Below are 55864 nucleotides of genomic sequence, written 5' to 3'. Positions count from 1 at the left end.
GGGTTTGCCTCCGCACTGTGCTGCAATATCGTTGGCCTGTAACTTGTCTGCCGTGTTTAAACCTACATTGGTCACAAACACTGGAACCAAAGCAACAGGGCCTGCCAGCCAAATAAACGAAGGACCGACCCACAGTTTGTTTTTCTGGGTGGTGTCATGTACCCAAGCATTTGCTCTGGCACTTTCACATGCGCTGGAATTGAAAGTGGGGTCATTGTTGTCCAAGCCAGCGATGGTCTTGGCGGAATGGCTTGCACAACCGGTTAAAAATCCAGTTATGACCAACACCACCAAAGCAAAAGAGAATTTCATCTGATACTCACCTGAAATATTCAAGATCCATTATGCCTAGCTTAAAAAATTAAGTCATTAAAGTCGTATATTTACATCATTAATTGAAAGTGTATATTGCCATGACAAGAGTCATCAATTTCAGCTCAGGGCCAGCCACACTACCGGAATCTGTGTTGCAACGTGCTGCGGTTGACATGTTGGATTGGCAAGGTAGCGGTATGTCGGTGATGGAGATGAGCCACCGCGGGCCTGAGTTCACTGAAATTCTCGCGCATACGCAATCGCTGATACGCAGCCTGTTGAGTGTTCCAGATCAATACGCAGTACTTTTGTTGCAAGGCGGTGCTATTGCAGAAAACGCGATTGTGCCTATGAATCTGATAGGCAAAACCGGTCAAGCCGACTATGTGGTCAGTGGCGTGTGGTCGGAAAAATCCATGAAAGAGGCGGCGAAATATGGACAGGTCCATGTGGCCGCTAGCAGTCAAGAGGGCGGTTTTATATCTATGCCCAAACAGTCAATGTGGAATTTATCGACCCAAGCCTCTTATGTGCACATGTGTAGCAATGAAACCATAGGCGGTGTGGAGTGTCACTGGACGCCGCAAACAGGCAGTTTGCCGCTCGTCGCAGACATGTCCTCCAACATCATGTCAGCGCCATTAGACGTGAGTCGGTATGGGCTTATTTATGCCGGCGCCCAGAAAAACATGGGTCCTTCTGGGGTCACACTTGTCCTCGTGCGGCGTGACTTGTTAGGGCACGCTTTGCCTGTCACACCCTCAGCTTTCAATTACCAGATACAAGCTGAGAACGACTCGATGTACAACACGCCACCCACTTATGCCATTTACATCATGGGGCTGGTGTTAAAGCATATTCAAGATCTAGGGGGCGTGTCCGCCATGCAAGTGCACAACCAGGCCAAAGCCGATCTGATGTATGAGTTCTTGGATCACAGCACCATGTTCTATAACCGTGTGGTCCGCGAAGACCGTTCACGAATGAACGTGACTTTCTTTTTAAAAGATGAATCACTGAACGCCACATTTTTGCAAGGAGCAGAAAAAGAAGGCATGGTTCAGTTGCGCGGGCATCGCTCGGCAGGAGGCATGCGCGCCTCGATGTACAACGCCATGCCGCTACAAGGCGTGCACCGTTTGCGAGACTACATGTACAGGTTTGAAAAAGAACACGCTTGAAGCCGTCTCAGTATGTATTCATGATGACGTTATGCCTATAGCGTGCAGTGCCACTTTGACAATATGGACTGCGTCAACCCTAAAGAAGCTGCGCAATTCCTGTCGTGTATCGCTTCGCCCGAATCCATCCGTGCCTAAAGTCAGGTATTTGCGTCCTGCGGGTATGTAAGCACGAATGCTCTCAGGCAGCGCGCGCACATAGTCAGTCGCGGCAATGATGGGACCTTTGCTGCTTTCAAGTTGTCGTTGTACAAATGGCGCCGTCGTGCCCAGACCATCAATAGCTTTGAGTTCACACGCAAGACCATCGCGTGATAATTCGCTCCAGCTGGTCACGCTGAATACTTCTGCGGCGACACCTTGTTCGGCCAACAAGGCTGCGGCTTTGATAACTTCACCCAATATCGCGCCTGAACCCATCAGCGTCACACGTTGTGCTCCTGCCGCTAGATGATTAGGCGCTGCTGACAGGCGGTAACAACCTTTGAGTAAATCTTCATTCACGCCTTCAGGCAAATCGGGTTGCGCGTAGTTTTCATTCATCAGGGTAACGTAATAAAACACGTCTTGTTGCTCGACCAACATTTCACGCATACCGCGGTCAATAATGACGGCCATTTCTCCTGCAAACGCAGGGTCGTAGGCTTTGCAATTGGGTATGGTGGCCGCGACCAAGTGGCTGCTGCCATCTTGGTGCTGCAGTCCTTCACCGCCCAGCGTGGTTCTGCCAGAAGTGGCGCCTAATAAAAACCCACGCGCCCGCTGATCAGCTGCGGCCCAAATGGCGTCGCCCACACGTTGAAAACCGAACATTGAGTAATAAATATAAAAAGGCAACATGGCCAAGCCGTGCACGCTGTAGCTGGTGGCAGCGGCTGTCCAGCTGGCTATCGCACCAGCTTCGCTGATGCCTTCTTCCAAGATCTGGCCGTCCATGGCCTCGCGGTAACTGAGCACGGATCCTATGTCTTCCGGTTCATATTGCTGGCCAACGCTGGAATATATGCCGACTTGTTTGAACAGATTGGCCATGCCAAAGGTGCGTGCTTCATCGGCGACGATAGGGACAACGCGCGGCCCGAGTTGCGGGTCTTTCATCAACTGCCCAAGAATACGCACAAACGCCATGGTGGTGGACATTTCTTTGTTGTCAGCATGCACGGCAAAACTTGCGTAGCTGGACAATGGTGGTACCCGCACCACTTCACAAACGGTTTCACGCTTGGGCAGGAAGCCACCCAGTGCAGATCGTCTGGCGTGCAGGTATTGCATCTCGGGCGCATCCGCTGCTGGTTTAAAAAACTCCAGGTTCGTGGCCTGCTCATCCGACAAAGGCAGATTGAAACGATTGCGAAAGGCCAGCAGGGCAGACTCGTCAAGTTTTTTCTGGCTGTGGGTGGTCATCTTTCCTTGACCAGCCTGTCCCATGCCATAGCCTTTTTTGGTGTGTGCCAATATCACAGTGGGTTGACCAGTATGTGTAGCAGCTGCTGCATAAGCAGCGTGGATTTTCACCAGATCGTGGCCGCCACGTTTGAGCCGGTCAATTTGCTCGTCGGTCAGGCCTTGCGCGAGTTGCGCGAGCTCAGGGTTTTGTCCGAAGAATGTCTCTCGGTTAAAGCGCCCGTCTTTGGCCGCAAAGGTTTGCATTTGCCCATCCACGGTGCTGGCAAAAGCTTTGACCAGCGCCCCGTGTGTGTCGCGTGCAAACAATCCATCCCAGTCGCTGCCCCAAATGAGTTTGATGACGTTCCAACCCGCACCACGAAACAATTTTTCCAGCTCGTCAATGATGCGACCATTACCGCGTACCGGGCCATCCAGTCTTTGCAAATTGCAGTTGACCACCCAGACCAAATTGTCCAAGCGTTCGCGCGACGCGAGTGTGAGGGCGCTCATGCTTTCTGGCTCATCCATTTCCCCGTCGCCGAAGACACCCCAGACTTTACGGTTTTGGCAATTGAGCAAACCCCTGTGTGTCAAATAACGCATGAAACGCGAATGGTAAATGGAGCTGATCGGACCAATGCCCATGGATCCGGTCGGAAACTGCCAAAAGTCTGGCATCAACCAAGGATGCGGGTAACTGGATAATCCACGTGCGCCTTCGCGCGGGGCTCTGAGTTCTTGGCGGTAATGCGATAAATCAGCTTCGCTTAAACGGCCTTCAAGAAATGCGCGTGCGTAAACGCCAGGTGCACTGTGCGGCTGGAAAAAAACCAAATCGCCGAGATGTTGTTGGTCGCGCGCGTGAAAAAAATGGTTGTAGCCGACCTCGAATAAATCAGCCGCACTGGCATAACTCGCGATGTGACCACCTAGCTCGCCGTAAGCGCCGTTTGCTTTAGCCACCATGGCCAGCGCGTTCCAGCGCATCAGCGAGGCCAATTTTTCTTCTATAGCCAAATCGCCAGGGTAAGGTTGCTGCGCTTGCACTGCAATCGTGTTGACATATGGGGTGACAAGTTCAGGCGACCATCCGATCTGACTTTGGTGAGCCAACGCAACCATCTGGTCCAACAGATATCGCGCGCGTTCAGCGCCATAAGCAGTGACAACGCCCTGGAAGGCTTCGCGCCATTCTGCGGTTTCTATCGGGTCGATGTCAGTGGTTTTTTGAAGCATATATCCATCTATTCACGTGTTTTCATTGCAATTTAATATAAAGAATACAGAGTGAAATAGGCTATCGAAAAAGCATGAAGTTAGGAGGTTAAATAGCATAAAATACTTAAAATTAATATTATTAAGGTGATTTATGCTTTTGGATGCGGTAGATTACAAAATATTAGCCCAATTGCAGGAGGATTCTTCCTTGACCAATGTTGAACTTGCCAAGCGCGTCCATTTGTCGCCGTCCCCTTGTTTGCAAAGGGTCAAGGCGCTGGAGGCAGCTGGCGTGATTCAACGTTACGTGGCGCTGACTCAACCGCAAGCCTTGGGGTTAGGGTTGAACGTATTCATATCTATCAGTTTGAAAGAACAATCTAAGTCAGGATTGGCGGAATTCGAGCAGCGCATCGCCGAGCACGACGAGGTGATGGAGTGTTATTTGATGACCGGTGACTCAGACTACCTCATACGCGTTGCGATTGCTGATATGGCGGCGCTGGAGAAATTTATTTTGGAGCAACTCACCCCCATACCAGGGGTTGAAAAAATACGCAGCAGTTTTGCTTTGAAGCAGGTCCGTTATAAAACAGCATTGCCCCTCAGAAAAAATAACTGAAATGGGCAGTGCATGCGTCGCGTGATTTATTTCTTTTCTGCTTTGCCAATAGCTTTTTTCAAGTCCTGATACTCCTCACACTGCACCCCACAAATTTTTTCTAATGAAACCAGTAGGTCTTTGGCTTTGGCGACCTCTTTGTTTTGAATATAGGCCACACCCAAGTATTCATGTGCGCCACGGTGCAAGGGATCAATACGCAAAGCTTCTTTGTAATTAAAAATCGCTTCAGGGTAGCGTTTGGCATTACGCAGGCTGTACCCAAGTAAATTAAACCCGTCTGCATCGTTAGGGTTTGCTTTGACAAATTTTTCCAGTGTAGAAATAGCCGAGGACCATTCCTTTTTTTGAATCTGTGATTTGGCAGCGGCCAGATCTGAACCGGGCTCTGAGGGGCCAGAAATGTCGGCCGCTTGAAGCGGGCCACACTGAAAGCAGATCAATATGCAAAAGAGAAAATATTTGTTCATGGTTGATGAAATTCAAAATGGTTGAAATTCATATTATGCGGATAATCTTGGGAACGGCCACATGCCCTGGCGCCATGAAGGATAATTAGAAGACCGATAAAGAATGTTGAAAAGGAGAACCGCCTCATGAAACTCACACCCGAACAGCACGCAAAATTTGACCGAGAAGGCTATTTATTTTTTCCTGGTTTGTTCACACCGGAGGAAACCACTACCTTGGTGGATGAAGTGCCGAATTTATACAGCCGTCGTGAAGCTTTCAACGTACGCGAAAAAGGCAAAGACGCTGTACGCACCAATTTCGCGGCCCATATGTATTCAGAACCCTTTGCCAAATTGGCTCGCCATCCGCGCATGATCGAACCGGTCGAGGATTTGCTTGGCGAAAAGCTTTACATGCACCAATTCAAGATCAATGGCAAGATGGCCTTTGAGGGTGATGTCTGGCAATGGCACCAAGATTACGGCACGTGGTTGAACGACGACATGATGCCTACTGAACGTGCCATGAACGTGGCTATTTTTCTGGACGACGTCAATGAATTCAACGGTCCGCTGATGTTCATTCCAGGTAGTCACAAAAAGGGCGTGATTGATGCCAAGCATGACTTGACCACCACCAGCTATCCGCTATGGACCGTAGATAACGACTTGATTACTCAACTGGTAGACCGTGCCGGCGGTAAGCAGGGCGGCATCGTCAGTCCAACCGGGCCGGCAGGCTCCATGATTTTGTTCCACAGTTGCTTAGTGCATGCATCGGCCAGCAACCTCTCCCCTTGGAACCGCGTCAGTGTTTACCTCAGCCTTTGTGCGGTATCCAACCATATTCGTCGTCACAAGCGTCCCGAGTTCATTGCGCACCGTGATTTCACCCCGATCGAATGTTTGCCGGACGATTGCCTGACCAAGTCTTACCCAGTTGATTTACCTTGGACCAAGGGCCTGCCCGCCAGTGCGCTTGTAACAACTGATGTACCCTTAGATCAGACAAAAAACGCGGCATGAGTCTTTACCAACAATTGCAGCAGCGTGCTGCTCAAAACAATCCCATACGTGTGGTGTTGATCGGTGCCGGCAAGTTCGGCGCCATGTATTTGGCACAAGTACCCCGTACCCCAGGTGTCCACCTGATGGGTATTGCAGATTTATCTATCGATAACGCGCGGACCAATCTGGCGCGTGTTGGCTGGCCTGTGCATCAATCGTCGGCCAAAAGCCTTGACGACGCACTCAAGCATGGCCTGACTTGGTTGACCCAGGATTGGCAGGCGTTGGTTTCGCACCCGTTGGTAGATGTGGTGGTTGAATGCACCGGAAACCCTATCGCTGCTGTGGAGCATTGTCTGGCTGCGTTTGCGCACGGCAAACATGTGGTGAATGTCACCGTCGAGGCAGATGCATTTTGCGGCCCTCTGCTGGCGCGCAGGGCTGCTGAAGCAGGCTTGGTTTATTCACTCGCTTTTGGGGATCAGCCCGCTCTCATTTGCGATCTCGTGGATTGGGCGCGCACTTGTGGCTTCCCGGTCACTGCGGCGGGCCGTGGCCACAAATGGCTGCCGCATTTCAGTGAATCCACACCCGACACAGTCTGGGGCAATTACGGTTTGACACCTGAACAAGCCGCACGAGGCGGTTTAAATCCCAAGATGTTCAATAGTTTTTTGGATGGTTCCAAACCTTCCATTGAATGCACGGCAGTGGCCAATGCCACTGGCCTGCATGTACCGTCTAACGGATTGTTGTATCCACCAGCCAGTGTGGAGGACATTCCTTTTGTGACCCGGCCGCAAAGCGAAGGTGGCGTGCTGGAACGCAAAGGCATGGTAGAGGTGATTTCTTCGCTGGAGGCAGATGGGCGTGTGATTCCTTATGACATTCGAATGGGTGTCTGGGTCACGGTAGAGGCCGAAACTGATTACATCAAACACTGTTTCGAGGAGTACAACGCGCATACCGATCCCTCGGGCCGCTATTTCACTTTGTACAAACGCTGGCACTTGATTGGCTTGGAAGTGGGCATGTCGGTGGCCAGTGTGGCATTGCGCGGCGAAGCAACAGGTGTGGCACAAGGCTGGCATGCTGATGTTGTGGCTACAGCAAAACGTGACTTAAACGCAGGTGAAATCTTAGATGGCGAGGGCGGTTACACGGTGTGGGGAAAATTATTGCCTGCACAAACCTCTGCTCGCATAGGCGGTTTGCCGCTTGGACTGGCTCACCAAGTCAAATTGGTACGTGATGTCAAAAAAGGGCAGTCCCTGTGCTGGGATGATGTTGACATGGACATATCTTTGCCAGCTTTTAAATTGCGTAGGGAGATGGAAACTTTGTTCAAGCATTAACCTCTGGAGTTTCAACGTTTACTCAATTCGCTTCGCAGCACTGTCATCAACAACATCCATTCACCACCGTTTTGCACTGTGAAGGTAAAGCGCTCCCTCATGCCATTGTTCATTTCAATCTCATGCCAATGTGGAAAGATGGATACCCCTCCCTTGCGAACAGCTGTGTCGGTGAATGAAATTTCTATATGAATGAAAGAAATTTCTTCATTACTGTCAAATGATTTGAAATACAGGCCGTCCGACAGCAAATACAACACACCCGTCGGTAAAGAAAAGCGACTGCTGGTGTTTGCCGGCCCATAGGCAATGATTGTTTTGTTGATTAATTCAACTGGTATGGTCTGCTGAATAATTTGGCGTGTGTCATGGGACTTGTACAGAGCAAAAGCAAGTCCAATTCCCAAAATGCTAAGTGCGTAGATATTGTTCAGCGTCACAACAAATACGGCTATTGCCACCCATAAAAAGGGAGTTAACAAATCCATCCGCATCTGCCATGGTCCACGAGAAATCAGCAGTGAACTGTTGTCTAAAGTGTTGGCCAACACCAAGGGCGAAATACTGGGTTTTTGGCTTTGTACATGGGGCAAATGTGACCCGCAGTTTTGGCAAAAAACGTTTTCGCTAGGGTTGATGAAATAACAGCTGGTGCAGATCATGTATGACTTTCAATATGCATCAGGTTCAATGGGTTTTTTCTTTGGCTTGACTGCCTGCTGCTGGACTCTCATGGGCTGCAGCAGGATGATTTGAATCGGCGCTATCGTGTCCCTCTTTGGCTGGCGTTTTGTCATGTTCGGTATCTGACTGTTCTTGAGCTGTTTTGCTGGGAGAGGCTGATTCATGGCTGAGAAAGTTATATATGGCCAATGAACTCAACACCACGGTCAATCCGCACATCAAACCTATGATGAAAATGATGAAACCACCACTGCCTTCAGTACTGTCGCCGGCATTGGAGGATGCAGATTTTTTTGTTTGAGCAGCTGACTCATCTATCTTTTTTGATATGGCTTGTAATCTGGTTTTTAAATCATTAACCATTTGAGCCATTGGGGCCAAACTTTTTTCTAAGTTCTCTGTCACAGTGGCATTCGATGCCAGCATGGACTCAATTTTGCTGATAGTTTGAATCGTGACTGCTTCTATATTGGAGGAGTTTTGCGCAATGTTTTGACTGAAAAACTTTTGCAATTCAATTTTTTGTTTTTCCAGCAAAAGTTTGAATTCATCTGGCATTTTGACTTCAACATGCGCAGCTGGTTCCTTGGCATATTGATTTAACAAATCCAATTTGGAATCGATTTTCGATTGTTGTTCAATGACCTCTTTTAGCAATGGCTCAACGGGATTGGGTTGTGATTGCAGGTAAGCTTGTTGTTGCGCTGATAAGGAAATGAAGTCAAGCAGGTGCGAGTGCTTTTCAAGCAAACTTTTGATAGTGTCTTGATCCGCTTCCCATTGAGCCACCCATTTGGTTGTTGCATCATGTTGGCTTGTTGATTGCGAATCTTCAGTCTTGATAACCGGTGTAACCAATTGATCAATGCGCTTGTCTGAAACAGGTAACTGTTGTGGAGGTAAATTTAAATCAATATTTAATATGGTGTTGTGTTCAGCTGATGGCTTAGGAAGTTCAATGGTAAATACCAATTCATCCACAGCGTTGCTTGACTTGATTTCGCTTACAACTTCGCTTTCATTCAACGCACTCTGTTGAACTGAAGTTGGCGTTGCTTCAACCGTTGGAATGGCCGGCTCCGCTGCAATTGGTGGTTCGTCGCGCTTAAACGGCGCGCCACACTTGCCACAAAACTTGGCAGTGATAGAGATGGGTTTTCCGCAAGCTAAGCAATCCATTTTGATACCTGTGTTTTTCATTCAGATGAATAAATTCGGCACGGAGAGTATTTACCTGAGCCAGCCTGGTGTTCTTCGCAATCCCTGATCACAATTTGTTCAGCCTCTTGCTGTCCTTTGTCTGTGTAAGCATCTGCACAATAGGCCGATTCGCCGTCGAAACTGTAGACAAAGGCTTTGTATGGCTTATCCGGAAAGGTTTTTCGATTGAATCTTTCAAACAATTTTTTGCATTTTCCGTACAACGGCGGTCTGTACAAATTAGCTAAGGGTTGGAAACGGCCCGGCTTTTCTTCCATTGCCATGTCTTGATTGACTTGATTTTTCTCATCTGTATCAGTTTTTAATTGATCTTCTTTAGACGAGTGATCACTGGACTGATCTCCATGTGCTGTTTTTTCATGGTCACTGCCCTGGTCTGAAGTGATCAACTCTCCATGAGTCACTGATGATTTAACCAGTGTCTTGGAATAAAAATACATTGGCACATTGATGATGGTCATCAATAAAGTCAATGCGAATAATTTATTCAAATTTGTCATGGATATCAAAAAATTCAATATTGGCGATGGGTTGCACGCAACTCTTGTACCAAGTGGATCGGATGATGATGCCCCGACTTGAGGGAGATTGCTTTTATGAATTGATAATATCGACTGAAATCTTGTAATAAAAAAAGATTTACTATTCAAATAATTGAATACCTTAAAATTTATTCTTGATTAATTTGGGTTAAAATTTATTCTTTTTTACAAATGCTATACCCAACTCAAGGATATGTATGACAGATCAGCTTTCTGAAAATAATATATTGTTTGTGGGAGAAGGTGTTACTTTTAACGGTTCTATTTACGCGCCTGGACTGGCCAGTATCCACGGTTCCATCACAGGGGAAATCAAAGTTCATGATCTGCAAATAGGCCTCAATGGCAATGTAGCAGGCTTTATAGAAGCAAAGACCATAGATGTACATGGCGTTTTATCAGAGAAAATCATATGCCATGAACATATTCTTATTCACACGCATGGCAACGTTAATGGGCAACTCAATTATGCGGATATTGAAATAGAGAAGGGCGGACAATTTCAAGGCAACATGACTCAACATCCGCCTGTCATCCCCGTTAGCAGCGATGAAGCTATCAATCACAATAGCTGATAATATTACTTAAAAAAACAAATTAAAGTATTCTTTTTTGAATCAATTTACAATAAATCAAAATTTTTTGGTTTTTTTCAAAGACTTTTGTCATCCTCCATGCAGTTTCATTCGTTAACAACTATACGATTGTTAACGGAAACTCGTATGAATAAGTCAACTCAAGTACAAACAGATCGGCTCACTGCCGAAATTGACTACCGATATCAGTATGTTCCCTCTGAACACACACCTATCAGAAATACATTCGAAAGAATCCGAACACAACTGGCGCAAGAAGCAGAACAAAAAAGCCGGCCTGTTTCCCGTCTTTATTCCGGTTTCAGGGCCGTTAAAGCCTGATTTTTTTAGCGACATGGCGACTATGATGCGTCATGGCTCTTAAATCGACAGTTTTCAAAGCTCAGTTACAAATTGCTGATATTGATAATGCATATTACGCGGATCACTCCCTCACATTAGCCAGGCATCCCAGCGAAACTGACGAACGTATGATGGTACGGTTGGTTGCACTCTCACTGAATGCTTTCCAACTGCAAAATATTTGTAACGGCGATGGCGTTTTGGCCTTTGGCGCAGGGTTGTCTGATCCGGATGACCCTGATGTTTCACTTACCGATTTCACTGGTCGAAAAAAACTTTGGATTGAAGTCGGACAACCTGACGATAAAACCTTGCAACGTGCTGGCAGCAAGTCTGATCAAGTATTGGTTTATGCCTTTTCATCATCTGCTGACATTTGGTGGAAGAGCATAGAAAATAAATTACAACGTCAGAAAAAATTGGCCGTCTTTCGAATTCCGCATGAAGCATCTCAAGGCATGGCCGCCATGGCTGAGCGCAGCATGCAATTGCAGGCAACTATTCAAGAGGGCGGATTGACTCTCAGCAGTAATTTGGGAAGCGTTAATTTTGAAACCATCCAGTGGCTTTGATTATTTAGACGCAATCACTAAAGGGTAAATAGATGACGACAATGATGAAATTCATAAGCCATGGTTCTGGTGGTTCACCTGATGTGATGCACCTGGGTGAAACACCTGTACCTCATCCTTCTGCCAGAGAGGTACTCATCAAGGTGGCTTACGCTGGCGTTAATCGACCTGATTGTTTGCAACGAAGCGGACGCTATCCACCACCTGCTGACGCATCGCCTATTTTGGGCTTAGAGGCTTCTGGACATATCGTTGGCATGGGCGAGGGTGTGACCCAATGGCAAATAGGTGATGCAGTTTGCGGTTTGGCGAATGGCGGCGCTTACGCTGAGTACGTGTCAATTCCTCAAGGACAGGTTTTGCCAGTTCCCAAGGGACTCAGCCTGTTACAGGCAGCTGCATTGCCGGAAAACTATTTCACTGTATGGACCAATGTATTTCAACGGGGTCGTTTGCAAAGCGGTGAAACTTTTCTGGTACACGGCGGTTCTTCAGGCATCGGCTTGACCGCCATACAACTGGCAAAAGCATTTGGGGCAAAAGTATTTTGCACTGTTGGAAATGATCACAAGGTAAGTGCTTGTTTAAATGCGGGTGCGGATGTGGCGATCAATTACCACACACAAGACTTTGTTGAAGAGTCTTTGAAAGCAAGCGATCAGAATGGCGTCAACATGATTCTTGATATGGTCGGTGGTGACTATATGCAGCGTAATTTAAAAACCTTGGCTTTAGACGGTAGGCTGGTTCAAATCGCTTTCTTGCAACCTTCCAAAACAGAGGTTGATTGGATAGGGTTGATGGTCAAGCGGTTGACTTTCACTGGTTCCACCTTACGTCCTCGCACAGCAACAGATAAGGCTCAGATGGCAAATGAGTTGAAAATCACGGTGTGGCCATTGCTAGAGCAGGGGAAATGCCTTCCCGTGATTCACCAAGTATTTGAACTAGCGGACGTGGTTAATGCGCATGTATTGATGGAATCTTCAGCTCATATTGGAAAAATCATGTTGCAAGTCGCCGGTGATTGATTCTTTGCTCTTTGATTAATTCACATGATGAACTCTTACGCATTAAGGCTAAGCCTCTTGACACATGCATGGGCAAATCAACCCCCTTTGTTTTTCATTGACAAATTGGAGTTGCCCCAGGGCAAGCATTTATTTATTCAAGGTCCCAGTGGATGCGGAAAAAGTACATTGCTCTCCTTGCTATCAGGTGTTTTGCAGGTGCAATCTGGGGTGTGTGAAGTGCTCGGCCAGGACATGAGCAAACTCGGTTCAGTTCAACGCGATGCGTTGCGTGGGGAGAAAATCGGAGTTATTTTTCAACAATTCAATTTACTGACTTACTTGAATGTGGCATCGAATGCTTTACTCCCCACCCGTTTATTTCCTAGTCGCGTTGCGGCTGCCACGCTTGAATGGGGCAGCCCCATGAATCAGGCCAATTCACTGGCTTCGGCACTGGGTTTGAATAAAAACTTGTGGCAACAATCCGTGCATACATTGTCAGTAGGCCAGCAACAACGCGTTGCAGCTGTTCGTGCGCTCATGGGTGCCCCCCAATTATTGATAGCCGACGAACCCACTTCAGCGCTAGATGAAAGCAATCAATTGGAATTTATCGACCTTCTTCTTAAAACAGCAGAGCGACAGCAGGCCAGCGTCGTGATGGTCAGCCATAACCCAAGGCTTGCCAATAGATTTGACCAGGTATTTCATATGACATCTGGTGTAACTGTATGAATCTCTGGTTGTCATTGGCATGGCATAGTGCCTGGTCACGTCGTTTTGCATTGGTATTGGTGACTGTGTCTGTCAGTGTTTCCGTCTTGATTTTGCTTGGTGTTCAACAATTGCGAGAGGATGCCAAGCGCAGTTTTTCAAATGCGGTGAGTGGGGTTGATTTGATTGTTGGCCCCAGAGGCAGCGCGACTGAATTGATGCTCTACAGCGTTTTTCAAATCGGTCATCCAAGTAAAAACATGGGTATCCATGGCTTGGCTGAAATTCAACGTATGCCCCAAGTTCGTTGGGCAGTGCCCATACAGCTGGGCGACACTTACAAGGGTTACCCTGTGATGGGTACCACTTCCACCCTATTTACTGAATTTAAAAGCCAAGGGAAAAGTGTTGAATGGGGACAAGGCCGAGCATTTGGAAACCCATTTGAAGATCCTGAGGCTGTAACTGAAGTCGTGTTGGGTGCAGAAGTCGCTGGCCATTTTGCTCACAAGATGGGGGATAAACTTATTCTGACGCATGGTGCTGGTGGTGGCCCTGAAGATACCGATCATGATGATCATCCCCTGGTGGTGGTGGGGATTCTCAAAGCGACTGGTGCTCCTATTGACAGAAGTGTATTGATGAATTTGGAAGGGTTTGAATCGATGCACCAGGGATGGGGCATGGGTATTTCACCCAAGGCTCTGAAATCTGCTGCAGCTTCATTGCCCGAACCCGCCTCTGCTAAAGAATTGCAGCCTGTCAATTTGTCAGCTGTTTGGGTTGGTCTACATAACCGTGCTGACGTGTTTTCTGTCAAACGAAAAATTGAAAGTCTTAGCCGCGATCCGTTGATGGCTATTCTTCCAGGTGTGGCCTTGGATGAATTGTGGCAAGTAGTGAAAATCGTTGAAAACAGCATGGTCGTGATTGGTGCCATGGTGTCAGTCAGTGCTATGTTGAGTGTGGCAGCGGTATTGCTGGTTGCAATGAGTGGGCGTCGAAAAGAGTTGGCCATACTTCGTGCCATGGGAGCTGCTCCTCGCGCCTTGATGGGTTTTGTGTTGATTGAATCTGTGATGGTGTGTTTCATCGGTATAGTCATGGGCTACGTCATCAGTCAGTTTTTGATTGTGTTCTCACAAGACATGTTGCGAACCGGTTATGGGGTAGTGGTTCAACCTGGTTTGCCAAGTTCACAATCTTTGTTCAGCATGGGTGCATTGTTTGTCGTATCCGTGTTGGCAAGTTTGTTACCCGCTTGGCGAGCCTACAGCTTGTCGTTGATAGATGGATTGCATCCACCTTCTGTGTAGTTTGGAAATTGATATGTTTACAAATAACTTTCTGCTTCAGCGCCGCCACATATGTTTTGCTTTGGCTGGCTTGACCATTACCCACCATGCATTAGCAGAGACTGAGGGGTATAAAACCATTGAATGGAATGATTTGATGCCTGATCCCTGGGTGAAGGAAATGTCCAAAGAAATGGCCGCGTTGAGCAAACTTTCATACATGCAGGACACCAGCGACGAAGCCAACAAGGCCATGAATGCCGTACGTAAAAAATTGGATGAGGCGCCCATAGTCAAAGCACAGCTGAATAAAAAAATTCGTATCCCAGGTTATGCGGTTCCACTGGATGCAGAAAGATCCGATAAACGCGAATTTTTACTTGTGCCTTATTTCGGCGCATGTATTCACACCCCGCCACCTCCCGCCAATCAAATCGTGTTGGTACGGCCTACTGCGCAAAGCAAGATAAAGAAAATGCCGGAGTCTATGGACGTATTGTGGGTAGAAGGCGAATTAAAGGAGGGGCGTATCAGCACATCTCAAGGTGTCAGCGGTTACATGCTGGAGGCTGTCACCATTGCACCATATGAAACCAAGCCTGCCAAGCGCTGACCTACAATAGGTAATTCTTGTAACTTTGAGCACAATGGAAAATACCGATCCCACTGAATTGGCCGAGGCCGCAAACAACCCTTTTAAAACTTATTGTGCGTTGTTGGTTTCTGTATTGGCCATGGTTTTAGCCATCAATAATCTGGGCGGAAGCAATACCGGAAAAGATGCAACCATGAACAATATATTGGCTTCAAACATGTATTCTTTTTACCAAGCCAAAAGCATCAAACAAACACAATACAAAGTCGCTGCTGAAGAATTAGAAATACAACTTACATCTGATAAATTGAATGCCGCTACAAAAGAATTGCTACAAGCCAAATTGTCAGCTTATAAGAAAAACCTAGAGCGGTACGAATCCGAGCCTGACACTGGTGAAGGTAAAAAAGAACTGATGATCAAGGCTAAGGAGTTCGAGCAGTTACGTGACTTGGCCTTGAAAAAGGATCCTTGGTTTGATTATGCTGAAGGACTTTTACAGCTAGCCATTGTGCTCACCTCTGTTGCTATCATTACAGGTAGACGAATTATGGCCTCTTTGGCTTTGTTTTTGGGTATCGTTGGAACGGTTTGCACATTCAATGGTTATTTTCTCTTTTTCTGAACATTCTTGATTGAAAGACGCTTATGGCAACCAACATGGATCAATCTAACAACCTCGTGATCGGTAATGGCGTCACATTCAAGGGAACTTTAAATGTCCCCAAGAAAGCCACTATTTACGGAACTGTCGATGGTGAATTGACCGCGGAAGAAATATTTATCGGTCAATCTGGAAAGATCACCGGTAAAGTTACTGCGCGCAGTATTGAGGTTGAGGGCGAATTACATCAAGTGATTCATTGCCGAGACCACTTGCACATTCGTGCGACCGGTAAAGTCTCAGGCAAACTTGAATACTCCCAAATTCAGATCGAGCGTGGCGGAGAATTCCGAGGTGAAATGCAACAAGTGGGTGCTGCACCTGTTTACCCAGCAAACAGCCCATCAGCTATGAATCAATCTAAACCCGTGGTTACCAATGTGGCAGTAAACGTTGCGAACCCAGCTAACAAAGACGCAGCTACTTAAAAGCGTTTTCACAGGGTCCATCTGCTGATGCTTTCATGCAAAGGCAGCTGAACCCGAAGCTTTTCACATCCTTTTTTTCTATGCCACGAATCGCAGTTCTTCTGACGCTTTTAGAAGGTATGTAGAGTTTCGGGTCGAAGGTTTGTGAGCGCTTTTTACCGTCTTTGAATTCAAAATTGGCACCAGTGCAAAAAATAGGGCCACTTAGTTGATTCTTGACTTCAAACATCATCAGTCCCGGATCATCGTTAGACCATCCCGATTGAATCGATAATTGTTTAAGCTCCGCAGGCGTTAACTCTGTCTGACGCAGTGCAGGTTCATCGGAAAACCACCCCATCGCTTCAACATGGGGTGATAAAAACAGTCCTAATGTCAGCCCAATCAGTGCGGGCAAGGCGTTCAACATACGTCTTGGCATAGCTCTGAATTTTAATAGAGTTGCTTTATATCAACTCAAGAATATCCTTGAGGTTGTTACCGCTGTAACTGGGGCGAGGCCCCAGCGTTTCAAAAGGCAGTCCTTGTCGATTGACCCAAAAAGTTTTAAAGCCGAACCAAGTAGCTCCGAGTGCATCCCAACTGTTGCTTGAAACAAACAAGACTTCCCTGATGTCGTTGGGATAGTGGTCGGCCACCAAGCCATAACTTTGAGGTGAAGTTTTAAAGTGCCTGACTTCATCCACGGACAAAACTTTGTCAATCAAACCCGTCATGCCTGCACTGGTAATTGCTGATTTCAGCATGTCTGGACTGCCGTTCGAAAGAATGGCGCAACGCATTCCCGATTGTTTAAGGCTTTGCAAAACTTCTAAGTTTTCAGGAAATGCCTTGAGTTGAGAGTATTGATCCATCAATAGCTTTTGTATGGACGGCGTTAACTCCAACTTCAATCTTTGGCAACTGTATTGCAATGCCAGTCGGGTCAAATCCCAAAATGACTGGTAATGCCGGCTTCCTGTGGGATTGAGTGGGTCACTCATTGAGATCAAACGACTGTATTCAATTTGCTTATCACGCCACAAGACAGACAGGGCCGCGCCTTGACCAGGAAACACCGATTCAGCCATTTCACTGACGCAATACACATCAAAAAGCGTTCCGTACGCGTCAAAAACCACCAGTCGAATCATATGTACTCCTTTGCTCCGGTCTTAACTGGCCAAACAGTGTGTTGGGCTGTGGCTGTGCGTCCTCATCGTATACTCATTTGATGAAAATCCTTGTCCTGAATGGCCCGAATTTAAATTTGCTTGGTTCCCGTGAGCCTGAGCAATATGGTCACGCGACTTTGACTGATGTTCAGCAATTGTGTGAGCTGACCGCCAAATCGCTCGGTCACGAAATCGAATGCTTTCAAAGCAATCATGAAGGCGAATTGATAGATAAGTTGCACGAATATGGTCAACTACACCGCGATGGTTTGGCCATGGGCGCGGTATTCAATCCTGGCGCTTTTACGCACACTTCAGTGGCTTTGCATGACGCCATCAAAGGCACTGGTTTGCCAGTGGTTGAAATACATATTTCTAATGTTCACGCGCGTGAGGCGTTCCGCCATCATTCCTATGTATCACCCGTCGCAAAAGGCATAGTGGTGGGCTTAGGTATCCAAGGATATGCACTGGCCATTCAAGGGTTAGTGGGTAGTGCATCTTGAATATCCCTGTGGCTTCATTACTGATTGCAGGTGTGTTGCCAATTTGTAGCACTGCCATTGCCAAATGGGGTTTTAAGGAATTCAATAACCAGCAACCCCGTGAATGGTTGGCACGCCAAACAGGTTTTCGATCAAGAGCTAACGCTGCCCAGCACAATGCGTTTGAGGCCTTTCCATTTTTTGCGGTTGCAGTAGTACTGGGTCTGGTGTTGCAATTAGAGCCAACTGTGCTTGACCGTTATTGTGTGATTTTCGTGGGCGCCAGAATGCTTTATCTTTTGGCTTATTTATTCAACGTGGCTTCATTCAGAACATTGTGTTGGATCACAGGCTATGCCAGTTGCATTGCTATATATGTTCAATTATTGATTCGCTGAAGCATTATTCTTTGATAACGCGACATGGCCCTTTGATGCGGCGCTTATCTTTCATTTGTTCGCAACGTTCCATGGCTTTACGTTCCGCAACAGCGGACATTTTGACGTAAATGGAGCAGGTAAAAATCATTTTTTCTTGGTCCGTGCTGCTGTCATAGCTGACCACGCAGCGGCCAATGTCACCAAGATTGGGTTTTTCGTTTCTGTAGGCCTCTTGAAGTGGCCCGGGTAGGTCATGCAAGTGCACATTAGGGTAATCATAGGCCTGTGCAAATGCGACGGACAGCGCGGACGCTAGGCAAAAACTCAATACTGGTAAAACTTTGTTCATTCGAGATATCTTATGCGATGTGGCTGTCATCCATTCATTGATTGCAGGCGTTAATTGAAAGGCAAACTGCATCAGGACTACACACTAAGGAGAAACAGATGAAGAACCGCTTTCTGCCTGCAATTGTGATGATCTTAATATTTTCCGCTCACAGTGTCATGGCCGACACAGGCCGTTGGTCTTCCCGTCCTGGCTATGGGGATAGATATTCTGCTCATGAAGGAAGAGGGGGTTACCACGGTGGTGGGTATCACCATCACCATAGAGAATGGGGTTGGACACCGCTGGCTGCTGCTGCGGTCTTAGGCTCCAGTTTTTATATTGCCAATTCGCTAGCTAATCCACCTGCCACGGCGGTGTATGTGTATCCGCCTGTAGTCACTTACAACCCGCCCAGATTAGCTTATTTTTGTCCAGTTAGTCAGCAGTACTATCCCGTGGTACCAAGCTGCCTTATGCCTTGGCAGGTGGTGAGTTACTGAGATCAAATCTCTCTGATCGCCAGTTCACCTTGGCGTGTTGAATATCTCACTGTGCCACCCAAGGACTCAATATGCACCATATTATTTTTCTTTATGGTGTAGACCTTGCGTTTGAGCCAATCAATTTCTTCTTCCAAGGTCTTTTCGCTGGATACATTTCGGTGCCAACAACGTTTGTCTGGGTCCCATCGATACCCCCTTGCTTTCAACACGTCCTTGCTATCAAAAGGAGAACCTATGGCGTACAGGCGAAATTGCGGTTGGTTCAAGGTCTCAAGTATTCGCAATAAAGCGGGTTGCTGGCTTTGAGGAAGCACTGCGTTGAGCAATTCAAGCAGAGCCCAGCAATCTGTTTCTGCACGGTGTGCATCATAAAAAATACCCAATGTTTGTAACAGGTACTCCAACTTAGCGGAGCCCATCCCCTCAGCTTTCCAATCTATGTCCCTGATACTGCAAGCCCATTGCTTGGTTTCAAACACTGGCCAACGGTTTTCAACGAACGGACGGTCAAAGGAAGCGTTATGAGCGATAACGACTGATACATCTTTTAACAAGGTTTCTACCGCCTTGTCGTCAATGCGTTTACCACGAACCATGTCATCAGTAATATGGTGAATTGCCGTGGTCTCAGGAGGAATGGGAATGCCTGGGTCTTCGAGTTCATCAAAAACTGACAATACATTGTGTAGGGTGCCTGATTGAGGATCAAAATCGAAGAACACCATGCCCAGTTCTATTAACTTGTCATTGTCAGCATTCAGCCCTGTGGTTTCGGTATCCAGAACTACACCTTTAAGCAAAGATCGACCGGTTTCTGAGGCTTGAAATGTTTTGCGCGGAACCAGTCTGCGCAACACTCGGTATCCGGGGTGCTGTTCAAGTTGAATTGCCATTTCAGCGGCTTCAAGGTCGGATGGAATAGGTAAATTCATAAAATGGCTCAAATGGGAAATTCAAATCCTCAAGACCTCAGTGTAAGCCTTGATTTTGTTCAGCAGGATGAGCCGCTTACTCTATGGTCATCAGTCGGTCAATGGATGCTGGCCACTATAGGGTTTCTGATTGTTCCATTAGCTGTGGCACAAACGCCAACCTCCTTAGACATCATTGACATCAATAAATCCTTAGCGCAGGCAGAAGTGGTGGGTATTTATTTCACTCCACCCTCTGATGTGGCGGCCGCAGTGATAGATGTCATTGATCAAAGTAAAGCCGAGGTGCTGGTACAGGCCTATGGTTTTACGCACAATGGAATTGCTCAGGCCTTGGTCAGAGCTCATGGTCGAGGGGTGCAGGTCAAGGTTTTGTTAGACGCCAAAACAGACACCACCAACCGGTATGTCACCGACTTATTGATAGCCCAGCAGATTCTTTTGCGGTTGGATGCCAGCCACGCGATTGCGCATAACAAAGTCATAGTGGTGGATGAGGAGTTGGTTATCACAGGCAGTTTCAATTTCACCAATTCCGCCCAAACCCGAAATGCAGAAAATCTTTTGGTGTTGAAATCTACCGAACTGGCTAAAAGTTATAAATCCAATTGGCAGACGCACTGGAACCACAGTCGTTGATGGTTAAATTTAAGCATGTTGTTTCATTGCCAGTGCGGCATCACTCACCAGTGAGGGGCCTGCATAAATCAACCCGGTATAAATTTGAACCAGATCAGCGCCAGCGTGAAGTTTTTCCACTGCGTCGGATGCGCTCATGACACCCCCCACGCCAATGACGGGAAAGTTCGGTCCCAGTTCGCGCCGCAAAAAGCGTATGACGCGGTTGCTTGCTTCGCGGACTGGTGCGCCAGATAAGCCACCGACTTCAGCGCTGTGCTCCAACCCTTGAACAGCATCTCTAGATAAGGTGGTGTTGGTGGCGATGACGCCCCAAGCTTGGTCGATCACTTTGTTGCCTTGCATGCAGTGTGTGCGTATATGAGTACAGAGTTGTGACAATGAGGCATCATCCAAGTCTGGGGCTATCTTGATAAATACAGGTACTTTTTTATGATGGAAATTGGCTAATTCAAAGCGCCGCTGCTGCAACACTTGCAGCAAACTGGTGAATGCCTCGTCGGTTTGCAATTGCCGCAGATTTTTTGTGTTGGGACTGGAGATATTGACCGTGACATAGTCTGCATGCGGGTAAACAGCTTCCAAGCAAGTCAGGTAATCGCTATTCGCATCTTCGATAGGTGTGGCTGCATTTTTTCCTATGTTCAAGCCCAGTAGCATGGGTTGTTTTTCGTTTTGCCTGAAATTTGCAATTCGCACATTCGATAAAAAGCTGTCTAGTCCATGGTTATTAAACCCCAGTCGGTTGATCAATGCTTTCGCTGGAGTCAGTCGAAACATACGAGGTTTCTGATTGCCTGGTTGCGCCATTGGTGTGACTGTTCCCACCTCCACAAAGCCGAAACCCATGGCCTCCCATGCATCAATACAACGGGCGTTTTTGTCCAGTCCCGCAGCCAATCCCAGACGATTGGGAAAGGTCAATCCGCATAACTGAACGGGATCTTCAACGCGAGCTTGTCGGTACAGATACTTTAAAGGCGAATGCTGAGTGGATGACAAAAAAGAAATGGTGTAGTCATGTACGGTTTCAGCATCCAATGCAAACAATAAGGGGCGAATCAAGGAGTAGGACAGCGCTGACATGGATAATCCGTGGGTAATGAATCAGGAATTGTCACCGATGAACCAAACCGCCGCCGCCCAGGAAGAATTAAAAACACTTGTAGCCCATGCTGCATTGCAATTTGTTGTGGCTGGTGAATATCTCGGGGTAGGCACCGGCTCAACCGTGAATAAATTTATCGATGCGCTGGCGGCCAGTGGAATTGGCATCAAAGGGGCGGTGTCTAGTTCGAAAGTTTCAACCGAACGAATGAGATCTTTAGGTATTCCGGTTGTCGACTTGGCTAAGGTTGAACGCATGTCTGTTTACATTGATGGTGCAGATGAAATCGATCCCAAAGGCTTCATGATCAAAGGCGGTGGTGCTGCACTTACCCGGGAAAAAATTGTTGCTGCGCAGGCGCAGCGTTTTATTTGCATCGCTGATTTCTCCAAAAAAGTAGACATCCTCGGGGCTTTTCCATTGCCAGTGGAAGTCATTCCCATGGCGGCTCCCGAAATCATCCGTCGTTTTGCCTTGATGGGCGCTCAAGCGGAGTTGCGTGCGGTTCAGGGAGAAACCTTGGTCACTGACAACGGCCAATATTTACTCGACGTCAAGGGGTTGCAGATAAGGGATGCGCTGGATTTTGAAAATACCGTCAGTCAATGGCCTGGGGTAGTGACTGTGGGTGTATTTGCACATCAACGCGCTCATCTCTGTTTGCTTGGAACGCCACAAGGCGTGCAAACGATTGTCTATTGAGCAACTGCCATACCTTGGTGCCTGAGCAAGGCGTCAAGCGATGGTTCACGGCCTCTGAATGCTTTGAATGAATCCATTGCTGGTCGGCTTCCGCCAGCTTCAAGAATGGCTTGCCGATAACGTCTGCCCGTATCCACGCTATGTTCTCCTTCTGCAGACGCGGTTTCTTCAAACGCTGCGTAAGCATCAGCACTTAGCACTTCTGCCCATTTATAGCTGTAATAACCGGCCGCATAGCCACCCGCAAATATATGGCTGAATGAGTGAGGCATGCGGTTGAATGCAGGTGGGTGCATTACCGAGACTTCTTGGCGAACTTGTTCTAGCAGTTCCATGACATTCAAGTTTTGAGAAGCATGTGTATGCATATACATATCAAGCAAAGAAAACTCGATTTGTCGCAATGTTTGTAGGCCGCTTTGGAAATTTTTAGCTGCTAACATTTTTTCAAACAAATCACGCGGAAGAGTTTCGCCTGTAGCCACATGCGCAGTCATGTGTTTAAGAACTGACCATTCCCAGCAGAAATTCTCCATGAATTGACTGGGTAATTCCACCGCATCCCATTCCACGCCGCTGATACCTGATACGTCACGCTCATTCACCATGGTTAGCATGTGGTGCAGACCGTGACCGCATTCATGGAATAAGGTGATCACGTCATCGTGCGTAAGCAGAGGAGGTTGACCGTTGATGCCTTCAGCGAAATTGCATACCAAGTGAGCCACCGGGGTTTGCAGTTTGCTGTTGTCAGGACGCAGCCAACGCGCTCTGACATCGTCCATCCAAGCTCCGCCTCGTTTACCTTGCCGCGCGCCAGGATCAAGATAAAACTGCCCAATCAATTCGTTATTACGCTCGATTCGATAAAACGAAACGCCTGTGTGCCAAACAGGCGCGGTGTCTTTGCTGATATTGACCTCAAACAAACTCTCCACAATTTTGAATAATCCGTCGAGTACTTTGGGGGCTGTGAAATAAGCTTTGACTTCTTGGTCACTGAAAGCGTAACGAGCTTCCTTCAGTTTTTCTCCGATATAGGTCCAGTCCCAAGCCTGAGGATCAGGCATTTGCAAATGATCGCGAGCAAATAGGCGCATTTCGGCAAGATCTTTTTCTGCATAAGGGCGTGCTTGGGCCGCAAGATCACGGAGAAACCCAATGACGTGCTCGGGGGACTCGGCCATTTTGCTGGCGAGAGAAACTTGGGCATGGTTTTGAAAACCAAGTAGATGGGCTTCTTCTTCACGCAGTTGCAATATTTCTTTTAACAATCCACTGTTGTCAAACTGAATGTGTTCAGATTGATCCGAAGCACGTGTAGCGTAAGCACGGTAAAGCTTCTCACGTACCTTGCTGCTGTGTGCGTATTGCATGACCGGAAGATAACAAGGCATTTTCAAAGTCAGTTTGTAACCGGTATGACCATCCTGATGTGCAGCCGCTTGCGCTGTTTGTAAAACATCTTCAGGAATCCCTGCCGTTTCGTCTTTTTGAATAATCAACGACCAAGCATCTGTAGCGTCCAACACGTGTTCACTGAATAATTGACTGAGCTCAGCTTGACGCTCTTGGATGCTGGCGAAACGTGCTTTGGCAGAACCTGTCAATTCTGCACCCGACAAAACAAAGTTGCGCAACGACAGTTCGCGAGCATGTCGCTGCTCTGCATTTAAAGTGGCAGGATCGATGGCTTTGTATTTGGCATACAAGGCTTCATTCGCGCCAAGTCGGGTCCAGAACTCAGTGATTCGCGGAAGTTCAGCGTTATATGCAGCACGTAATTCCGGTGTGTCCGCCACAGCCTGTAAATGACTGACCGAGCCCCATGCCCGTCCGAGTTTTTCTGTTGCGACGTCAAGTACCTGAGAAATTCGCAACCAATTGGCCGGAAATTCACCCCTGGTAACCTCTGAAAGTGCCTCATCTGCTTGCGCCAGTAGAACTGTGATGGCAGGATTGACATCAGTCGGGGCGATTCGGTCAAACAAAGGCAGACTGGAAAAATCAAGTAATGGATTACTCATACAGAAGATGTGACTTGTCTTTCAGCAGATTCAAGAGTGTTGACAAGCAACATAGTGATGGTCATTGGTCCTACGCCACCGGGCACTGGGGTGATGTGTGATGCGACCTTGCTGACACCCTCAAAATCGACATCTCCGCAAAGCTTACCCTCGTCGTCCCTGTTCATCCCTACATCAATGACCACCGCACCGGGTTTAACCATATCTTCAGTCAGTACGTTGCGTTTGCCAACGGCAGCAATGACGACATCGGCTTGAAGAGTGTGCGCTTTCAAGTTAACGGTTGCGCTGTGACAAATGGTGACAGTGGCGTTTTGTTGAAGCAGCATCAAAGCCATGGGTTTTCCAACTATATTGCTTCGACCTATGACCACTGCATGCTTGCCTCGTAAGTTGTACCCAATGTGTTCCAACATCTTCATGCAGCCGTGAGGGGTACAAGGCCAGAATCCAGGCAATCCAGTCATTAAGGCACCCGCACTGGCGACATGAAAACCATCCACATCTTTCTCTGGTGCAATGGCTTCAATGATTTTTTGTGAATCAATATGGGCAGGCAAGGGCAGTTGAACCAAAATACCGTGAATGCTTTTGTCATGGTTAAGGGCGTGAACCCGGGCCAGCAAGGCTTGTTCGCTCAAACTGGCATCGTGTTTTTCCAATACAGAATGAATACCAGTTTGCTCACAAGCTTTGACTTTATTTCTCACATAGACTTGGCTGGCAGGGTTGTCGCCAACCAAAATAACAGCAAGTCCAGCCTTGATGCCGTGTTTTTGTAAGGTGATGACTCGTTCGCTCACTTGCTGACGAAGTGTTGATGACAAGGCATTGCCATCGATAACAGAAGCAATCATGGTACTTAAGATTTGGTTGAATTAGGGCCAAGGGCAATTTTTAGCAGATCTGCCACAGTGTTGGCGTTGAGTTTTTCCATGATGTTGGCACGGTGAGCTTCAACAGTTTTGATACTTATTCCTAAGTCATCAGCGATTTGTTTATTCAAACGACCTGCGACGATGCGCTCCAATACCTGAGATTCGCGCGCAGTGAGCTTGCCCATGAGCGCATCACGATTGGCCGCATGTTGATAGTCAGCAAAAGCTTCACGTGCTTGATCCAGCATTCGTTCGACCACACTGAGTAATTCTTCTTCTTTAAAGGGTTTGGGTATAAAGTCCATCGCCCCTTTTTTCATGGTGGTCACTGCCATGGGGACATCGCCATGACCTGTGATGAAAACAACAGGCAAGGGAGATTTGCGTTCGATCAGTCGGTCTTGCAATTCAAGTCCGGAGATACCCGGCATTCTTATATCTACTAACAAGCAGGCGACTTCACGCGGGTCATACCGACTTAAAAAAGATTCGGCAGAGTCAAAGCAGCGAACACGGTAATCTTTGCCCTCAAGCAACCATTGCAATGAGTCACGAACCGCTTCGTCGTCATCCACGACATAAATGTTGCCTTTTTTGGGAATCAAACTCATCAGTTACTCCAAATGCTGTAAGCCATACAAAAAATCAAACATTCATTAAGGCCGGTTTGGCTGGCAGCCAAAAAGAAAAACGGCATCCGACAATGACTGTTCCATTGTAGATGTTCTCAGCGTGCATTCTGCCTTGGTGAGACTCGATGATGGTTCGGCATAAATTCAATCCTATGCCCATGCCTTCGTTTTTGGTGGTGTAGAAAGCCTCGAACACTCGTGCCATCACATCTGCCGGCATGCCTTCACCGCTGTCGGTCACGGAAAACAACACTACATTTTGATCTTCAATGACTTTAGGGACGATTTGAAGTTCAACATGCCGTTCATTCAAGGGGCGGTTGGCATGCTCAATTGCTTCAGCAGCATTTTTCAATAAATTGATCAGCACCTGTTCAATCAAAATTGGATCCGCCAGAATCTGGGTGATACGGTCCGACACATACAAGCTCAACTTCACCTGACGACGTCTGAGTTCAATGTCAGCCAGTTCAACCGCCTCGGTCACCATGGGGGTAATGCGGGTCATTACCCGATTGGTTTCACTTCGTCTCACAAAACTCCGGATACGCTGGATAATTTGCCCCGCCCGTTGCGCTTGATGGGATGTTTTTTCCAGTGCTTTGAGCAATTCTTCTTCGCTGATTTGTTTAGATTGAATTCGGGTGAGCATTCCGTTGCAGTAATTGGAAATGGCGGTCAGCGGCTGGTTGAGTTCATGCGCAACACTGGAGGCCATTTCCCCCATCGTGATCAGTCTGCTTGCTGATTGGGCGCGTTCGGCTTGCAATGCCGCCTGTTCTTCTGCGTTGCGTCTGACCGTGATATCAGTGGAAATCACCATTTGCGCCAAGCGTCCATCAACCCAATTGAGGTACCTGGACCGCACTTCCAGCCACTTGTTCAATCCGGGCAAATAGATTTCAGAGTTTTCCGACTTTGCTTGTGTCAAAGTGATGCTAGGCATGCCAGATAAATCATCCACAGTTTCATCTTGGCTTGACATGTCAGAGTAAAGCATGCCTGCTTGAGTGACCAGATTTAAATGTCCTTCGCTTTGGTTTCCAAACCATTGCCTGTAAAGTTTGTTGGCAAATAACAATTCCGTACTTCCTAGGGGTGTCACTGACACAGATGCGTCCAATGCTTCAAGCACGGTAGTAAAGCGTTCATAAGAAGCTGACAGTTGCTCTCGAATACGGTTTGGCTCCGTGATATCGGTCATGGAAGTCATCCAACCGGTTTGTTGGCCGTAGGCATCAATGAGTGGCGAAACATACAAACGCGCGTCAAATACAGTGCCGTTTTTACGCTTGACCTTGATTTGAAAACCGCTCAATGTCGTTCGACCGCTGAGTTGATCCTCCAATTTTGTTTGCATCAATTGATGGTCTTCTTCCGGCCAATAAGGAAAGGGAGAGCGAAGACCAATCAGTTCTTTGTCTGTCCATCCTGTCATCTGGCAAAAGGCCGTATTCACGTATGTGATGCGACCATTCATGTCCATGGCTCGCATGCCGGTCAAGATGGAATTTTCCATGGCACGCCGAAAGTTGGTCTCAGCCACCAGTGCTTCTTGGGCTCGCAATCGTCTGCGAGTATGACGCCAAGTACCTATCAACATCCAGGTAGTCATGCCACTGAGTAAAAGTACCAGCCAAAATAAGCTGCTGCCTATCAGTACTTGAGAGGTGCGGTAAGCCTGAGCACGGAGTTGCAAGCTGTTGCCAACCGTCGAGACGGGGACGCTGTATTCGTAGGCTTTGCCCTCCAAAGGTGCATAGTCGAATAAGCCGCCCCTGGGTTTGATGCTTTGGCCCGCCAACAGGTTGTTGTTGGCATCGACCAATGCCACTGCATGTCGCGCAGTAATTTCCGCAGGCACAGCAAAACGAAGTAAGTTGTCTAAGGTGTAATCGACCAGCACCACACCTTTGAAAGTGTCGTTATTGAAAATGGGAATATGCAACTGAATATGTGCTTCTTGCATGCCAGAGCCATCATCGGATTTCAATAGGAATGGCGCTGAATAAATGGAGCGGCGAATTTCCTTCGACAGTAAAAAAGATTCCTCCGTTTGTGGTTGATCCTGCCACTTTCCATGCGCGGAAAATGGCAACCATTGTGCTGAGCCGGAAACATAATTTGATCGGGTTTGTCGAAACTGATCTATCCAACTAATGCCTGCGAGCTCTGGATATTGTTTGACCAAATCCATGGCTGTTGAGGCAAATTCAATCGCCGTGTATTTATCGCTACCAACGCCCCTTGCCAATCTCAGTAATTGCTCTTGTTGTTCTAGCAAATGCAAACGCATTTTTTGATTGGCATATTCAAGATCTCGCTGCACGCTTTCTTGTTCGCGTTCTCGTTCTTCAATCCGCAAGTAGCCTACGCTGCTGATAATGGTTAGTAAAAATATACCCACTGCTGCAACCGGCGCGACCATCGCGACCCGGTCTTGTCGACTCGGGCTTAATCGCTTCCACCAGATCGCCCAGCGAAATGTCAAAGGTTTAAGAAATTCAATTTTCATCAGCCCTCGAGTTTAGGCGAAGAGTTGAGTACAGAAACCGTAAATTTTGCAATATGAAATTGAATAGCGCAATTCGAAATTATGTCAAAATGCGACCATACCATTAGAAATAAATAAGCTGCTATTTTTCAGGAGACCAACATGTCTGCATTGCCCGACAACTCGCATACGTTTGCATCAAATGACAGTGACTCCCAAGAAACCCGTGAGTGGATGGACGCTCTGTCAGCGGTGATCGCATCTGAAGGCCCTCAAAGAGCCCATTTTTTATTAGAGCAATTGCTGGAACATGCCAGAGAAAACAGCATTGACATGCCTTTCTCTGCCAATACCGGTTACGTCAATACCTTAGAGCCTGATCAAGAAGAACGTTGCCCCGGTAATATTGAAATTGAAGAACGTTTGCGCGCCTATATGCGCTGGAACGCTATGGCCATGGTGGTCAAAGCCAATAGACATAACCCGGCTGACGGCGGCGACCTCGGCGGACACATCGGTTCGTTTGCATCACTGGCTCATATGTTTGGTGCAGGCTTTAACCATTTCTGGCATGCGGAAAATGAACACCACGGCGGTGATCTGCTTTACATACAAGGTCATGTGTCTCCCGGCGTTTATGCGCGCGCATACCTCGAAGGGAGATTGACTGAAGAGCAATTATTGAATTTCCGGCAAGAGGTGGATGGCAAGGGATTGTCCAGTTACCCCCATCCTAAGTTGATGCCAGAGTTCTGGCAGTTTCCTACTGTGTCCATGGGCCTGGGCCCGCTCATGGCCATTTACCAAGCCCGTTTCTTGAAATACCTACACGCACGCGGTATTGCCAACACTGAAAATCGAAAAGTCTGGGTTTTCTGTGGCGACGGCGAAATGGATGAAGTTGAATCATTGGGGGCCATCGGTCTGGCAGCGCGTGAAAAGCTCGATAACTTGATTTTTGTCATCAACTGTAATTTGCAGCGTTTGGACGGACCAGTACGCGGCAACGGCAAAATTATTCAGGAACTGGAGAGTGAATTCAGAGGGGCTGGTTGGAATGTGCTGAAGTTGATATGGGGCAGCAACTGGGATCCTTTGATAGCGCGTGACAAGGACGGTGCGCTGCGTCGCATCATGATGGAAACTGTCGATGGCGATTACCAGGCTTTCAAGGCGAATGACGGTGCTTATGTGCGAAAACATTTTTTCGGACGTGACCCGCGTACCTTAGAGATGGTGGCCAAAATGAGCGACGACGATATATGGAATTTACGTCGCGGCGGTCATGATCCGCAAAAAGTGTATGCGGCCTATGCGGCTGCGGTAAAGCACAAAGGCCAACCGACCGTGTTGTTGATCAAGACCGTCAAAGGCTTCGGCATGGGCACGTCGGGCGAGGGTAAAAATACGGTCCACCAAACCAAGAAGCTGACAGATGACGACATCAAAGCTTTTCGTGACCGGTTCAATATCCCTATTCCTGACAGCGAGTTGTCCAAATTACCGTTTTATAAACCTGCGGACGACACGCCAGAAATGCGCTATTTGCATGAGCGCAGAAAGTCACTGGGCGGCTATCTGCCTCATCGCCGTACCAAAGCGGATGAGCACTTCACGGTGCCTAGCTTGGAAGTATTTCAGTCCATCACCGAGGCTACTGCTGAGGGGCGCGAAATATCTACCACCCAAGCGTATGTGCGATTTCTCACACAGTTGTTGCGTGACCAAGCCTTGGGCAAGCGCGTGGTTCCGATTCTTGTGGACGAAGCACGCACCTTCGGCATGGAAGGCTTGTTTCGCCAGATCGGCATTTACAACCCTGACGGTCAGCAGTACACACCCGTGGATAAAGACCAAGTCATGTTTTACAAAGAAGACAAGGCGGGTCAAATATTGCAGGAAGGTATCAATGAAGCGGGTGGCATGAGCAGTTGGATTGCTGCTGCGACTTCCTACTCGACCAACAACCGCATCATGATTCCGTTTTACGTTTACTACTCCATGTTCGGGTTCCAGCGTGTAGGCGATTTAGCTTGGGCTGCCGGTGACATGCAAGCGCGGGGCTTTTTGTTGGGAGGCACTTCTGGGCGGACCACTTTAAACGGTGAGGGTTTGCAACATGAAGATGGTCACAGCCACATTTTGGCCGGTACTATTCCGAATTGCATCAGCTACGACCCAACGTTTGCCCACGAAGTCGCCGTCATCATGCAGCACGGTTTAAAGCGAATGGTTGAAAAACAGGAAAATGTGTTTTATTACTTGACGCTGTTGAACGAAAACTATGCCATGCCAGGTCTGACTTCAGGCACCGAAGTTCAAATCATTCAAGGCATGTATTTACTGCAAGCCGCAGAAGGCGCTAAAAAAATGCCACGTGTCAATCTCTTAGGGTCTGGCAGCATACTGCGTGAATCTATAGCTGCACGTGAACTCTTGGCCGCTGATTGGGGCGTCGCAGCTAACGTGTGGAGTTGCCCCAGTTTCAATGAACTCGCGCGTAACGGGGCTGAAACCGAACGCTGGAACATGATGCATCCCACCGATGCCCCTCGAGTGTCATTTGTCGCAGAACAACTTGGCGCCCACGATGGCCCCGTCGTTGCTTCTACCGATTACATGAAGTCTTATGCCGATCAGATTCGCGCTTACATTCCTGCTGGGCGCAGTTACAAGGTGTTGGGTACAGATGGTTTTGGACGTTCTGATTTCCGAAGCAAGCTTCGCGAGCATTTTGAAATCAATCGACATTACATTGTGGTGGCCGCTTTGAAAGCCTTGAGTGAGGGTGGCAGTGTGCCTGTCGCCAATGTCGCCAAAGCCATTCAACAATACAAACTGTCGGCAGACAAAATCAATCCGCTGAACGTATAAAGCAAGAGGGTACAAATAACATGGCAATCATTGATGTCACTATTCCCGACATCGGCGACTTCGATGAAGTTGCCGTGATCGAACTGCTGGTCAAGACCGGCGACAAGGTACGCGCAGAACAATCACTGATTACCGTCGAATCGGACAAAGCTTCGATGGAGATTCCCTCATCACATTCTGGTCTGGTGAAGGAAATGCAGGTCAAACTTGGCGACAAGGTCAAGCAAGGCTCGCTGGTGCTGAAACTGGAAACGGCGGATACCGTTGCAGCTGCGCCTGCTGAGGTTTTGTCTGTTGCACCAACAGTGGCAAGTGTGCCTTTGGTTGCAGTACCGCAACTTCCTGTTGCTGCAGTCATGAGTACCCCGATGCCCATGGCCCCCGCTGCCTCTGCTGTGGCTGTTGTCTCACCTGTGCATCAACCCGCATCCGTGTTGTCCGCAGATTTACCGCATGCGTCTCCTTCTGTTCGCAAATTCGCCAGAGAACTGGGTGTGCCATTGAACGAGGTCAAGGGCAGCGGTCCCAAGGGTCGTATATCTCAAGAGGATATCCAATCTTTCAACCGCGCTGTCATGGTGGGCGAGACCCGCACACAGGCGCAAGCCGCTAAGGCGCCTGCTGGTGACGGCGCCGGTCTGGGTTTGATTCCTTGGCCCAAAGTCGATTTCTCTAAATTCGGTCCCATAGAGCGCAAAGAATTGGGGCGCATTCAAAAAATCAGCGGCGCCAACCTGTTACGTAATGCTGTGATGATTCCAGCGGTCACCAACCATGACGATGCAGACATCACCGAACTTGAGGCATTTCGCGTGCTGACCAACAAGGACAACGAGAAGAGCGGCGTCAAAGTCACTATGTTGGCTTTTCTCATCAAAGCATGTGTCAACGCATTGCAGAAATTTCCTCAGTTCAATAGCTCGCTGGATGGCGATGCACTGGTCTACAAACAATACTGGCATGTGGGTTTTGCAGCTGATACGCCGAATGGTTTGATGGTTCCTGTGCTCAAAGACGCTGACAAAAAAGGTATTTTGCAAATCAGTGCAGAAATGGGCGAGTTAGCTAAAAAAGCACGCGAAGGAAAACTCAGCCCCGCTGAAATGTCTGGTGCGACATTCACTATCTCCAGCCTCGGTGGTATTGGTGGGAGATATTTCACGCCCATCATCAACGCGCCTGAAGTAGCTATTCTTGGTGTGTGTAAAAGTCAAATGGAACCTAAATGGAACGGCAAAGAGTTTGAACCGCGTTTGATGTTGCCACTGAGTTTGACTTGGGATCACCGCGTGATTGACGGAGCCGCCGCCGCAAGATTCAACGCCCACCTTGTAAACATCCTGGCCGACTTCCGCCGGGTACTTCTTTAAATATACAGCGCAGACGCTGCCCTCGGGATTCAAACATGGCACAGATTGACATACAAGTACCAGACATAGGTGACTTTGACGAAGTGGCGGTGATTGAGTTGTTGGTGAATGTCGGTGACAAGGTCAGCGTTGATCAAAGCCTGATCACCGTAGAAAGCGACAAAGCATCGATGGAAATTCCTTGCTCGCATGCAGGTGTAGTGACTGCTTTAAAAGTAAAGCTGGGCGATAAGGTCCAACAAGGTTCGGTGGTATTGACGGTGGAAGCTACAACTGAGACGGAAGTATCTGCTGCTGCACCCGCTCCATTTGTATCCGCTTCATCTGCACCTTCAGTGGCAGCCAGTAGCACTGCTACAGCAGTTACCACCCAAACAACATCAGCCACTAAGCACACTAATTCCAGCGCCGACAGTTACTCAGGCGTGGTGGATGTGCTATGCGATGTGTTGGTATTGGGTGGCGGCCCCGGCGGTTACTCGGCTGCGTTTCGTGCAGCGGATCTGGGATTGAACGTGGTATTGGTCGAGCGCTACGCGCAACTTGGCGGCGTTTGTTTGAACGTAGGGTGCATTCCTTCCAAAGCCTTGTTGCATGTTGCTGCGGTGATAGACGAGGCCAGTCACTTAAGTAGCATGGGCGTAGAGTTTGGCAAAGCCAAAGTCAATTTAGACGGATTGCGAGGATACAAAGAAAAAGTGATAGCCAAACTCACCGGTGGGTTGGCGGCCATGGCCAAAATGCGCAAAGTCACCGTGTTGCGCGGTTACGGTGCTTTCATTGGCAGCCATCATGTGGTGGTAGAAGAAACCACAGGCACGGCGCAAGAAAAAACCGGAATGAATAAAGTGGTTGGCTTCAAGCACTGCATCATTGCTGCAGGCAGCCAGGCCGTGCATTTGCCTTTCATGCCAGACGACCCGCGCGTGGTTGACAGTACTGGCGCATTGCAATTGGCCAAGATCCCTAAGCGCATGTTGGTATTGGGCGGCGGCATCATCGGTTTGGAAATGGGTACGGTCTACAGTACGTTGGGCGCACGCCTAGACGTGGTGGAAATGATGGATGGTTTGATGCAAGGAGCAGACCGCGATCTGGTGAAGATCTGGCAAAAAATGAATGCGCCGCGCTTTGACAACATCATGCTGAGAACCAAAACCGTGTCAGCCCGTGCCATGGCCAAAGGCATTGAAGTGACATTCGAAGGCGAGGGCGCGCCTGCGCCTCAGTTGTACGACCTGGTATTGCAAGCCGTGGGCCGCACACCCAATGGCAAAAAGATCGCGGCTGATAAAGCAGGTGTCGATGTGACCGACCGCGGTTTCATTAACGTAGATATTCAAATGCGTACCAACGTGCCGCATATTTTTGCCATCGGCGACATCGTCGGGCAACCGATGTTGGCGCACAAAGCGGTGCACGAAGGCCATGTGGCTGCCGAAGTTATCGCTGGTGAATTGCAAGGCAACCATGAACTGGCAAGCGCAGCATTCAATGCCCGCGTCATTCCCAGTGTTGCTTATACAGATCCCGAAGTGGCCTGGGTGGGGCTAACCGAGACCGAAGCCAAAGCGCAAGGTATCAAGGTCAAAAAAGGATTGTTCCCTTGGTCGGCATCAGGGCGAGCTATTGCCAACGGCCGCGACGAAGGCTTTACCAAACTGCTGTTTGACGACAGCGAATCAAGCCATGGCCACGGCAAGATATTGGGCGGCGGCATCGTCGGTACGCACGCTGGCGACATGATCGGTGAAATTGCATTGGCGATAGAAATGGGTGCGGACGCGGTGGACATCGGTAAAACCATTCACCCGCACCCGACGCTGGGCGAGTCCATCGGCATGGCCGCAGAGATGGCACACGGTAGTTGCACAGATTTACCCCCAGCAAAAAAATAAAATCTAATGAATATTTAAATCCTGTGTATTTTTTAGAGAACCCACGCCGCTGAGCTTCATCGACAATTCCAGCTCATCCATAAGTATTTGTAATGCGTGTTTCGCCCCAGCTTCACCTGCTACTGCGGCTCCGTACAAAACAGCTCGACCCACAGCCACCGCTTGGGCGCCAAGCGCACGTGCTTTCAGAATGTCAACGCCTCTGCGAACACCTGAGTCAATGATCAGGTCTACTTTTCCAGCAAGCGCTTTGACAATATGAGGTAGTGCATCTGCTGTTGCTATTGCGCCGTCGAGTTGTCGCCCGCCATGATTGGAAATCCATACAGCGTCTACACCCAATGTCATGAGATGGGCTGCATCTTGGGGATGTAGCACGCCTTTGACCAGAAGTTTTCCCTTCCATTTTTCTCTCAGTTTGGCAAGGTCTTGCCAGCTGAATGCAGCATCCAGACTCTTCCCAACTCTGGCTGCAATAGTGAGGTCTGCGTTTTGCTGACCCATATAGCCTTTGACATTTTGAAATTGCGGTGAACCGCTACGTAACATTTGCCAAGCCCATTCAGGGTGAGCGACGCCGCTAATGACTTGCTTAAGACCGATGTGAAGAGGTATGGAAATCCCGTTTTTCAGATCCCGTTCGCGTTTGCCGCCAGCTTGCAGATCCACAGTTACGACGAGCGCGGCGTAACCTGCGGCCCATGCACGTTCTAACAATTCATAGTTAAACGCCTTGTCTTTGAGTACGTAGAGTTGAAACCACAACTCTCCTTGAATAGCATCTGCCATATCTTCTATGGAAGTGTTTGACATGGTGGACAAGGTGTAGGGCAGTCCAAGCCCAGATGCGGCTCGCGCAATGGCTATGTCTGCATTTGGCCAAGCCAGCATACAAGACCCCATGGGGGCAATAACAATCGGTGCTTGAACTACTTTCTCTACCAATAAGCTTTGCATGTCAGGTGCACTGACATCGTTAAGTATCCTAGGAATAAGCTTGATTTTTTCAAAAGCTGCTCTGTTTTCTCGCAAGGTGATTTCATCTTCTGCCCCACCATCGATAAATTCAAATACTGCTTGAGGTAGACGCTTTTGAGCTAAGCTGCGTAAATCCGCAATGCTGAAGGCTTGTGCAAGTCGGGCATTCATATTTCATAAAATAACAAATAAGACACGTTGCAGTTTACACACATGAATACTTCCATTGAATCTCCATCCCGTGTTATTTTTTTCATCAAATGGGCGGTGATATTTGCTGGGGTAATGTTTTCAAACCTCAGTGCTGCCAACGATAAACGAAACATATTGTTGAATATGGTGCAGCAATGTTTAGATACCCAAATAGCAGACTACTGCAACCGATGCACTTTTCCAAGGCAGGAAGCTATGTGTCAAGACAAGACTTCTTGCAAGGCCAGCATAGATATTTGGGCTGAAAATTCCGAATTCATCGCAATGCGCGACATTAAGATGTGTGGTTGTGATTCAGATTTTGTTCATGGCCTGGTTATTCCTAAATCTAAAGTGACCGGCGTTGAGGACAGCCAAAAACCTGAAAATATCTGGCCATATGCTTGGGACATAGCAGCTTCTCGAATAGATCGGCAAGAAATAGCGTTGGCTGTGAACCCTCAATTCAGACGATCACAAGATCAATTGCATGTACACATAGTGAGACTTAAACCTGATTCAAGATCCCGAATGAAGCAAATCGCTGTCAAACATTTGCGCGATTTGAGCTCTGTTTGGGAATCAGCGCAGCGTGCGGCATCAGAAATGAAATGGGCAGATTACGGCGTAATGGTGATTGCGTCCCATGAAGATGGGTTCGATTTGGTTGTGACTCAGGAAAGTCCGGAGCATTTATATACACAAGCGCTTTGCACACCTTGACAATGCTAAAAATTTATTCTGACTGTCATATTTCTTTCACTTGCTTATGACATAGTTATTTAGGACAGTTACTTTTAATGTTTTTTTTAGTTGTAACCCTATTTTTGCTGCATTTCAAGTGTTGCTAAATCATGATCGGATGTGGAATTGGAAAAAAACTTGAATTCGCTAGAAAACTTTAAATACTTTTCTGGACGACAAGGATTCACCTCGCCTATTTTAGGTGTGCTCGGACCACGTGAAGTGCTGCGTAGACGTGCCAAAGAACAAGAAATCTGTTGTTATGTTCTCGAAGGTGATTTGGAAATCATCAGTCAACAGCACAGCGCACTTTATACAAAAAATGATTTCTTTTGTATTGAGGGTGATGATTCTTTTGAAATTCATTCAGGTTCAACTGGCGTAGAGTACTTATTTACATTCAAAAAATAAATTCACTGGCACTGTCGTTTCTTATTCCATTTATGGCAGTTAAATCTTGGGGCTACCTACCCATAGTGCGCTCTAAAGACCTTAATCATCAATAAATCCATCGTAGCCATTCAATGGTTTTGTATCTAAACCGACTTAAATTATGCCTAATCAATTAATTAAAATTTTGATGATGTAAATCAATCCCATTAGCTGATCAAGTGCTAGTCTGAAGAACTGTTTCACTTAACTTGAAATTATGTCTTCATCTCGCCATTTCAACCCTATACACCCTCTGTCACCTCAAGAGCGCGAGCATCTCGAAAAATTACGTGTTCACCGAAGAAAGCATCGGCAACTATCAGATGTTGATAAAACTGAAATTCTGACATCGGTTCATAACGACGCACAAATGCCCATAAGCTTGGGTCAGAAAATCGCCGATAAAGTGACGGCAACGATTGGATCTTGGCGGTTTATTATTTTCCAAAGTTCAGCTATTTTGATGTGGATTGCTGGCAATTCAATCGTTGGTTCAAGTGCTTGGGATCCTTACCCGTATATACTTTTGAATTTGCTTCTTTCTTTTCAGGCCGCTTACACAGCGCCTGCGATCATGATGAGTCAAAACAGACAATCTGAACTTGACAGACGCCATGCTCAAAATGATTATGAAATCAATGTCAAAGCAGAGCTTGAAATTGAAATGCTGCACGAAAAAATTGATATTTTGAAAGAAAAAGAATTGTTGCATTTGATCGAAACTGTGCATCAACTTGCCGGACAAATGGAACTGTTAAGAAAACAACTTCCAAACTCACCATAACCCCTTACCATTGCTCATGTGTTTAAGGAGCTGTTGATGTTTGAATATTTCCCTGTTTCTTCGAGTGAGTTTGACGGCCCTGTGTTGGTCACTGGTGCTGGAGGCTGTATTGGGAGCTGGGTATTGGCCTTGTTAGAGCGTGCTGGTATTCAGGTTCATGCTTTTGATTTACAGATCGATAAACGTCGACCCTCGCTACTGATGAATGACGAAGCCTTGAACCGTGTGGTTTGGCATGCTGGAGATATCGCTGACACGAAGTCTGTCCACTCTGTCGTTGAGCGTAGCTGCGCCAAGGCCATTATTCATTTGGCTGCTTTGCAAGTTCCTTTTTGTCGGGCAGACCCGGTTGCTGGTGCATTGGTGAACGTGGTGGGAACGGTGAATGTGTTTGAAGCAGCCAAAGCCTATGGCGTGCAACGATTGACCTATGCGAGTTCAGTGGCTGCTTATGGTGCATTGGACAATGGCGGTGCCATGTCCACGCTATACGGTGCATACAAATATTGCAATGAGCAAACGGCCAAGGTGTATTCAGAGGAAGATGGCGTCCACAGTGTTGGAATTCGTCCAGGCGTGGTTTATGGTGTCGGGCGCGACCAAGGCATGACTTCAAAAACCACGGTGGCCATTTTGGCGGCAGCGGCTGGAATGCACTACACCGTACCTTTCAGTGGCAAAGTATCTTGGTTATTTGCCGGTGAAGTTGCCAGCGCATTCATTCGCAGTGTGGCCAAAGTCCACACCGGAGCGCCTGTGTTTGACTTGAGCGGAAAAATTGCCACAGTCCAAGAAGGTATTGATTGTATTCAAGCACTGTCACCAAAGGCATCCATAGCCTTTACAGGCCAACCATTGGCTTTTCCAATGGACCATTCCGACGAACCATTGAAGGCTTTTATTGGAGACTATGGTCAGATCCCTTTGAAAGCAGGCATTGAAGATACCCTGCTTAGATTTCAACAACTGTTGGTAGAAAACAAGATCAGTGCCAGTCAATTGCAGTAATGTATTGACAGAGATCAGTGTTGTTTTTGATAGTAAAGAATGTTGAAGCGAAGATAGACGAGCTATTGCTTGTATTTTTTGACTGCCAATAAAGCCATGACGCTGATGCTGGCCATGCCAGAAAGATAGTAGCCCACATAGGGCAAACCGTGGTTGGTGGCCAGCCAAGTGGCTATATAGGGCGCAAACGAGGCCCCCACAATAGCGGACAGATTGAAACTCAAAGAAGCACCTGTGTAACGCACTTCTGTCGGAAAAAGAGACGCCATCAGACTGCCTAGCGGTCCAAAGCACAGCCCCATCAGCGCCATGCCTAAAGACAAAGCCAGCACAGTAGTCAAACTACCAGCCTGTAACAAAGAACCCAGAAACAAACCCAGCACACAAATTCCTACAGATCCAATCAATAGCGAATAGGTATTGCCTTTGCTGTCTGAGATTTTGGCTGACAACGGAATGAATGCGCCAAAGAAAAGCACCGATATCAATTGCAGCATCAGAAAATCCTGTCGCGCATAGCCGAGCGAACTGGTGGCCCAACTGAGGGTAAATACCGTGATTAAATAAAAAAGCACAAATTGCCCAAGACCCGTCAGCATTCCCAATAAAAGAGAACTGGTGTGTTGCGTCAGCACACTCACAATCGGCACTTTAACTTGTGTTTTCTGCGCAATGATTTGTTGGAATTGAGGCGTTTCTGAAATATTCAGACGCACATACAAACCCACCACGACCAGCACCGCACTGGATAGAAAAGGAATACGCCAGCCCCAATTCAGAAAATCTGCCTCATTCATTTGGGTGGTTAATACTAGAAATGCACTTCCAGAAAGAAAGAATCCGATAGGGCCGCCAAGTTGGGGAAACATGCCATACCAAGCGCGTTTTCCGGGCGGAGCATTTTCAGTGGCTAGCAATATTGCGCCACCCCATTCACCTCCTAGACCTAAGCCCTGACCAAAACGAAGTACAGCCAACAGCAAAGGCGCGGCAATACCTATGGAAGCATATGAAGGAAGCAAACCGATCAAAATAGTAGATAAACCCATGGTGAGCAAAGAAGCAACCAGCGTTGCTTTTCGGCCGATACGATCCCCAAAATGCCCGAACAATGCAGACCCTACAGGTCGGGCAATAAAAGCCAGACCGAAAGTAGCCAATGATTGCAATATGGCAACTTGGGCGTCGGATGCAGTGAAAAATAACTTGGGAAATACCAGTACAGCAGCAGTACCGAAAATATAAAAATCGAAATATTCGATGGTAGTGCCTATCAGACTTGCTAGCAATATCTTGAGCGTGGAGTTGGGGGGAGAGCTCAATTCAGGCAAAGAATTTTGTGCATGTGTGTTCATAAAGTGACCTTGCAGGCTTCTGTTGCCGCTGGACGGTAGATTGAAATAAGAAACTCAGCAATTCAAGCTTTGATATCCACCCGATGGTTTTTGGGGGGAGGGCTTTTGATGGATGAGAGCTGGCGGTCAGTTTTGGGGGCTTCTTTAGGAGGGCGAGGGCTGGGTTTTGATGCCGGCGCTTGCTCACGAATGGAAGAGGAATTGATGCGCATGTTTGATCTCACCCATATTGTGATGGAAAACCTATCTTATCAGTGCAGTCGGGTCTGATCTTTGGGTACTTCGCGAACCTCAGCCTCGATGACAGTGTCAGGATCAAACGCTGCGGGGGACTGACGCGAGGTCATATTTCTCCATTGCTGCAAAGCGTTCAAGTGCATGTGAAAACCAGGCTTTTGGCCTGTGATAAGCCATCTGAGCGTTGCTATCAAGAGCATCAAGGAGGCGAACAGCAGGACCACGATAAGCACCAAGCTAAAGAAGGCCAGCATAAAAAGACGCGATATCCATTTCATACAGTGAATATAGGGCATTCAACCTGTACTTGTTTCATAATGGTCAAAATTTCTCAATGCTTTAAGTAGGAAATGGCTTATCAAATACCTTTTCTTTTTTTTCTGCTTATCTCAATGTCTGCATATTCGCGCACGCAGCCTGAAATGCTGTTCGTCACCCCAGAGAATTGCAAGTTGATCAAGGGCTATAGCAAACATGACATTGCTGGTGTGGCCAGGGAGTTCAATGTGCCAGCAGCAAAAATTCGATTTATCAAAACCGAATGGGGCCGCGGTCAAGGTGACTTTGAACAATGCAATATGGTTTTCTCCACGCCAAAGGGCAACAAATCCTGTAAGGTTTTTAACATCATGAAAGACGGGTTCATTTTTGGGCTGGCTGTTCCCATACCTGGAAACCACGCTATTTGTAACTAGGCTTTGCTTAGAACCTTGCTTGATAACCAAAGAATAAACAAGTCAAACCACCGCGTTCTCAGTTGAGGCTTAGAGCCTATTTGTTAAATTCAGTGAGTAGTTCGCCTGCCAATTCGGCATTTTCGCGCAAGCCTTTATCGTCTGCCACTAATTGACCATTTACCCAAACGGCATGCACACCTGTGGCATGTGTGTTCAAGCGAGCTGCTCCGCCTGGTAAGTCGAAGACCCGATGCTTGGGACCGCGCCCTACTGTGCGGGGATCAAACATAAGCAAATCTGCGGCGTAACCCTGTTTGATAAGCCCCCGTTCTTTGAGTCCGAGGATGGCGGCTGGTTGGGCGGTGAGTTTATAGACCGCTTTTGCCATGGTCATGATGCCAAGATCGCGCGCCCAGTGGCCGAGCAGATGCAAACCAAAACCTGCATCATTGAAAAATGTCAGGTGAGCCCCAGCATCGCTTAGTGACACCAGACTGTGAGGATGGTTCAGCAGTTGCGCGACTGCTGATGCATCACTGTTGAGTAATTGCGCCGTAAAAACGGTTTGTAAATCTTCTGATAGTGCCAAATCAAGCGCAAAGTCCAGCGGATCTGACTTTACTTGGTGCGCAAGTTCAGCGACGCTACGTTGCTCAAACGGTAGGTGCTTTTCTGAGAATGTCTGGATCACATGTACTTTGTCCCACTCATTGTTGAATAAGCGAAAAGTGGTGGTTTGTGCGAGTTCATTTTTAACGTTTTGTCTGAATGTATTGTCAGCCAGACATTTCTTTAATTCTGAATGTGTCAGCCCCATGGCTGGCTTCCAACTGACCAGGCCTTCCACAGGATAAGCAGACGCGAACGTGAAATCCATGGTCAATGGACAACATGACACTTGACCTGTCAAGGGGATGCCTTGGCTGTTAGCTTCGGTGATAGCCCTCATGTCATTGAAAACAACATCTGGATTGGTGCTGTTGTGCAACAAGGCCGCAACCATGACAGGTCGACCACTGGATTCAGAGAGGGATTGCAAAAAAGACATGGGCATTTGACCACCCTTGGTCACCATGTAAACACCACCACCTTGACTGCTCATGGCCAGCGTTAATTGCATCATTTCTTCATCGTCGGCAAGTCGGGAAGGCATGGGTAAGCCTCCTTCACCATTGTGAGCAGGGCTCGTGCTGCTGGCAAATCCGATGGCACCTGCTGACATGGCTTCACGAACCAGGGCAGCCATTTCGCTGATTTCTTGGGAGGTTGCCGCACGCTTGTTGGCGTCATTGCCCATCACCCAAGTGCGTACGGAGGAGTGGCCTACATACGCTGCGATATTGATGGCGCAACGTTTCTTTTTTAACATTGCCAAGTACTCAGGAAAAGTTTCAAAGTCCCAAGTAATACCTTGTTGCAGGACTTCCAAGGACATACCTTCGACCTGAGTTAAATTGCGCATCGTCAATTCTCTGTCCTGCGGTCGACAAGGTGCAATGGTAAATCCACAATTTCCGATGATTGCCGTGGTCACGCCCATTGCTGGCGAAGGTCTGACGTAGTTATCCCAGGTGATTTGCGCGTCAAAGTGGGTATGTGAATCAATGATGCCTGGCATCAAGGCCAAGCCTTTGGCATCTATTTCATTTGCTGCAGTTAAATTCAAAGAAGGCCCTATGGCAGCAATTTTTCCATTCGCAATCGCAATGTCGCAAATCATCGGATCGTTACCACTACCGTCAAATAGCAAAGCCTGACGTATCAAGGTATCAATTTGTTTCGAATTGAGGGTATCCATTATTTTTTATCGGCACTATGTGTTGTTGATGGTTTTTTAGGTGACTGGTCTGCACAGCTTCCCTGATGTCTTATCTTGGCACCTGCAGCCTGCATCTGGCAAACGTTGGTGAATGTCTGGGTCTTAGGTGTATGCATCCAATATCCGCAGACGGGAGCAAATTCGTTGGTACATGCAAGTACGTTGTGTGAATAAATGGCGTAAATGAACATAGACAAAAACAGTCGAGTCATGATTAAAAAAAGAGAATGAACATTGGTTAATATGAGATGACAGCCACACTTCATCATAGCGCGGCCATTCAATTTTGTAGTACCGACTGGGTCAAATGTTATAGATTCAGAGCATTTTGGCAGGATGAAGGCATTATGAATGACTAAAAAACGGCGCATATGGCAACATTAAAGGATGTTGGTAAGTAATTTATAAGACTGATGTGGTGTGATTGAGTCAAATTTGATTTAAAGGAGACTTCAAATGCAAGATATTGTTATCGTTTCGGCTGCCAGAACAGCAGTAGGGAAATTCGGCGGCAGCCTGTCCAAATTCAGTGCCACTGAACTCGGAGGCATGGTTATCAAGGAAGTGGTGGCTCGTGCTGGTATGGATTCCACGATGGTCGGCGAAGTCATCATGGGTCAGGTGCTAGCGGCAGGCGCAGGACAAAACCCGGCACGCCAGGCCTTGATGAAGGCAGGTTTGGCACAAGAAACACCAGGCTTGACCATCAATGCAGTTTGCGGTTCAGGCCTCAAAGCTGTCATGCTTGCTGCACAGGCTGTTGCTTATGGAGACAGCGAGATTGTGATTGCCGGAGGACAAGAAAATATGAGCGCCTCACCACACGTATTGAATAATTCACGCGATGGTCAGCGAATGGGCGAATGGAAAATGATTGACAGCATGATCGTCGATGGTTTATGGGATGTTTACAACCAATACCACATGGGCATTACCGCAGAAAACGTAGCCAAGCAAAATGGCATCACGCGCGATATGCAGGATGCCCTGGCGCTTGCATCTCAACAAAAAGCGGCTGCTGCACAAGCTGCAGGTAAGTTTAAAAACGAGATTGTCCAGGTGCTCGTACCTCAGAAAAAGGGAAATCCTCTTCCCTTTGAGCAAGATGAATTCATCAACTTGACAACCAATGCCGAAGCACTGGCAGGTTTGCGCCCGGCCTTTGACAAAACTGGCAGCGTCACTGCAGGCAATGCTTCGGGTATCAATGATGGCGCGGCAGCTGTGATGGTGATGACTGCTGAGCGTGCAAGCAAGTTGGGATTAACCCCTCTTGGACGGATTGCTTCCTTTGCCACCACAGGACTGGATCCTGCAACCATGGGAATGGGGCCAGTGTCTGCTTCGCGCAAGGCACTGGAGCGTGCCGGATGGAATGCAGCAGATGTGGACTTGTTTGAATTGAATGAAGCTTTTGCGGCTCAGGCCTGTGCAGTCAATCAGGCTTTGGATATCGATCCACTGCGTGTCAATGTCAATGGCGGTGCTATTGCCATCGGACATCCTATAGGCGCGTCTGGCTGCCGCATTCTGGTGACCTTGCTCCATGAAATGCAGCGCAGCAACGTCAAAAAGGGATTGGCTGCTTTATGTATTGGCGGCGGTATGGGTGTGTCGCTGACCATTGAGAGATAAAAAAAGGGCACGCTCGTAAAGAGGTGCCCTGTTTTCAAAGCTTGAGTGTCATGGTGAGACCCATGCATATAATTTTTCAATTTTGTTCACTGAACAAAATCGAATTTAAGCCGCACTTATTCCCCTGCCAGTAACTCAGTCACTTGTTTTTTACCCATGTGTCTGACTGCGGCAATCGCTTTCATCTGACTGGCACGGGGTTTGGCTGTACCTTTTTCCCATTTGTAAACCGATTGTCCAGTGACACCAAGCAACGCTCCCATTTCATTGGCAGTGACTCCCAGTTTTTTACGCAGACTGGCAAAGCCATCGGCTCTGAAACGCAAAGGTTTTTCATCCGACGTGTCATTAGACACATCAACAGTTTGGCTTGAGAGTTTCCCAAGCTTTCCAATGGCAGATTCAAGTGCTGATAATCGGCGTTTCAGGGCAGCGATTTCAGATCGGTAATTTGAAGAAGCTTTTTTCAAAGCAGCATTTTCAGCTTTGATTTCTTTTTTGGATATGCGTGCAATTTCTGATTTCAATTGATTTGCAAAGGTGCTCATAGATACTTTCTAAAGATAATAAATTTTACTTTGCTATTTTGACAGACATGACATGAGCCTGGCTAAAGCCATTGATATTGCTTATTTTGCGTAAGACACTGTGACTTTAAAAAAAACATTTAGCTTATTTTTTTCAACCAATTCAGTCCATCTGAAGTGCCATTGGACACCGCACCCAGTGCAGGGCGGTATTCGCAACCCAGCCATCCGTCCCAACCACACTCCTTCGAGACTTGTTCAATGGTGTTGAACAGTAGAGAATAATTTAATTCTCCAGTATCTGGCTCATGGCGCTGTGGAACACCTGCTATTTGCAAATGTGCGACGCGGCCACTTGGCAGGTAGTGGCGAATCTTGTTTTCAACATCGCCTTCCACAATTTGACAGTGATAGAGGTCGAATTGGACTTTCAAATTGGGCATATCCACTTCCTGCACAATCGCATGTGCATCATCTTGACGATTTAAAAAGAAATGCGGAATATCGCGGGTATTGATAGGTTCAATTAGCACTTCCCTGCCTACAGAGGCGGCTTGCTCTGCAGCCCAGCGCAGATTGCTTATATAGGTGCTACGCATGGGTCCAGGTTGAGAAGCATGTACAGCGCTGGTAGATAAATGCAATGGTAATTGGCTGGCAAGACGGAATGCTTCTGGCACCAGACCCGCCATCACATGAATGCGCTGGCAATTGAGCGCTTCCGCGTATTCCAGCGCCAACATAAACCCCTGTTTGAATTCCTCTTCCCGACCGGGTAAACAAGTTGTACCTCGAACGCCCAAGTCCCACGCGGTTTGAGCACTGTCGCGGTCATGGCCTGCAGGCGGGGCATTAAACAACACTTGTTGCAAGCCGGTGTCTTTGAGCGCAGCCGCGATTTCTTGCTTGCTGAACGCATAGGGAAACAAATATTCCACACCTTTGAAACCATCTTTAGCGGCAGCTGCAAATCGATCCATGAATGGCAATTCGTTGTACAAAAAAGAGAGGTTGGCAGCAAATTTCAACATGCGGTTTCTTTCGTTATTCAAATAATTGGTTACCACTGTGCGCCAAAGGTATGCCGCAATTCTTCTATATTGATTTCTGACAACGGCGTTGTCTGAGTCAGCAAACTCAGGCGAGCTGTTTCTTCAAGTTCTTCTAAGGTGGCCATAGCTTGGGCAGGACTGTCGTGCCAAACATTAGGGCCAAGACGAGACAACATGACGGCGTGCAATGCAAGTCCGTGATCGGCATAACGTGTGATCGTGCGTTCCACCTCATCGGCTGACGCCACATCGCCAGGTCTGTGATAGGGAATAAGCGGAACATGACCTACTTTCATGACAAAGTAAGGAGTGATGGGTGCCAATAACTCTGACCCCAAGCCAGTTTGAATGGCTGGGTCTTTCAAACTCAGTGCCACCAAGTGCGTGCTGTGACTGTGAATGACACATGCGGTATCAGGAGATAAAGTCAGCGTTGCACTGTAGATGCGTCGATGAAGCGCTAATGTCTTGCTGGCTTTCTTCCCGCTGAGTTGAACGCCGTTCATGTCCAGCCAAGACAAATCGTTAGGATCCAAAAAACCCAGACATGCATCTGTGGGCGTGATCAGAAATCCATTCTCAAGTCGCATACTGATATTGCCAGCAGTAGCATGTACATATCCGCGCTCGAAAAGGCTGCGACCGACCCGGCATATTTCTTCACGCGCTTGGTTGATGTCACTCTTTGATAACAGTTGACTCATACAAAAGCGCCCTTTTCTAATACAGAAAATGCCCTAGTGAAAAAATCTGTACCGCCGAAATTGCCTGACTTCAAGGTCAAATGAATGCTTCCGAGGACAGAAAACTTGCTGGGTGCATGACACCAAGGTACGCCTGGATCAATTTGTGCGCCAATGGTCATTTGAGTGACTTCGAGTGCCTGAACACATGCACCAGATGTTTCGCCGCCCGCTACCACCAACTGACCTACACCCAATTTGACCAAGCCTTGAGCAACCATCGCTAGCACTTGCTCGGTTTGCTCACCGACATGTTGTGTGCCAAATTGTTGTTGTACGGTTTTGACTTGTTCTGCGTCCGCCGTTGAATACACCAGCACTGGACCTTGGGTCAACAAAGGAGAGGCCCAACTGAGTACATGTGCCGCGATCTCACTCGCAGGTGTGCTCTGGGTCCAAGCCAAGGGGTCGAGCTGGTATGTGTGTCCGCCAGCTTGCACAAAATGTTGTACTTGCCCTTGGGTGGCTAACGAGCAACTGCCGCTGACGATGGCTTTCAAGCCATGCGCTGAAGGTAATTGGGCGCTCTCAAGCGCAGGTTGAATCCCCCAATTCGCGGGCAAACCCATAGCAACACCTGAACCGGCTGTCACCAACGAAAGATCTTGAAGTGCGGGACCCAAACGAAGCAAATCCTCGTTCGATAAGGCATCCACAATAGCGATTGAAATTCCTTGTGCTTTCAACTCTGTCATGCGCTGACTGATGGCTTGTGCGCCTTGAGTCACACAACGGTAATCAATCAGGCCGACCCGCTTTTTGCACTGTGCTTGCAACACGTTGACCAAGTTGGCATCTTGCATTGGCGTGAGGGGGTGGTTTTTCATGCCGCTGTCGCTCAGCAGCACATCACCAACAAACAAATGTCCCTTGAAGACAGTTCTCTGATTATCCGGAAACGCTGGAGTGGCGATGGTGAAGTCACAATCCAAGGCCTGCATCAGCGCCTCGGTCACAGGACCAATATTTCCGCGAATATCGCCACGGTACCAACTGTCAAAAGTAGAGCAGTACTTGAAATAAACCTGTTTCACATGTTGCGACTTCAACCATTGCAGGGCGTTAAGCGATTGAGCTACTGCCTCTTGTGGGGCGATGGTTCGCGATTTCAGCGCAATCACAACGGCATTGCAGTCAGAGGGCAGGGGCGCGTCCGGCACGCCAATGGTTTGAACCACTCGCATACCAGCACGCACCAAGTTGTTAGCAAGGTCTGTGGCTCCGGTGAAATCGTCAGCGATACAACCCAGCAACAAGCTCATGTGTTCTCCTCAAGAACAGAAAAGATCAATGGGTATTTCATAGGGAGCATATATAAATTATTTTTTCAAAAATACGTTAGAAGTGAAAGCACTGGCTGAGTCGCAGTCATTTGCATGGTATGGAGCATACCTAATGTTTGAAAGGTATCACGACTGTGCCTAAATGGTTTCAAACACATAGGCAGCATTTACTTGGGTGAGCAATTGTTTTTGCCGAGTGAAACAGCGGCTGCACATAGACATAGCTCGAACGCTGTCCGCATGATTGTCATATGTATGTAGATGAATCGCCCTTGCATCGCCAACTTGGTGTTTGGGACACCATGCACGGTCAGATTGCTGGATTGGCTTTCATTCATGTCAAAGTAACTCAAGGCTGAGTGAATCACTTACCTTTTGCATGTGCGGCTTTTGCGATCAAAAAAGTCACATGACCGCACCCAATTGCCAGGGTACAAATTCATTTTGACCATAGCCATGCATCTCACTTTTGCTGGCTTCGCCAGACGCGCAGGACAGCATGCGCTCAAAAATGACTCTTCCCATGGCTTGAACCGTTGTGCCGCCATCGACTATTTCACCGCAGTTGATATCAATATCATCCGCTTGTCGTTCCCACAGTGCTGTGTTTGTAGCCAGTTTCAGTGAAGGCGAGGGCGCACAACCGTAGGCAGACCCGCGACCAGTTGTGAAACAAATCAAGTTGGCACCGCCAGCGACTTGTCCCGTGGCACTGACCGGATCGTATCCCGGTGTATCCATGTAGACAAAACCGTGCTTATCTACTTTTTCTGCGTATTCATAAACTGCTTGCAGGTTACTTGTTCCACCTTTGGCGACAGCACCTAGCGATTTTTCAAGAATAGTGGTCAACCCACCGGCTTTGTTGCCTGGCGATGGGTTGTTGTTCATTTCACCCGAATGCATGGCCGTGTAATGTTCCCACCAGCGAATTCGCTCCACCAGTTTTTCGCCCACAGCGCGATTGATGGCGCGGCGCGTCAGTAAATGTTCAGCACCGTAAATCTCGGGTGTTTCACTGAGAATGGCTGTTCCACCATGGGCTACCAGCAAATCCACTGCAGCACCTAAGGCGGGGTTGGCACTGATACCGGAATATCCGTCAGAACCTCCACATTGCAAACCTACCATCAGGTGCGCCGCGCTACATGGGGTGCGCGTTGATTTATTTACCTCTGGCAACATGGCTTGCACCAACGCTATACCCTTGGCCACGGTTTTAGCAGTGCCACCACTGTCTTGAATGTTGAAGGTTTGCAAGGTGCTGCCTTCTTGTAAACCACTGTGTGATAACCACGATTTCAGTTGGTTGGCTTCGCATCCCAGACCCACAGCCAACACACCAGAAAAGTTCGGGTGGGTTGCGTATCCCGCCATGGTGCGTTCCAGCACTTGCATACCCAGTCCCTGCGTGTCCATACCGCAGCCTGTCCCATGTGTTAACGCCACCACCCCGTCTACGTGGGGAAATGCTGCTAAAGCTGTGGGATTGATGGTGCGCGAGAAATGGTCTGCGATAGCGCGTGCCACAGTAGCAGAACAGTTCACGCTCGACAAAATACCTATGTAGTTGCGGGTGGCTACACGGCCGTCAGCCCGCACATAGCCCATGAAATTGGCGTGTAGCAAGGTCGGCTCGGGTTTGACGTCGGCACAAAAAGCATAGTCTCGTGCGAAGTCTCCTTTGTTCTCACCCAAGTTCAAGTTATGCGTATGAATATGTTCACCGATGGCAATGGGCTGACTTGCAAAACCGATGATCTGGTTGTAGCGACGCACCGCCTGTCCAGTTTCGATGGCGCGGGTAGCGATTTTGTGGCCTGGGGGAATCAAGCCGCGCACTGCAATACCGTCAACGGTGGTACCACTCATGAGTTGTTGGCGGGCGATGACGACATCATCGTCAGGATGAAGGCGAATGAATAATGACATGATGAAAGGTTTTTAAGTGGTTGACATGTAATGTGGCAGCCACAGTGAAATGGCAGGTATGTATGTGATCAGCAATAAACTGGCTAGCAAAGGAACCAGCCAAGGAAGTATGGCCATGGTGGTGCGCTCTACACTCAAATTGGCAACTCGCGCCAGCACAAACAACACCATACCCATCGGCGGATGTAGCAATCCAATCATCAAGTTCAACACCATCACTAATCCGAAGTGCACTGGGTCAATGCCTAATTGACGGCATATGGGAACCAATATCGGAACCAAAATGGTGATGGCCGCCGTAGGCTCTAAAAAACAACCGACAAACAGCATCAACAGATTGGCTAACAATAAAAATTGCCAAGGTTGGTCGGTGACGCCCAAGACCCATTGGCCGATGGCGGCAGTCACGCCAGTGGCGGTCAACATCCAGCCGAAGATACTGGCAGCGGCAACGATGAATAACACGGTAGCGGTGGTCTCGACTGTGTCAAGGCAGATCTTGACAAAGAGCTTGAAATTGAGGGTTCGGTACCATCCAAAACCTAATATCAATGCCCATACACAAGCAGCTATCGCACCTTCAGTGGGTGTGAACACGCCAGTGGTCATGCCGCCTATCAACAGCACAGGGGTCATGATGGGCAGCACTGCTTGAAAATTGAATAATTTATCGGCGAGAAATAAAACCACCAAGCCGATAAAAACCGTCGATTGCGCTGGCATATCAAGGTCAGTCACCAGTAGCCAAATGATCAGGGGCCAGCCAATGACCACCAGTGTTTCAATCAACGCCTTGATCAGCTTTGGCCATTCAAATTTAACGTCGCCACCCCAACCGTTTTTGTGCGCAAAGTAAGCCACGGTCAACATCATGAGCAATGCCATGATGCCGCCAGGCACAATGCCTGCCAGAAACAAAGAACCCACAGAAACATTGGCCATCATTCCGTAAATGACAAAGGGCAGACTAGGTGGAATGATGGGGCCAAGGGTGGCTGAAGCTGCGGTAACGCCAACCGCAAACTCAGGTTCATACCCATGGTCAACCATGGCTTTGATTTCTATTGTGCCCAGACCTGCAGCATCTGCAATGGCAGTACCACTCATGCCAGCAAATACAACCGATCCCACCACATTCACATGGCCTAGTCCACCTTTCAGCCATCCGACCAAAGACAGTGCATAAGCATAAATTCGGTGGGTGATGCCTGAGGTATTCATCAGGTTACCTGCCAAAATAAAAAACGGCACAGCTAACAATGGAAAGCTGTCAATGCCTGACACCATTCGGTGGATTACCACAAACGGTGGCGAACTGGGATTGAGCCAAAGGTAAATCAAAGAGGCGGCTGCCATGGCCATGGCAACTGGTAAGCCACCGCTGAGCAGAAACAAAAAAATAATTTTTAACATACAGTGATCATGGGTTGTCAGGACGTTCAAGCACACTGAAGCCCTGGCGCCAATGTTGACGCATGACCAAGATGCTTCGCCAAGTCATCAATACAAAGGCCAGTAGAACCACGCTATAAACAATATTCATAGGCAAATTAACAATAGTCATTTGGTAGCTGCCCATCTTTAGCATCAGCTCCCAAGTCATCCAACTGGCGCAACCCAGAAAAGCTATTCGGCATACATCGACTAATACCGAGAGTGAGCGCGACAGCCTGGCGGGCATGAAGCGGTAAAAGAAATCCACTTGTATATGGTTATTTTTGGCAACACCAATGACAGCGCCTATGAAAACAGTTGCAATGAGCAAATAACGTGCAATTTCTTCCGTCCAGGCTGCCGAGTCATTGAAAACATACCGGGTGATGAATTGGTACAAAACCGTCAGTCCCAGCAGCCAAAAAAAGCCTAGCGCCAACCACGCTTCGGCAATCACGCCAGACAAATCTACCGGCGCATCGGCTTCGCCAAAGGCCGTCGCAAGTTGTTCTGCTTCTTTGCTCATTATTTGACCGCCTGTATCCGGTCGTAATCAGCTTTAGAAAGATTCAAGCTTTCAACAGGCTTATTTTTCAACACGGCATCTTGAAAACTCTTGCGGTTGACTTCCACCACATTCAATCCTTTTTTCTTGAATATGTCTATCAGTTCAGCCTCACGTTTTTTGATCTTGGCAGAGGCGCGGGCGGCTGCTTCTTGCATGACTTCGGTAAACATTTTTTGTTCTACTGCAGACAAGGTATTCCATACATGGGGCGCCACCAAAGTAATCAGGCCATCCACAATATGTCCGGTGAGCATGATGGACTTTTGCACTTCGAAGAACTTTTTGGCTTCAATCGTCGTCAGTGGATTTTCTTGGGCATCCACCGTCCCGTTTTGCAGTGCAAGATATACCTCAGCAAAAGCGATAGGCGTCGGGTTGGCACCGCAAGCTTGCCATGTGGCGGTATAGGCTGGTGCATCGGGGACACGAATTTTCAAACCCTTGATGTCAGAACATTGATTGAATACTTTTTGTGCGGTGGTGTGCCGCGCACCATAGTAGGTATAAGCGGTCACTTGGATACCTGTTTTCTGACGAAACTCGTTGACCATGTCCTGAAACAAGGGACTTTTGGAATAGGCCAGCAAATGGTCACCGTCTCTGAAAATAAACGGATAGTAGGCAATGCCAAAGCGAGGGTAGGTGCGTGCAGCAAAAGATGGCCCACTGATGATGATGTCAACCGAACCCAGCATCAAGCCTTGGTTGAGATCGGTTTCTTTACCCAAACTAGAGGCAGGAAAGACTTGAATATCAAATTTTCCATTGGAACGTTTTTTGATTTCTTCTGCCGCCCACACAGATTCAGTGTGATAGGGCTCGGAAGATTCATACACATGCGCCCACTTTAGCTTTTGCTGTGCCAGCAAGGTGCCAGGTATGACGCACAGGAAAAAACAAATCGCTTGAAAATGGCGACGGATGGATATTCTGGGCAGCATGACATGACTTTCAATTTGAATGAGCTCTTACAAACCATACAACCTTGTCAAGCTTGGCCACCTACCGATAAACCCTAGTTATCTGGCGTTAGTTGATTAAATTTACTGATTGGAGATATGTTTATAAGCCAGTCTTGCGGGTTATTTTGAATGCCAGTTTGTATTTGGACTGCGTATGATGAGGCTTTACTTTATAGGAGGCTGGCATGAACCGGTTTACTCTACGTTGGTTGACAATCTTGGTGGTTGCTTTGTTTTCAGGCCTGTCCGCTTGGGCTGGTTCTTGCGACAACATCACGGCAGACGAAGCATTAAAAGCAGAGGACGCCCGTTACGCCGCCCAAATGAGCAATGATTTTGCAGCGATGGAAAAACTATTTTCACCTGACTTGGTCTATACGCACACCAGTTCGGTGGTCGATAACAAGCAAACTTATATCGAATCCATGCGATCAGGTGCAGTGGTTTACAAAGTCATGCGTCGCTCGGATGTTCAAGTGCGTACCTTTGGGTGCATTGCTATTTTGACCGGTAACGGTAATTTCGATGTGCGTGTCAACGACAAGGATTTGAATGTATTGCTTCGTTTCCACAGCATTTGGCAGAAAAAAGACGGTGTCATGCAATACGTATCTTGGCAATCCACACGGATTCCTTGACAACTGATGCCACATACTCAAAGACCTCAATGGCCCGGTTCCTTGTTGGCTGCTCAGGAGTTGTTGAGGCAGCAACAACAGGCTGAGGGTTTTACCGGCTTGGATGACTCTTTTGCACCTAAAGATGTGATGGAGGCGTATGCCACACAAGACGATTTGATTGATATTCAATGTCAACTTCGTCACACCGCAGTCAGCGGTTACAAGATTGCCATCACCACGCCTGTGATGCGCGAATTCGTGGGTTTTGATGATGCCATTTCAGGTTGTGTGTTGGCTGACACCGTATTTCAAAGCGGGCATTCGGTGGTTGCCAAAAAATATCAACATCTGATCATTGAATTTGAACTGGCTTTGCAATTCGCCACCGATGTCCCCGAGCGCAAAGCCCCATGGACAGCAGACTCCATATTGGACTTCATCGCTTGTGCGTATCCTTCACTTGAAATTGCAGATGACAGGCATGCGGTTTACGCTGATTTAAAGCACCATTTTTTCAGTCTGGTCGCAGAAAACGCATGGAACCACGGCGCAGTTCTTGGTTCTCGCATCGAAAAAAAACAGTTTTCCGATTTGTGGCAAGCCACCGGTACAGCCTATGTAGACGATCAGGCCATTGGGAGCGGACATAGCCGTGATGTCATGGGACACCCTTTGCAGGCTATGGCCTGGATAGCCAACCATTTCCAACAACGCGGTCGCCGCTTCAAAGCTGGACAATGGGTCACGACTGGAAGCTGGTTGGCGTCTTTTTTTCCCTTGCCCGGGCAGCATTTGCGTTTTGATATTGCTGGATGTGCCGAGGTGCAGGTACATATCCATTGATGATTAAAGGAGTACTGACATGAACAAACCCGTGATCGGATTCATTGGCGTCGGCCTGATGGGCGCTGGCATGGCTAAAAATATAGTGACCAAAGGCTACTCTTTGGTCATCTTGGGCCACAAAAATCGTGAACCTGTTGAAAGACTCAAGGGCTTGGGTGCCAGCGAAGCCCATTCTGCGCGTGAACTTGCTTCGCAATGTGACATTGTGCATTTGTGCGTCACCGGTTCCCCTCAAGTCGAATCACTGATGAACGGTCCTGAGGGCATATTGGCAAGCGCCAAAAAAGGATTGATCATCATTGATTGCTCGACCTCTAATCCCGTGTCAACCAAACAAATGGCTGTTTTGGCTGAGAGTCATGGCATGCATTTTATTGACGCACCCTTGAGTCGCACACCCGTTGAAGCAGAGGCTGGAACCTTGGACGCTATGGTGGGCGCCCCAGATGCGATATTCGCCAAGGTCAAACCTGTCATAGAGTGTTGGGCTGGCAATATTGTGCATTTAGGACCGGTTGGATTGGGACACACCATGAAGTTAATCAATAACTTCATTGCCATGGGTTATGCAGCACTGTTTTCAGAAGCCTTGTCTATCGCCCGCAAAGCCGGTTTGAGTCAAGACCAATTTCATGCAGTCATTGGATCGGGTCGCATGCGCAGTCCTTTTTACGATACTTTCATGAAATGGACAATGAACGGCGATGAGAATGCCCACAAATTCACCATCAGCAACGCGCATAAAGACATGCGTTATTTAAGCAGTCTGGCAAACGACATCGGTGCCTTACATCCGATTCAATCGATGGTGAAAAATTCTTTTGCTGGTATGGAAGCGCAAGGCTTTGCACAAAAATATGTGCCCATGCTGGCGGACTTTGTCGCCACCCAAAACGGCTTGCCGCCTTCGCACAAATTTTGATGTTGGCCAGTGATGTTTTTCAATTTTTTCAATCAGCTTTGTATGTTGCGGTTCCTCTCATTGTGTGTATTTGCCGTGATGTGTTTGACTTGCATAGCGCAAACAAAAACAAAAGATCAGAACACAGCCAAGGAAAGCGCTTCTGCTTGTAAAGCAGCAGATTTCAGAAATTTGTCCTATGCCATCAATGATGTGCAGTTAAGAGAAAAAAAAGCCTTAGAGTGGTTGTTAAATCACGGCAAAGACTGTCCTTATGCTGAAATTGAAGCCATCAGAAGCAATGCAGCGGTTTGGTTGGGTACAGCGGATACAGAAAAACTGCATCAAATGATCAAGGAGCTTCATTTGTCGAAAAAACCTACGTCGACACTTGAGGTCAGCAAGAACACAAATACTGCACCTGTGATTGAGCCATCTGGCAGCGTCACGTCGACCAAAAAAATTAAACGTCTTCCTAATAAAGTGGAGGAAAAAATAGCTGTCAGTAAGGAATATTCCTTG

The 55864-nt window shown here is 47.8% G+C and carries 59 protein-coding genes (1 of these 59 cut by a window edge); 31 read left to right on the top strand and 28 right to left on the bottom strand.

Annotated elements, in window-relative coordinates:
* On the bottom strand, positions 1-312 hold the 5' portion of the coding sequence (locus AC9UG7_RS05920; RefSeq protein WP_509585519.1) for a hypothetical protein. 105 nt of this gene lie to the left of the window's left edge; the window shows 312 of its 417 coding nt (coding positions 1-312); its start codon is at positions 310-312; its stop codon lies beyond the left edge, outside the window.
* Positions 313-413: 101 nt separating this feature from the next.
* Between AC9UG7_RS05920 and serC the strand changes: the two genes are divergently transcribed.
* Positions 414-1496 carry a 3-phosphoserine/phosphohydroxythreonine transaminase gene (gene serC, locus AC9UG7_RS05915; RefSeq protein WP_509585516.1) on the top strand — a complete coding sequence of 361 codons (1083 nt, stop codon included), beginning with the start codon at positions 414-416 and terminating at the stop codon, positions 1494-1496.
* Positions 1497-1514: 18 nt separating this feature from the next.
* On the opposite strand, the gene mdeB is transcribed toward serC, so the two are convergent.
* Positions 1515-4121, bottom strand: coding sequence for an alpha-ketoglutarate dehydrogenase (gene mdeB, locus AC9UG7_RS05910; protein WP_509585513.1), 2607 nt, complete (start codon positions 4119-4121; stop codon positions 1515-1517).
* 133 nt (positions 4122-4254) lie between these two features.
* Here mdeB and AC9UG7_RS05905 point away from each other — a divergent pair, with 133 nt between their 5' ends.
* A complete protein-coding gene (locus AC9UG7_RS05905; protein WP_509585511.1) occupies positions 4255-4725 on the top strand; it encodes an Lrp/AsnC family transcriptional regulator in 471 nt (156 codons plus the stop codon).
* A 26-nt stretch (positions 4726-4751) separates the two neighbouring features.
* Here the strand turns inward: AC9UG7_RS05905 and AC9UG7_RS05900 are convergent, their stop codons facing one another.
* Positions 4752-5195 carry a tetratricopeptide repeat protein gene (locus AC9UG7_RS05900; protein ID WP_509585508.1) on the bottom strand — a complete coding sequence of 148 codons (444 nt, stop codon included), beginning with the start codon at positions 5193-5195 and terminating at the stop codon, positions 4752-4754.
* 126 nt (positions 5196-5321) lie between these two features.
* Between AC9UG7_RS05900 and AC9UG7_RS05895 the strand changes: the two genes are divergently transcribed.
* Together AC9UG7_RS05895 and AC9UG7_RS05890 are read left to right on the top strand one after the other, a co-directional pair.
* Positions 5322-6203, top strand: coding sequence for a phytanoyl-CoA dioxygenase family protein (locus AC9UG7_RS05895; protein ID WP_509585505.1), 882 nt, complete (start codon positions 5322-5324; stop codon positions 6201-6203).
* Positions 6200-7540: an NAD(P)H-dependent oxidoreductase gene (locus AC9UG7_RS05890; RefSeq protein ID WP_509585503.1), complete on the top strand. Its 1341-nt coding sequence runs from the start codon at positions 6200-6202 to the stop codon at positions 7538-7540. The genes AC9UG7_RS05895 and AC9UG7_RS05890 overlap by 4 nt, the downstream gene beginning before the upstream one ends.
* An 11-nt stretch (positions 7541-7551) precedes the next feature.
* On the opposite strand, the gene AC9UG7_RS05885 is transcribed toward AC9UG7_RS05890, so the two are convergent.
* The 3 genes from AC9UG7_RS05885 to AC9UG7_RS05875 form a co-directional block, all read right to left on the bottom strand.
* Entirely contained in the window at positions 7552-8091 is a 540-nt protein-coding gene (locus AC9UG7_RS05885; RefSeq protein ID WP_509585500.1) for a hypothetical protein, read from the bottom strand.
* A gap of 136 nt (positions 8092-8227) precedes the next feature.
* Positions 8228-9403 (bottom strand): zinc ribbon domain-containing protein, encoded by a 1176-nt coding sequence (locus AC9UG7_RS05880; protein WP_509585497.1) that lies wholly within the window; start codon positions 9401-9403, stop codon positions 8228-8230.
* A gap of 17 nt (positions 9404-9420) precedes the next feature.
* The gene (locus AC9UG7_RS05875) at positions 9421-9906 is read right to left on the bottom strand and encodes a hypothetical protein (protein WP_509585495.1); all 486 of its coding nucleotides are present in this window, start codon (positions 9904-9906) and stop codon (positions 9421-9423) included.
* Between the two features lie 278 nt (positions 9907-10184).
* Here AC9UG7_RS05875 and AC9UG7_RS05870 point away from each other — a divergent pair, with 278 nt between their 5' ends.
* From AC9UG7_RS05870 to AC9UG7_RS05830, 9 genes are all read left to right on the top strand, one after another.
* The gene (locus tag AC9UG7_RS05870; RefSeq protein WP_509585493.1) at positions 10185-10562 is read left to right on the top strand and encodes a bactofilin family protein; all 378 of its coding nucleotides are present in this window, start codon (positions 10185-10187) and stop codon (positions 10560-10562) included.
* Between the two features lie 193 nt (positions 10563-10755).
* Positions 10756-10947 (top strand): hypothetical protein, encoded by a 192-nt coding sequence (locus AC9UG7_RS05865; protein WP_509585490.1) that lies wholly within the window; start codon positions 10756-10758, stop codon positions 10945-10947.
* Complete coding sequence (locus AC9UG7_RS05860; protein WP_509585488.1) at positions 10937-11497, top strand: YaeQ family protein; 561 nt, start codon at positions 10937-10939, stop codon at positions 11495-11497. The genes AC9UG7_RS05865 and AC9UG7_RS05860 overlap by 11 nt, the downstream gene beginning before the upstream one ends.
* Before the next feature lie 44 nt (positions 11498-11541).
* Positions 11542-12528, top strand: a complete 987-nt coding sequence (locus tag AC9UG7_RS05855; protein WP_509585485.1) for an NAD(P)H-quinone oxidoreductase — start codon at positions 11542-11544, stop codon at positions 12526-12528.
* Between the two features lie 24 nt (positions 12529-12552).
* Entirely contained in the window at positions 12553-13245 is a 693-nt protein-coding gene (locus AC9UG7_RS05850; protein WP_509585482.1) for an ATP-binding cassette domain-containing protein, read from the top strand.
* The gene (locus AC9UG7_RS05845; RefSeq protein WP_509585479.1) at positions 13242-14540 is read left to right on the top strand and encodes an ABC transporter permease; all 1299 of its coding nucleotides are present in this window, start codon (positions 13242-13244) and stop codon (positions 14538-14540) included. The genes AC9UG7_RS05850 and AC9UG7_RS05845 overlap by 4 nt, the downstream gene beginning before the upstream one ends.
* A 13-nt stretch (positions 14541-14553) precedes the next feature.
* Positions 14554-15132 (top strand): DUF3299 domain-containing protein, encoded by a 579-nt coding sequence (locus tag AC9UG7_RS05840; protein ID WP_509585477.1) that lies wholly within the window; start codon positions 14554-14556, stop codon positions 15130-15132.
* A gap of 34 nt (positions 15133-15166) precedes the next feature.
* On the top strand, positions 15167-15739 hold the full coding sequence (locus AC9UG7_RS05835; RefSeq protein WP_509585474.1) for a DUF4337 domain-containing protein: 573 nt from the start codon (positions 15167-15169) through the stop codon (positions 15737-15739).
* Between the two features lie 23 nt (positions 15740-15762).
* The gene (locus AC9UG7_RS05830; protein WP_509585471.1) at positions 15763-16206 is read left to right on the top strand and encodes a bactofilin family protein; all 444 of its coding nucleotides are present in this window, start codon (positions 15763-15765) and stop codon (positions 16204-16206) included.
* Here AC9UG7_RS05830 and AC9UG7_RS05825 read toward each other — a convergent pair.
* Together AC9UG7_RS05825 and AC9UG7_RS05820 are read right to left on the bottom strand one after the other, a co-directional pair.
* On the bottom strand, positions 16199-16615 hold the full coding sequence (locus tag AC9UG7_RS05825; RefSeq protein WP_509585468.1) for a hypothetical protein: 417 nt from the start codon (positions 16613-16615) through the stop codon (positions 16199-16201). The two genes, AC9UG7_RS05830 and AC9UG7_RS05825, sit on opposite strands and share 8 nt — an antisense overlap.
* A gap of 37 nt (positions 16616-16652) precedes the next feature.
* Positions 16653-17339, bottom strand: a complete 687-nt coding sequence (locus AC9UG7_RS05820) for a haloacid dehalogenase type II (protein ID WP_509585465.1) — start codon at positions 17337-17339, stop codon at positions 16653-16655.
* Positions 17340-17416: 77 nt separating this feature from the next.
* On the opposite strand from AC9UG7_RS05820, the gene aroQ reads away from it, so the two are divergent.
* Together aroQ and AC9UG7_RS05810 are read left to right on the top strand one after the other, a co-directional pair.
* Complete coding sequence (aroQ, locus tag AC9UG7_RS05815) at positions 17417-17866, top strand: type II 3-dehydroquinate dehydratase (protein WP_509585463.1); 450 nt, start codon at positions 17417-17419, stop codon at positions 17864-17866.
* An 8-nt stretch (positions 17867-17874) separates the two neighbouring features.
* Positions 17875-18243, top strand: coding sequence for an MAPEG family protein (locus tag AC9UG7_RS05810; RefSeq protein WP_509585460.1), 369 nt, complete (start codon positions 17875-17877; stop codon positions 18241-18243).
* Positions 18244-18247: 4 nt separating this feature from the next.
* Here AC9UG7_RS05810 and AC9UG7_RS05805 read toward each other — a convergent pair whose 3' ends face one another.
* Positions 18248-18574 (bottom strand): hypothetical protein, encoded by a 327-nt coding sequence (locus AC9UG7_RS05805; RefSeq protein WP_509585458.1) that lies wholly within the window; start codon positions 18572-18574, stop codon positions 18248-18250.
* Positions 18575-18672: 98 nt separating this feature from the next.
* Here AC9UG7_RS05805 and AC9UG7_RS05800 point away from each other — a divergent pair, with 98 nt between their 5' ends.
* The gene (locus AC9UG7_RS05800) at positions 18673-19056 is read left to right on the top strand and encodes a hypothetical protein (RefSeq protein WP_509585456.1); all 384 of its coding nucleotides are present in this window, start codon (positions 18673-18675) and stop codon (positions 19054-19056) included.
* Positions 19057-19058: 2 nt separating this feature from the next.
* Here AC9UG7_RS05800 and AC9UG7_RS05795 read toward each other — a convergent pair whose 3' ends face one another.
* Positions 19059-19991: a 3'-5' exonuclease gene (locus AC9UG7_RS05795; protein ID WP_509585453.1), complete on the bottom strand. Its 933-nt coding sequence runs from the start codon at positions 19989-19991 to the stop codon at positions 19059-19061.
* 105 nt (positions 19992-20096) lie between these two features.
* Between AC9UG7_RS05795 and AC9UG7_RS05790 the strand changes: the two genes are divergently transcribed.
* Positions 20097-20630 carry a phospholipase D family nuclease gene (locus tag AC9UG7_RS05790; protein WP_509585450.1) on the top strand — a complete coding sequence of 178 codons (534 nt, stop codon included), beginning with the start codon at positions 20097-20099 and terminating at the stop codon, positions 20628-20630.
* 9 nt (positions 20631-20639) lie between these two features.
* Here the strand turns inward: AC9UG7_RS05790 and AC9UG7_RS05785 are convergent, their stop codons facing one another.
* Positions 20640-21716 carry a quinone-dependent dihydroorotate dehydrogenase gene (locus AC9UG7_RS05785; protein WP_509585448.1) on the bottom strand — a complete coding sequence of 359 codons (1077 nt, stop codon included), beginning with the start codon at positions 21714-21716 and terminating at the stop codon, positions 20640-20642.
* 37 nt (positions 21717-21753) lie between these two features.
* Between AC9UG7_RS05785 and rpiA the strand changes: the two genes are divergently transcribed.
* Positions 21754-22440 carry a ribose-5-phosphate isomerase RpiA gene (rpiA, locus tag AC9UG7_RS05780; RefSeq protein WP_509585678.1) on the top strand — a complete coding sequence of 229 codons (687 nt, stop codon included), beginning with the start codon at positions 21754-21756 and terminating at the stop codon, positions 22438-22440.
* Here the strand turns inward: rpiA and AC9UG7_RS05775 are convergent.
* From AC9UG7_RS05775 to AC9UG7_RS05760, 4 genes are read right to left on the bottom strand one after another with little or no spacing between them, the layout of a single operon-like run.
* Positions 22434-24467, bottom strand: coding sequence for a M3 family metallopeptidase (locus tag AC9UG7_RS05775; protein ID WP_509585446.1), 2034 nt, complete (start codon positions 24465-24467; stop codon positions 22434-22436). The two genes, rpiA and AC9UG7_RS05775, sit on opposite strands and share 7 nt — an antisense overlap.
* The gene (folD, locus tag AC9UG7_RS05770) at positions 24464-25324 is read right to left on the bottom strand and encodes a bifunctional methylenetetrahydrofolate dehydrogenase/methenyltetrahydrofolate cyclohydrolase FolD (RefSeq protein WP_509585443.1); all 861 of its coding nucleotides are present in this window, start codon (positions 25322-25324) and stop codon (positions 24464-24466) included. Before folD ends, AC9UG7_RS05775 begins: the two co-directional genes overlap by 4 nt.
* 5 nt (positions 25325-25329) lie before the next feature.
* A complete protein-coding gene (locus AC9UG7_RS05765) occupies positions 25330-25956 on the bottom strand; it encodes a response regulator transcription factor (RefSeq protein WP_509585440.1) in 627 nt (208 codons plus the stop codon).
* Between the two features lie 34 nt (positions 25957-25990).
* Positions 25991-28492 (bottom strand): PAS domain S-box protein, encoded by a 2502-nt coding sequence (locus tag AC9UG7_RS05760; RefSeq protein WP_509585437.1) that lies wholly within the window; start codon positions 28490-28492, stop codon positions 25991-25993.
* 141 nt (positions 28493-28633) lie between these two features.
* On the opposite strand from AC9UG7_RS05760, the gene aceE reads away from it, so the two are divergent.
* Genes aceE through lpdA form a run of 3 tightly spaced genes read left to right on the top strand, consistent with a single transcriptional unit; the run spans position 28634 to position 34613 of the window.
* Entirely contained in the window at positions 28634-31345 is a 2712-nt protein-coding gene (gene aceE, locus AC9UG7_RS05755; protein WP_509585435.1) for a pyruvate dehydrogenase (acetyl-transferring), homodimeric type, read from the top strand.
* A 20-nt stretch (positions 31346-31365) separates the two neighbouring features.
* Positions 31366-32715 carry a dihydrolipoyllysine-residue acetyltransferase gene (gene aceF / locus AC9UG7_RS05750; protein WP_509585432.1) on the top strand — a complete coding sequence of 450 codons (1350 nt, stop codon included), beginning with the start codon at positions 31366-31368 and terminating at the stop codon, positions 32713-32715.
* Between the two features lie 35 nt (positions 32716-32750).
* On the top strand, positions 32751-34613 hold the full coding sequence (lpdA, locus tag AC9UG7_RS05745; protein WP_509585429.1) for a dihydrolipoyl dehydrogenase: 1863 nt from the start codon (positions 32751-32753) through the stop codon (positions 34611-34613).
* Positions 34614-34616: 3 nt separating this feature from the next.
* Here the strand turns inward: lpdA and AC9UG7_RS05740 are convergent, their stop codons facing one another.
* A complete protein-coding gene (locus AC9UG7_RS05740; RefSeq protein WP_509585427.1) occupies positions 34617-35762 on the bottom strand; it encodes an alpha-hydroxy acid oxidase in 1146 nt (381 codons plus the stop codon).
* A gap of 42 nt (positions 35763-35804) precedes the next feature.
* Between AC9UG7_RS05740 and AC9UG7_RS05735 the strand changes: the two genes are divergently transcribed.
* From AC9UG7_RS05735 to AC9UG7_RS05720, 4 genes are all read left to right on the top strand, one after another.
* Positions 35805-36506, top strand: a complete 702-nt coding sequence (locus AC9UG7_RS05735; protein WP_509585424.1) for a CDP-diacylglycerol diphosphatase — start codon at positions 35805-35807, stop codon at positions 36504-36506.
* A gap of 159 nt (positions 36507-36665) precedes the next feature.
* A complete protein-coding gene (locus AC9UG7_RS05730; RefSeq protein ID WP_509585422.1) occupies positions 36666-36938 on the top strand; it encodes a hypothetical protein in 273 nt (90 codons plus the stop codon).
* A gap of 238 nt (positions 36939-37176) precedes the next feature.
* Positions 37177-37743, top strand: coding sequence for a DUF1003 domain-containing protein (locus AC9UG7_RS05725; protein WP_509585419.1), 567 nt, complete (start codon positions 37177-37179; stop codon positions 37741-37743).
* A gap of 36 nt (positions 37744-37779) precedes the next feature.
* Positions 37780-38751, top strand: coding sequence for an NAD-dependent epimerase/dehydratase family protein (locus AC9UG7_RS05720; RefSeq protein WP_509585416.1), 972 nt, complete (start codon positions 37780-37782; stop codon positions 38749-38751).
* 62 nt (positions 38752-38813) lie between these two features.
* On the opposite strand, the gene AC9UG7_RS05715 is transcribed toward AC9UG7_RS05720, so the two are convergent.
* Positions 38814-40106, bottom strand: a complete 1293-nt coding sequence (locus AC9UG7_RS05715; RefSeq protein ID WP_509585413.1) for an MFS transporter — start codon at positions 40104-40106, stop codon at positions 38814-38816.
* 251 nt (positions 40107-40357) lie between these two features.
* The gene (locus tag AC9UG7_RS05710) at positions 40358-40486 is read right to left on the bottom strand and encodes a hypothetical protein (RefSeq protein ID WP_509585410.1); all 129 of its coding nucleotides are present in this window, start codon (positions 40484-40486) and stop codon (positions 40358-40360) included.
* Between the two features lie 249 nt (positions 40487-40735).
* Here AC9UG7_RS05710 and AC9UG7_RS05705 point away from each other — a divergent pair, with 249 nt between their 5' ends.
* Positions 40736-41038 (top strand): hypothetical protein, encoded by a 303-nt coding sequence (locus tag AC9UG7_RS05705; protein ID WP_509585407.1) that lies wholly within the window; start codon positions 40736-40738, stop codon positions 41036-41038.
* Between the two features lie 76 nt (positions 41039-41114).
* On the opposite strand, the gene AC9UG7_RS05700 is transcribed toward AC9UG7_RS05705, so the two are convergent.
* Together AC9UG7_RS05700 and AC9UG7_RS05695 are read right to left on the bottom strand one after the other, a co-directional pair.
* A complete protein-coding gene (locus AC9UG7_RS05700) occupies positions 41115-42818 on the bottom strand; it encodes an N-acyl-D-amino-acid deacylase family protein (protein WP_509585404.1) in 1704 nt (567 codons plus the stop codon).
* Entirely contained in the window at positions 42818-43051 is a 234-nt protein-coding gene (locus tag AC9UG7_RS05695) for a Kazal-type serine protease inhibitor family protein (protein ID WP_509585401.1), read from the bottom strand. Before AC9UG7_RS05695 ends, AC9UG7_RS05700 begins: the two co-directional genes overlap by 1 nt.
* A 244-nt stretch (positions 43052-43295) precedes the next feature.
* On the opposite strand from AC9UG7_RS05695, the gene AC9UG7_RS05690 reads away from it, so the two are divergent.
* Complete coding sequence (locus AC9UG7_RS05690; RefSeq protein ID WP_509585399.1) at positions 43296-44474, top strand: acetyl-CoA C-acetyltransferase; 1179 nt, start codon at positions 43296-43298, stop codon at positions 44472-44474.
* Positions 44475-44590: 116 nt separating this feature from the next.
* Here the strand turns inward: AC9UG7_RS05690 and AC9UG7_RS05685 are convergent, their stop codons facing one another.
* The 8 genes from AC9UG7_RS05685 to AC9UG7_RS05650 all read right to left on the bottom strand — a co-directional run bounded on the left by AC9UG7_RS05685 (position 44591) and on the right by AC9UG7_RS05650 (position 52954).
* Complete coding sequence (locus tag AC9UG7_RS05685; RefSeq protein ID WP_509585397.1) at positions 44591-45022, bottom strand: helix-turn-helix domain-containing protein; 432 nt, start codon at positions 45020-45022, stop codon at positions 44591-44593.
* A 119-nt stretch (positions 45023-45141) separates the two neighbouring features.
* Positions 45142-46032 (bottom strand): 2-oxo-tetronate isomerase, encoded by an 891-nt coding sequence (otnI, locus tag AC9UG7_RS05680; protein WP_509585394.1) that lies wholly within the window; start codon positions 46030-46032, stop codon positions 45142-45144.
* Positions 46033-46061: 29 nt separating this feature from the next.
* Entirely contained in the window at positions 46062-46757 is a 696-nt protein-coding gene (locus AC9UG7_RS05675) for a class II aldolase/adducin family protein (RefSeq protein ID WP_509585392.1), read from the bottom strand.
* On the bottom strand, positions 46754-48058 hold the full coding sequence (gene otnK, locus AC9UG7_RS05670) for a 3-oxo-tetronate kinase (protein WP_509585390.1): 1305 nt from the start codon (positions 48056-48058) through the stop codon (positions 46754-46756). Before otnK ends, AC9UG7_RS05675 begins: the two co-directional genes overlap by 4 nt.
* 426 nt (positions 48059-48484) lie before the next feature.
* The gene (locus tag AC9UG7_RS05665) at positions 48485-50011 is read right to left on the bottom strand and encodes a UxaA family hydrolase (protein ID WP_509585387.1); all 1527 of its coding nucleotides are present in this window, start codon (positions 50009-50011) and stop codon (positions 48485-48487) included.
* Positions 50012-50023: 12 nt separating this feature from the next.
* Complete coding sequence (locus tag AC9UG7_RS05660; protein ID WP_509585384.1) at positions 50024-51424, bottom strand: TRAP transporter large permease; 1401 nt, start codon at positions 51422-51424, stop codon at positions 50024-50026.
* Positions 51425-51431: 7 nt separating this feature from the next.
* A complete protein-coding gene (locus tag AC9UG7_RS05655; protein WP_509585381.1) occupies positions 51432-51971 on the bottom strand; it encodes a TRAP transporter small permease in 540 nt (179 codons plus the stop codon).
* Positions 51971-52954, bottom strand: coding sequence for a sialic acid TRAP transporter substrate-binding protein SiaP (locus AC9UG7_RS05650; protein WP_509585378.1), 984 nt, complete (start codon positions 52952-52954; stop codon positions 51971-51973). Before AC9UG7_RS05650 ends, AC9UG7_RS05655 begins: the two co-directional genes overlap by 1 nt.
* A gap of 206 nt (positions 52955-53160) precedes the next feature.
* On the opposite strand from AC9UG7_RS05650, the gene AC9UG7_RS05645 reads away from it, so the two are divergent.
* The 4 genes from AC9UG7_RS05645 to AC9UG7_RS05630 all read left to right on the top strand — a co-directional run.
* The gene (locus tag AC9UG7_RS05645; RefSeq protein WP_509585375.1) at positions 53161-53613 is read left to right on the top strand and encodes a nuclear transport factor 2 family protein; all 453 of its coding nucleotides are present in this window, start codon (positions 53161-53163) and stop codon (positions 53611-53613) included.
* 6 nt (positions 53614-53619) lie between these two features.
* A complete protein-coding gene (locus AC9UG7_RS05640) occupies positions 53620-54438 on the top strand; it encodes a 2-keto-4-pentenoate hydratase (RefSeq protein WP_509585372.1) in 819 nt (272 codons plus the stop codon).
* 19 nt (positions 54439-54457) lie between these two features.
* Entirely contained in the window at positions 54458-55363 is a 906-nt protein-coding gene (locus tag AC9UG7_RS05635; RefSeq protein ID WP_509585370.1) for an NAD(P)-dependent oxidoreductase, read from the top strand.
* 171 nt (positions 55364-55534) lie between these two features.
* Positions 55535-55864 (top strand): hypothetical protein (locus AC9UG7_RS05630; RefSeq protein WP_509585367.1); only part of this gene is annotated, 330 nt, incomplete at its 3' end.

The organism is Limnohabitans sp., from assembly GCF_046052765.1.
Classification (GTDB): Bacteria; Pseudomonadota; Gammaproteobacteria; order Burkholderiales; family Burkholderiaceae_C; genus Limnohabitans.
This window is presented reverse-complemented; position numbering and strand designations above follow the sequence as displayed.

Excerpts from the sequence above, each read along its gene's own strand:
- AC9UG7_RS05805 (WP_509585458.1), bottom strand. The coding sequence starts at position 18,574 with ATGAACAAAGTTTTACCAGTATTGAGTTTTTGCCTAGCGTCCGCGCTG.
- mdeB (WP_509585513.1), bottom strand. The coding sequence starts at position 4,121 with ATGCTTCAAAAAACCACTGACATCGACCCGATAGAAACCGCAGAATGG.
- rpiA (WP_509585678.1), top strand. The coding sequence starts at position 21,754 with ATGAACCAAACCGCCGCCGCCCAGGAAGAATTAAAAACACTTGTAGCC.
- AC9UG7_RS05785 (WP_509585448.1), bottom strand. The coding sequence starts at position 21,716 with ATGTCAGCGCTGTCCTACTCCTTGATTCGCCCCTTATTGTTTGCATTG.
- AC9UG7_RS05685 (WP_509585397.1), bottom strand. The coding sequence starts at position 45,022 with ATGAGCACCTTTGCAAATCAATTGAAATCAGAAATTGCACGCATATCC.
- AC9UG7_RS05880 (WP_509585497.1), bottom strand. The coding sequence starts at position 9,403 with ATGGATTGCTTAGCTTGCGGAAAACCCATCTCTATCACTGCCAAGTTT.
- AC9UG7_RS05740 (WP_509585427.1), bottom strand. The coding sequence starts at position 35,762 with ATGAATGCCCGACTTGCACAAGCCTTCAGCATTGCGGATTTACGCAGC.
- AC9UG7_RS05675 (WP_509585392.1), bottom strand. The coding sequence starts at position 46,757 with ATGAGTCAACTGTTATCAAAGAGTGACATCAACCAAGCGCGTGAAGAA.
- AC9UG7_RS05835 (WP_509585474.1), top strand. The coding sequence starts at position 15,167 with ATGGAAAATACCGATCCCACTGAATTGGCCGAGGCCGCAAACAACCCT.
- AC9UG7_RS05775 (WP_509585446.1), bottom strand. The coding sequence starts at position 24,467 with ATGAGTAATCCATTACTTGATTTTTCCAGTCTGCCTTTGTTTGACCGA.
- AC9UG7_RS05855 (WP_509585485.1), top strand. The coding sequence starts at position 11,542 with ATGAAATTCATAAGCCATGGTTCTGGTGGTTCACCTGATGTGATGCAC.
- AC9UG7_RS05850 (WP_509585482.1), top strand. The coding sequence starts at position 12,553 with ATGATGAACTCTTACGCATTAAGGCTAAGCCTCTTGACACATGCATGG.
- AC9UG7_RS05725 (WP_509585419.1), top strand. The coding sequence starts at position 37,177 with ATGTCTTCATCTCGCCATTTCAACCCTATACACCCTCTGTCACCTCAA.
- lpdA (WP_509585429.1), top strand. The coding sequence starts at position 32,751 with ATGGCACAGATTGACATACAAGTACCAGACATAGGTGACTTTGACGAA.
- otnK (WP_509585390.1), bottom strand. The coding sequence starts at position 48,058 with ATGAGCTTGTTGCTGGGTTGTATCGCTGACGATTTCACCGGAGCCACA.
- AC9UG7_RS05665 (WP_509585387.1), bottom strand. The coding sequence starts at position 50,011 with ATGTCATTATTCATTCGCCTTCATCCTGACGATGATGTCGTCATCGCC.
- AC9UG7_RS05635 (WP_509585370.1), top strand. The coding sequence starts at position 54,458 with ATGAACAAACCCGTGATCGGATTCATTGGCGTCGGCCTGATGGGCGCT.
- AC9UG7_RS05800 (WP_509585456.1), top strand. The coding sequence starts at position 18,673 with ATGAAGAACCGCTTTCTGCCTGCAATTGTGATGATCTTAATATTTTCC.
- AC9UG7_RS05895 (WP_509585505.1), top strand. The coding sequence starts at position 5,322 with ATGAAACTCACACCCGAACAGCACGCAAAATTTGACCGAGAAGGCTAT.
- AC9UG7_RS05820 (WP_509585465.1), bottom strand. The coding sequence starts at position 17,339 with ATGATTCGACTGGTGGTTTTTGACGCGTACGGAACGCTTTTTGATGTG.
- AC9UG7_RS05710 (WP_509585410.1), bottom strand. The coding sequence starts at position 40,486 with ATGCACTTGAACGCTTTGCAGCAATGGAGAAATATGACCTCGCGTCAG.
- AC9UG7_RS05840 (WP_509585477.1), top strand. The coding sequence starts at position 14,554 with ATGTTTACAAATAACTTTCTGCTTCAGCGCCGCCACATATGTTTTGCT.
- AC9UG7_RS05875 (WP_509585495.1), bottom strand. The coding sequence starts at position 9,906 with ATGACCATCATCAATGTGCCAATGTATTTTTATTCCAAGACACTGGTT.
- AC9UG7_RS05905 (WP_509585511.1), top strand. The coding sequence starts at position 4,255 with ATGCTTTTGGATGCGGTAGATTACAAAATATTAGCCCAATTGCAGGAG.
- aceF (WP_509585432.1), top strand. The coding sequence starts at position 31,366 with ATGGCAATCATTGATGTCACTATTCCCGACATCGGCGACTTCGATGAA.
- AC9UG7_RS05690 (WP_509585399.1), top strand. The coding sequence starts at position 43,296 with ATGCAAGATATTGTTATCGTTTCGGCTGCCAGAACAGCAGTAGGGAAA.
- AC9UG7_RS05795 (WP_509585453.1), bottom strand. The coding sequence starts at position 19,991 with ATGAATTTACCTATTCCATCCGACCTTGAAGCCGCTGAAATGGCAATT.
- AC9UG7_RS05870 (WP_509585493.1), top strand. The coding sequence starts at position 10,185 with ATGACAGATCAGCTTTCTGAAAATAATATATTGTTTGTGGGAGAAGGT.
- AC9UG7_RS05830 (WP_509585471.1), top strand. The coding sequence starts at position 15,763 with ATGGCAACCAACATGGATCAATCTAACAACCTCGTGATCGGTAATGGC.
- AC9UG7_RS05900 (WP_509585508.1), bottom strand. The coding sequence starts at position 5,195 with ATGAACAAATATTTTCTCTTTTGCATATTGATCTGCTTTCAGTGTGGC.
- AC9UG7_RS05765 (WP_509585440.1), bottom strand. The coding sequence starts at position 25,956 with ATGAGTTTGATTCCCAAAAAAGGCAACATTTATGTCGTGGATGACGAC.
- AC9UG7_RS05825 (WP_509585468.1), bottom strand. The coding sequence starts at position 16,615 with ATGTTGAACGCCTTGCCCGCACTGATTGGGCTGACATTAGGACTGTTT.
- serC (WP_509585516.1), top strand. The coding sequence starts at position 414 with ATGACAAGAGTCATCAATTTCAGCTCAGGGCCAGCCACACTACCGGAA.
- AC9UG7_RS05645 (WP_509585375.1), top strand. The coding sequence starts at position 53,161 with ATGAACCGGTTTACTCTACGTTGGTTGACAATCTTGGTGGTTGCTTTG.
- AC9UG7_RS05655 (WP_509585381.1), bottom strand. The coding sequence starts at position 51,971 with ATGAGCAAAGAAGCAGAACAACTTGCGACGGCCTTTGGCGAAGCCGAT.
- AC9UG7_RS05860 (WP_509585488.1), top strand. The coding sequence starts at position 10,937 with ATGGCTCTTAAATCGACAGTTTTCAAAGCTCAGTTACAAATTGCTGAT.
- AC9UG7_RS05700 (WP_509585404.1), bottom strand. The coding sequence starts at position 42,818 with ATGGATACCCTCAATTCGAAACAAATTGATACCTTGATACGTCAGGCT.
- AC9UG7_RS05760 (WP_509585437.1), bottom strand. The coding sequence starts at position 28,492 with ATGAAAATTGAATTTCTTAAACCTTTGACATTTCGCTGGGCGATCTGG.
- AC9UG7_RS05695 (WP_509585401.1), bottom strand. The coding sequence starts at position 43,051 with ATGACTCGACTGTTTTTGTCTATGTTCATTTACGCCATTTATTCACAC.
- folD (WP_509585443.1), bottom strand. The coding sequence starts at position 25,324 with ATGATTGCTTCTGTTATCGATGGCAATGCCTTGTCATCAACACTTCGT.
- aceE (WP_509585435.1), top strand. The coding sequence starts at position 28,634 with ATGTCTGCATTGCCCGACAACTCGCATACGTTTGCATCAAATGACAGT.
- AC9UG7_RS05640 (WP_509585372.1), top strand. The coding sequence starts at position 53,620 with ATGCCACATACTCAAAGACCTCAATGGCCCGGTTCCTTGTTGGCTGCT.
- AC9UG7_RS05890 (WP_509585503.1), top strand. The coding sequence starts at position 6,200 with ATGAGTCTTTACCAACAATTGCAGCAGCGTGCTGCTCAAAACAATCCC.
- AC9UG7_RS05705 (WP_509585407.1), top strand. The coding sequence starts at position 40,736 with ATGTCTGCATATTCGCGCACGCAGCCTGAAATGCTGTTCGTCACCCCA.
- otnI (WP_509585394.1), bottom strand. The coding sequence starts at position 46,032 with ATGTTGAAATTTGCTGCCAACCTCTCTTTTTTGTACAACGAATTGCCA.
- AC9UG7_RS05660 (WP_509585384.1), bottom strand. The coding sequence starts at position 51,424 with ATGTTAAAAATTATTTTTTTGTTTCTGCTCAGCGGTGGCTTACCAGTT.
- AC9UG7_RS05720 (WP_509585416.1), top strand. The coding sequence starts at position 37,780 with ATGTTTGAATATTTCCCTGTTTCTTCGAGTGAGTTTGACGGCCCTGTG.
- AC9UG7_RS05790 (WP_509585450.1), top strand. The coding sequence starts at position 20,097 with ATGCTGGCCACTATAGGGTTTCTGATTGTTCCATTAGCTGTGGCACAA.
- AC9UG7_RS05735 (WP_509585424.1), top strand. The coding sequence starts at position 35,805 with ATGAATACTTCCATTGAATCTCCATCCCGTGTTATTTTTTTCATCAAA.
- AC9UG7_RS05650 (WP_509585378.1), bottom strand. The coding sequence starts at position 52,954 with ATGCTGCCCAGAATATCCATCCGTCGCCATTTTCAAGCGATTTGTTTT.
- AC9UG7_RS05845 (WP_509585479.1), top strand. The coding sequence starts at position 13,242 with ATGAATCTCTGGTTGTCATTGGCATGGCATAGTGCCTGGTCACGTCGT.
- AC9UG7_RS05715 (WP_509585413.1), bottom strand. The coding sequence starts at position 40,106 with ATGAACACACATGCACAAAATTCTTTGCCTGAATTGAGCTCTCCCCCC.